Origin of the sequence: Streptomyces viridiviolaceus, from assembly GCF_014650995.1 — a bacterium.
Classification (GTDB): Bacteria; Actinomycetota; Actinomycetes; order Streptomycetales; family Streptomycetaceae; genus Streptomyces; species Streptomyces viridiviolaceus.
This window is the reverse complement of sequence record NZ_BMWA01000020.1, coordinates 57,044-114,714: the sequence shown is the minus strand read 5'-3', so window position 1 is coordinate 114,714 and position 57,671 is coordinate 57,044. Positions and strand designations below refer to the sequence as shown.

45 protein-coding genes and 3 pseudogenes (2 of these 48 running past the window's edge) are annotated in these 57,671 nt (G+C 70.8%); 30 read left to right on the top strand and 18 right to left on the bottom strand.

What is annotated here, in order from left to right:
* Positions 1–263, top strand: the final stretch of a protein-coding gene (locus IE260_RS27555; protein ID WP_189876507.1) for a potassium channel family protein. 463 nt of this gene lie to the left of the window's left edge; the window shows 263 of its 726 coding nt (coding positions 464–726); its start codon lies beyond the left edge, outside the window; it ends in the stop codon at positions 261–263.
* Positions 264–569: 306 nt separating this feature from the next.
* Here IE260_RS27555 and IE260_RS27550 read toward each other — a convergent pair whose 3' ends face one another.
* Entirely contained in the window at positions 570–2,012 is a 1,443-nt protein-coding gene (locus IE260_RS27550; protein WP_189876505.1) for a M20/M25/M40 family metallo-hydrolase, read from the bottom strand.
* A gap of 652 nt (positions 2,013–2,664) precedes the next feature.
* On the opposite strand from IE260_RS27550, the gene IE260_RS27545 reads away from it, so the two are divergent.
* Positions 2,665–3,861, top strand: coding sequence for a cytochrome P450 family protein (locus IE260_RS27545; protein ID WP_189876503.1), 1,197 nt, complete (start codon positions 2,665–2,667; stop codon positions 3,859–3,861).
* A 415-nt stretch (positions 3,862–4,276) separates the two neighbouring features.
* Positions 4,277–4,456 (top strand): hypothetical protein, encoded by a 180-nt coding sequence (locus IE260_RS27540; RefSeq protein ID WP_189876501.1) that lies wholly within the window; start codon positions 4,277–4,279, stop codon positions 4,454–4,456.
* A 57-nt stretch (positions 4,457–4,513) separates the two neighbouring features.
* On the opposite strand, the gene IE260_RS27535 is transcribed toward IE260_RS27540, so the two are convergent.
* Both IE260_RS27535 and IE260_RS27530 read right to left on the bottom strand, forming a co-directional pair.
* Positions 4,514–5,551, bottom strand: a complete 1,038-nt coding sequence (locus IE260_RS27535; RefSeq protein ID WP_189876499.1) for a M14 family zinc carboxypeptidase — start codon at positions 5,549–5,551, stop codon at positions 4,514–4,516.
* A gap of 197 nt (positions 5,552–5,748) precedes the next feature.
* Positions 5,749–7,644 (bottom strand): CocE/NonD family hydrolase, encoded by a 1,896-nt coding sequence (locus IE260_RS27530; RefSeq protein WP_189876497.1) that lies wholly within the window; start codon positions 7,642–7,644, stop codon positions 5,749–5,751.
* Between the two features lie 365 nt (positions 7,645–8,009).
* On the opposite strand from IE260_RS27530, the gene IE260_RS27525 reads away from it, so the two are divergent.
* The 3 genes from IE260_RS27525 (at position 8,010) to IE260_RS27515 (ending at position 11,923) form a co-directional block, all read left to right on the top strand.
* Positions 8,010–9,188 carry a M14 family zinc carboxypeptidase gene (locus tag IE260_RS27525; RefSeq protein WP_189876495.1) on the top strand — a complete coding sequence of 393 codons (1,179 nt, stop codon included), beginning with the start codon at positions 8,010–8,012 and terminating at the stop codon, positions 9,186–9,188.
* An 885-nt stretch (positions 9,189–10,073) separates the two neighbouring features.
* Positions 10,074–10,619: a DoxX family protein gene (locus IE260_RS27520; protein ID WP_189876493.1), complete on the top strand. Its 546-nt coding sequence runs from the start codon at positions 10,074–10,076 to the stop codon at positions 10,617–10,619.
* Between the two features lie 1,070 nt (positions 10,620–11,689).
* Positions 11,690–11,923, top strand: coding sequence for a metallothionein (locus tag IE260_RS27515; RefSeq protein ID WP_189876492.1), 234 nt, complete (start codon positions 11,690–11,692; stop codon positions 11,921–11,923).
* 161 nt (positions 11,924–12,084) lie between these two features.
* Here the strand turns inward: IE260_RS27515 and IE260_RS27510 are convergent.
* Positions 12,085–12,500: pseudogene (locus IE260_RS27510) on the bottom strand (alpha/beta fold hydrolase).
* Between the two features lie 260 nt (positions 12,501–12,760).
* Here IE260_RS27510 and IE260_RS41980 point away from each other — a divergent pair.
* A pseudogene (locus IE260_RS41980) lies at positions 12,761–13,540 on the top strand (NosD domain-containing protein); the annotation flags it as partial.
* Between the two features lie 213 nt (positions 13,541–13,753).
* Here the strand turns inward: IE260_RS41980 and IE260_RS27500 are convergent.
* A complete protein-coding gene (locus IE260_RS27500; protein WP_189876489.1) occupies positions 13,754–14,260 on the bottom strand; it encodes a cupin domain-containing protein in 507 nt (168 codons plus the stop codon).
* Positions 14,261–14,399: 139 nt separating this feature from the next.
* Between IE260_RS27500 and IE260_RS27495 the strand changes: the two genes are divergently transcribed.
* The 10 genes from IE260_RS27495 to ssuE all read left to right on the top strand — a co-directional run bounded on the left by IE260_RS27495 (position 14,400) and on the right by ssuE (position 24,299).
* On the top strand, positions 14,400–14,834 hold the full coding sequence (locus tag IE260_RS27495; RefSeq protein ID WP_189876487.1) for an RrF2 family transcriptional regulator: 435 nt from the start codon (positions 14,400–14,402) through the stop codon (positions 14,832–14,834).
* Positions 14,831–15,736, top strand: coding sequence for a DsbA family oxidoreductase (locus tag IE260_RS27490; protein WP_189876485.1), 906 nt, complete (start codon positions 14,831–14,833; stop codon positions 15,734–15,736). The genes IE260_RS27495 and IE260_RS27490 overlap by 4 nt, the downstream gene beginning before the upstream one ends.
* 473 nt (positions 15,737–16,209) lie before the next feature.
* Positions 16,210–17,790 (top strand): ABC transporter substrate-binding protein, encoded by a 1,581-nt coding sequence (locus IE260_RS27485; protein WP_189876483.1) that lies wholly within the window; start codon positions 16,210–16,212, stop codon positions 17,788–17,790.
* A 49-nt stretch (positions 17,791–17,839) separates the two neighbouring features.
* Positions 17,840–18,868 (top strand): ABC transporter permease, encoded by a 1,029-nt coding sequence (locus IE260_RS27480; RefSeq protein WP_189876481.1) that lies wholly within the window; start codon positions 17,840–17,842, stop codon positions 18,866–18,868.
* A gap of 2 nt (positions 18,869–18,870) precedes the next feature.
* Positions 18,871–19,761: an ABC transporter permease gene (locus IE260_RS27475; RefSeq protein ID WP_189876479.1), complete on the top strand. Its 891-nt coding sequence runs from the start codon at positions 18,871–18,873 to the stop codon at positions 19,759–19,761.
* A complete protein-coding gene (locus tag IE260_RS27470) occupies positions 19,758–20,636 on the top strand; it encodes an ABC transporter ATP-binding protein (RefSeq protein WP_189876477.1) in 879 nt (292 codons plus the stop codon). The genes IE260_RS27475 and IE260_RS27470 overlap by 4 nt, the downstream gene beginning before the upstream one ends.
* Positions 20,633–21,502, top strand: a complete 870-nt coding sequence (locus IE260_RS27465) for an ABC transporter ATP-binding protein (protein ID WP_189876475.1) — start codon at positions 20,633–20,635, stop codon at positions 21,500–21,502. The genes IE260_RS27470 and IE260_RS27465 overlap by 4 nt, the downstream gene beginning before the upstream one ends.
* Before the next feature lie 34 nt (positions 21,503–21,536).
* Complete coding sequence (locus IE260_RS27460) at positions 21,537–22,871, top strand: LLM class flavin-dependent oxidoreductase (RefSeq protein WP_189876473.1); 1,335 nt, start codon at positions 21,537–21,539, stop codon at positions 22,869–22,871.
* A gap of 50 nt (positions 22,872–22,921) precedes the next feature.
* Positions 22,922–23,689 carry an alpha/beta hydrolase gene (locus tag IE260_RS27455; RefSeq protein ID WP_189876471.1) on the top strand — a complete coding sequence of 256 codons (768 nt, stop codon included), beginning with the start codon at positions 22,922–22,924 and terminating at the stop codon, positions 23,687–23,689.
* 52 nt (positions 23,690–23,741) lie between these two features.
* The gene (gene ssuE, locus IE260_RS27450; protein ID WP_189876469.1) at positions 23,742–24,299 is read left to right on the top strand and encodes an NADPH-dependent FMN reductase; all 558 of its coding nucleotides are present in this window, start codon (positions 23,742–23,744) and stop codon (positions 24,297–24,299) included.
* A gap of 635 nt (positions 24,300–24,934) precedes the next feature.
* Here ssuE and IE260_RS27445 read toward each other — a convergent pair.
* On the bottom strand, positions 24,935–25,375 hold the full coding sequence (locus tag IE260_RS27445; protein ID WP_189876467.1) for a MerR family transcriptional regulator: 441 nt from the start codon (positions 25,373–25,375) through the stop codon (positions 24,935–24,937).
* Between the two features lie 55 nt (positions 25,376–25,430).
* Between IE260_RS27445 and IE260_RS27440 the strand changes: the two genes are divergently transcribed.
* Entirely contained in the window at positions 25,431–26,402 is a 972-nt protein-coding gene (locus IE260_RS27440; protein WP_189876466.1) for an SDR family NAD(P)-dependent oxidoreductase, read from the top strand.
* Positions 26,403–26,495: 93 nt separating this feature from the next.
* Here IE260_RS27440 and IE260_RS27435 read toward each other — a convergent pair whose 3' ends face one another.
* Positions 26,496–27,431, bottom strand: a complete 936-nt coding sequence (locus IE260_RS27435; RefSeq protein ID WP_189876463.1) for an oxidoreductase — start codon at positions 27,429–27,431, stop codon at positions 26,496–26,498.
* An 89-nt stretch (positions 27,432–27,520) separates the two neighbouring features.
* Here IE260_RS27435 and IE260_RS27430 point away from each other — a divergent pair, with 89 nt between their 5' ends.
* On the top strand, positions 27,521–28,123 hold the full coding sequence (locus IE260_RS27430) for a TetR/AcrR family transcriptional regulator (protein WP_189876461.1): 603 nt from the start codon (positions 27,521–27,523) through the stop codon (positions 28,121–28,123).
* Positions 28,124–28,264: 141 nt separating this feature from the next.
* Here IE260_RS27430 and IE260_RS27425 read toward each other — a convergent pair whose 3' ends face one another.
* The 3 genes from IE260_RS27425 to IE260_RS27415 all read right to left on the bottom strand — a co-directional run bounded on the left by IE260_RS27425 (position 28,265) and on the right by IE260_RS27415 (position 30,822).
* Entirely contained in the window at positions 28,265–28,648 is a 384-nt protein-coding gene (locus IE260_RS27425; protein ID WP_189876459.1) for a DUF6281 family protein, read from the bottom strand.
* Positions 28,649–28,795: 147 nt separating this feature from the next.
* Positions 28,796–29,407 (bottom strand): carbonic anhydrase, encoded by a 612-nt coding sequence (locus IE260_RS27420; RefSeq protein ID WP_189876457.1) that lies wholly within the window; start codon positions 29,405–29,407, stop codon positions 28,796–28,798.
* A 779-nt stretch (positions 29,408–30,186) separates the two neighbouring features.
* Positions 30,187–30,822, bottom strand: a complete 636-nt coding sequence (locus tag IE260_RS27415) for a TetR/AcrR family transcriptional regulator (RefSeq protein ID WP_189876455.1) — start codon at positions 30,820–30,822, stop codon at positions 30,187–30,189.
* 118 nt (positions 30,823–30,940) lie between these two features.
* Between IE260_RS27415 and IE260_RS27410 the strand changes: the two genes are divergently transcribed.
* Positions 30,941–33,337 (top strand): MMPL family transporter, encoded by a 2,397-nt coding sequence (locus IE260_RS27410; protein WP_189876453.1) that lies wholly within the window; start codon positions 30,941–30,943, stop codon positions 33,335–33,337.
* 191 nt (positions 33,338–33,528) lie between these two features.
* Here IE260_RS27410 and IE260_RS27405 read toward each other — a convergent pair whose 3' ends face one another.
* Genes IE260_RS27405 through IE260_RS27395 form a run of 3 tightly spaced genes read right to left on the bottom strand, consistent with a single transcriptional unit; the run spans position 33,529 to position 36,065 of the window.
* Entirely contained in the window at positions 33,529–34,767 is a 1,239-nt protein-coding gene (locus IE260_RS27405) for a beta-ketoacyl-[acyl-carrier-protein] synthase family protein (RefSeq protein WP_189876451.1), read from the bottom strand.
* A complete protein-coding gene (locus IE260_RS27400; RefSeq protein WP_189876449.1) occupies positions 34,764–35,030 on the bottom strand; it encodes an acyl carrier protein in 267 nt (88 codons plus the stop codon). Before IE260_RS27400 ends, IE260_RS27405 begins: the two co-directional genes overlap by 4 nt.
* A 30-nt stretch (positions 35,031–35,060) precedes the next feature.
* Positions 35,061–36,065, bottom strand: coding sequence for a beta-ketoacyl-ACP synthase III (locus IE260_RS27395; protein ID WP_189876447.1), 1,005 nt, complete (start codon positions 36,063–36,065; stop codon positions 35,061–35,063).
* A gap of 656 nt (positions 36,066–36,721) precedes the next feature.
* On the opposite strand from IE260_RS27395, the gene IE260_RS27390 reads away from it, so the two are divergent.
* The 10 genes from IE260_RS27390 to IE260_RS27345 are packed head-to-tail and all read left to right on the top strand — an operon-like array spanning position 36,722 to position 50,367.
* Entirely contained in the window at positions 36,722–37,651 is a 930-nt protein-coding gene (locus IE260_RS27390; protein WP_189876446.1) for an N-acetyltransferase, read from the top strand.
* Positions 37,648–38,646: an NAD-dependent epimerase/dehydratase family protein gene (locus tag IE260_RS27385; protein ID WP_189876444.1), complete on the top strand. Its 999-nt coding sequence runs from the start codon at positions 37,648–37,650 to the stop codon at positions 38,644–38,646. Before IE260_RS27390 ends, IE260_RS27385 begins: the two co-directional genes overlap by 4 nt.
* Positions 38,647–38,652: 6 nt before the next feature.
* Complete coding sequence (locus IE260_RS27380) at positions 38,653–40,437, top strand: fatty acyl-AMP ligase (protein ID WP_189876441.1); 1,785 nt, start codon at positions 38,653–38,655, stop codon at positions 40,435–40,437.
* A 2-nt stretch (positions 40,438–40,439) separates the two neighbouring features.
* A complete protein-coding gene (locus IE260_RS27375; RefSeq protein ID WP_189876439.1) occupies positions 40,440–40,700 on the top strand; it encodes an acyl carrier protein in 261 nt (86 codons plus the stop codon).
* Complete coding sequence (locus IE260_RS27370; protein WP_189876437.1) at positions 40,697–43,885, top strand: type I polyketide synthase; 3,189 nt, start codon at positions 40,697–40,699, stop codon at positions 43,883–43,885. Before IE260_RS27375 ends, IE260_RS27370 begins: the two co-directional genes overlap by 4 nt.
* Positions 43,886–43,892: 7 nt before the next feature.
* Positions 43,893–46,604: an aminotransferase class III-fold pyridoxal phosphate-dependent enzyme gene (locus tag IE260_RS27365; RefSeq protein WP_189876435.1), complete on the top strand. Its 2,712-nt coding sequence runs from the start codon at positions 43,893–43,895 to the stop codon at positions 46,602–46,604.
* Positions 46,601–47,137: an Rv1443c family protein gene (locus IE260_RS27360; protein ID WP_189876432.1), complete on the top strand. Its 537-nt coding sequence runs from the start codon at positions 46,601–46,603 to the stop codon at positions 47,135–47,137. Before IE260_RS27365 ends, IE260_RS27360 begins: the two co-directional genes overlap by 4 nt.
* Positions 47,130–48,263, top strand: coding sequence for a fatty acid desaturase family protein (locus IE260_RS27355; RefSeq protein WP_189876430.1), 1,134 nt, complete (start codon positions 47,130–47,132; stop codon positions 48,261–48,263). Before IE260_RS27360 ends, IE260_RS27355 begins: the two co-directional genes overlap by 8 nt.
* Positions 48,260–49,639, top strand: coding sequence for a cytochrome P450 (locus IE260_RS27350; RefSeq protein WP_189876420.1), 1,380 nt, complete (start codon positions 48,260–48,262; stop codon positions 49,637–49,639). The genes IE260_RS27355 and IE260_RS27350 overlap by 4 nt, the downstream gene beginning before the upstream one ends.
* Positions 49,624–50,367: a 4'-phosphopantetheinyl transferase family protein gene (locus IE260_RS27345; protein WP_229881321.1), complete on the top strand. Its 744-nt coding sequence runs from the start codon at positions 49,624–49,626 to the stop codon at positions 50,365–50,367. Before IE260_RS27350 ends, IE260_RS27345 begins: the two co-directional genes overlap by 16 nt.
* Before the next feature lie 404 nt (positions 50,368–50,771).
* On the opposite strand, the gene IE260_RS27340 is transcribed toward IE260_RS27345, so the two are convergent.
* From IE260_RS27340 to IE260_RS27315, 5 genes and pseudogenes are all read right to left on the bottom strand, one after another.
* On the bottom strand, positions 50,772–51,353 hold the full coding sequence (locus IE260_RS27340; protein WP_189876418.1) for a TMEM165/GDT1 family protein: 582 nt from the start codon (positions 51,351–51,353) through the stop codon (positions 50,772–50,774).
* A 638-nt stretch (positions 51,354–51,991) separates the two neighbouring features.
* Positions 51,992–53,191, bottom strand: a pseudogene (locus IE260_RS43155) (MFS transporter).
* A gap of 92 nt (positions 53,192–53,283) precedes the next feature.
* Entirely contained in the window at positions 53,284–55,077 is a 1,794-nt protein-coding gene (locus IE260_RS27325; protein ID WP_189876416.1) for an ABC transporter ATP-binding protein, read from the bottom strand.
* Complete coding sequence (locus IE260_RS27320) at positions 55,074–56,813, bottom strand: ABC transporter ATP-binding protein/permease (protein ID WP_189876414.1); 1,740 nt, start codon at positions 56,811–56,813, stop codon at positions 55,074–55,076. Before IE260_RS27320 ends, IE260_RS27325 begins: the two co-directional genes overlap by 4 nt.
* Positions 56,810–57,671, bottom strand: partial view of a nitroreductase family protein gene (locus IE260_RS27315; RefSeq protein ID WP_229881318.1) — the 3' portion only. It continues 272 nt past the right edge of the window; 862 of the gene's 1,134 nt are visible here — the last part of the coding sequence; the start codon falls outside the window, past its right edge; its stop codon occupies positions 56,810–56,812. The genes IE260_RS27320 and IE260_RS27315 overlap by 4 nt, the downstream gene beginning before the upstream one ends.

The following is a 57,671-nucleotide window of genomic DNA, read 5'->3' as shown; positions in this document are numbered from 1 at the left end:
TGGTCACCGGCCGGATGCTGGACTTCATCACCTTCGACAGCGACTACGCCCTGATCAAGACGCTCGCCCCGAAGGCCGTCGGCGGTGTCCCGCTCGGCGAGAGCCGCGTACGCAGTACCTACGGCGTGACGGTCGTCGGCATCAAACGCCCCGGCGCCGACTTCACCCACGCCACGGCCGAAACGGTCGTCCACCCGGGCGACGTCATCATCGTCACCGGCAGGACCCGTGCCGTGGAGACGTTCGCGGAGCTGGACCGGTGAGGGCCACTTCGTGCCTGCATCCGGCGGCCGTGGAACCGCACGGGCCGCGGTCGGTCGTACGGTGCGGGAGTCGGCGTGACGCCGGCTCCCGCCCCGTACGCGTGCGCTACGCCCAGCCGCGCGACGCGCTCGCGCCGGCAGCGTGACCGCGAGCGGCGCCAGGCCGCAGGCGGCAGCCGCGAAGAGCCACACCGGCGGGGGGCGGTCCCCGACCCACAGCCTGACGTCACTCGTGGCCGCGTCGCCACTGGGGACGGAGCTGGAAGTCCGGGACCCGTCGGCGCCGTTCGTACTCGACTCCGCCCCCTACCGTTGCGGCACCGGGAACGCCACCGGGCTCTTCGCGCCGTTCCGGCTCACCGCTCGCACGCCGAAGAAGACGTTGTCCTTCGACAGGTCCACCTCGTGACGCGTCACGTCGCCGACCTCGATGACATGGGTCCACTCGGGCACGGTCGTCTCGCGCCACACCACCTCGTACCCCGCGAGATACGGCTCCGTGCCGCGGTCCCACACCAGCTCCGTGGAGTTGGTGAGGTTGCTGGTGACGATCTTGGCGTTCTTCGGCGTGCCCGGGGCCTGGGCGAGGGTCCACAGGGCCGCGCCGTTCACCCGGGCCACCCGCGCGATGTAGTCGAAGTCGCAGAACTCCGGCAGGTCGCCGAACTGCTTGCCGTCCTCGACGCGCACGTCCTGGTGCTGGTGGGCGAAGTCCTCGGCGGGTTCGGTGAACCGGGCCGCTGGATAGCCGCGTTCGAGGAACGGGATGTGATCGCCGCCGCGGAGGTAGCGGTCGCGGCGGTAGATCACGCGGACGTTCATGCCGGTGGCATCGTTGTCGGCGGTGTCGCGGACGAAGCGGGCGAGCTGGCGCGACGGCGAGTCGTTCTCGCCGCCCACCGAACGCCGGGTGGCCGCCTGTTCGGGCGTCTCCGAGCTGGGCACGCCCTCGGCGAAGAGCCGGATGGTGTACGGGTCGAGGGCGCCGTCGTCCGCCTTGGGACTGCCGACGATGTCGTCGGTGAACATGCCCTGGACGTCCGTGCCCGCGGCCTTGTACTGCGCGGCCATGTGCGTCGCCCCGTACAGGCCCTGCTCCTCGCCCGCGACGGCCGCGAAGACGATCGTGGCGGCGGGGCGGCGCGTGGCCATGACGCGCGCCAGTTCCATGGACACCGCGACGCCGGAGGCGTCGTCGTCCGCGCCCGGGGAGTCGCTGGTCGCGTCCATGACGTCGGTGACGCGGGAGTCGTAGTGCCCGGAGACGACGTACACCCGCTCGGGGGTGACCGAGCCGCGCAGGGTGGCGACGACGTTCGTGATCCGGGTCGCGACCGGGATCCGGGACGCCGGTTCCTGGATGTACGACTGGAGTTCGACGGTCATCCGGCCGCCCGAGGCTTCCGCGTACTTCTGCATCTCCGCGAAGATCCAGTCCCGGGCGGCGCCGATGCCGCGCACGGGGTCGTCCTGGACGGACAGGGTGTGCCGGGTGCCGAAGGAGGCGAGCTTGCGCACGGTCGCCTCGATGCGGCCGGGGTCGATCTCCTTGAGGAGGGCGCGGAGTTCGCGGGAGGGAGACTGCGCGGTGGCGGGGCGGCCTCCGTGTCCCCGGCCCGGCCCCTGGCCGGGGACGGCCGCGGTCGCCTGACCGGTGGATGCCGCGCCGGCCGCGACCGCTCCGGCTCCGGCGGTGAGTACCGCTCTTCGGGTGGTGCCGCTGGTGGCGTGTGACGTCTGATGCGACATGGTTAAATCATCATGGACTCGTCAAACTTTTGACAAGTGGACGGTAGCAGCCACAGGACCGCCTCCGACGGCCGTCTCCTGCCTCGGCGTGAGCTGCACCAGGTCGCGGAATCGCGCGCTGCGTTGCGGGCAGCGAACCTGGCACTTCAGGTACACGGACAGAACTGCCCGCCGGCGCCCCACGCTGTGGCATCGCGCGTGGGAAGAGGTGCCTGGCGGGCCAGGGCGGACGGACAGGCGTGGCGCCGGGCGGGTCTCGGGCGGTGTCCTGGGTACACCGGGCCGAGGTGGCGGAGGGCGGTCTGTTCGGCGTGCGGTACGAGCGGGCCGTGGACTCGGTGCCGTCCGCGTGGAGACGGCGTTGCGGGAGTCGGCGGGCCGGTTGGTGCGCGGCAGTTCCCCTCCCGGACATGCGGCGGCTGAGCGCGCCGGGGCGGGTGCGGCGCGGGTCACTGCCGAGGGGGCGGTGGGCGAGATGGCCGAGACCGACCGGTCCGTGGCCTTCCTTTGCCGGAAACCGGGTTTGCCCGGAGACGGCACGTATTACAGTCGGCGGGCAGTCGCCGCCGCCGGCGGCGGGCGGGGCCCCTTCCGGGAGCCGTGAGCCCCCACCGTCGGTCACCGTCGTGAGCCGTCAGTGAGGTGGTAGCCCATGAGCATCGTCGACCTAGCCGCGCTCGGTGAGTCCTTCACGCGCGACCCGTACCCTGTGTACGCCCGGCTACGGGCCCAGGGTCCAGTGCACCGCATCCGGATGCCGGAGGGGAACGCGGAGGCCTGGCTCGTCGTCGGCTACGAGGCCGGGCGCGCCGCGCTCACGGATCCGACGCTCTCGAAGGACTGGGGCAAGGCGTCCCCCTCATTTCCGCTCGGTGCCGTCTCCTCCGGTCCTCATATGCTCAGGGCCGACCCGCCGGACCACACGCGGCTGCGCAAGCTGGTCGCCCGGGAGTTCACCACCCGTCGGGTGGAGGAACTCGCCCCGAGCATCCAGAAGACCACCGACACGCTCCTGGACCGGATGCTCAGCGCGCCCGACGGGCGTGCCGACCTCGTCGAGGCCCTGTCCTTTCCGCTGCCCATCTCCGTCATCTGCGAACTCCTCGGCGTTCCGGACCTCGACCGCGCCTCCTTCCGGACCTGGTCGAACGACGCTCTCGGCGCCACCGACCCCGAAGCCCGCATGACTGCCGCGGCGTCCATGGCGCGGTACCTGGAGGAACTGCTGGCGAGCAAGCGGCAGCAGCCCGGCGACGACCTCATGAGCGCGCTGATCCACGGTTCGGACGGCGGTGGCGACCGGCTGTCCGCCGACGAACTCCGCGGTATGGCCTGGCTGCTGCTGGTAGCGGGCCACGAGACCACCGTGAATCTCATCTCCAACGGCGTCCTCGCCCTGCTCACCCATCCCGAGCAACTGGCCGCACTCCGCGCCGACCTCACCCTCATCGACTCCGCCGTCGAGGAGATGCTCCGTTACGACGGTCCCGTGGAGACGCCGACGTACCGGTTCACCACCGAGCCGCTGACCATCGGCGACACGGTCGTCCCCGGGGGCGGCGAGCTCGTCCTCGTGGCCCTCGCCGACGCCGACCGCGATCCGGCCCGCTTCCCCAGCCCCGACCGCTTCGACATCACCCGCGACACCCGCGGCCACGTGGCGTTCGGCCACGGGATCCACTACTGCCTGGGGGCTCCGCTGGCCCGCCTGGAGGCACGCATTGCCATCAGGACGCTTCTGGAACGCTGCGAGAACCTGGCTCTGGACATCCACCCGGCGGCGATCACCTGGCGTCCGGGGCTGATGATCCGCGGCCCGCAGAGTCTGCCCGTGCGGTTCGCCCCGTAGCCGGCGGGCGGTGGCCGGTGCTGTCTCCGGCCCTGATGCCTCCCGGTCGGAGCACCCCGCACGGCTCCGGGGGCGTCGGCGCGATGAGCGTGGTGCTCGGTACCCCCTCGGGGACTCACCATCGCCCCGGGACGGTCTGGAGAGTGGGTGACCGTGCGGACCGGCACCTTGGTCACCGTGACAGACGGACGCACATGCTGACATGACAGGTCCGCGACGCGGCCGGTGACGGAACGACGGCGGCGGAAACCGGCCATGGGGGAACCCGCCGCGAGCCGGTGGGAGTGCGTCCGGCGGTGGCGCGGCGTGGGCGAGGAAGCAGCATGCGCATCGGGATCGGTCTGCCCGACACGGTGCCGGGTACGGACGGGACGCTCCTGCTCGACTTGGCGCGGCGAGCCGAGGAACGCGGATCGTGTTCGTCTCCACGATCGGCAGGGTCGGCCCGGCGTGGGACGGTGAGGCCGTCGCCGACGGTGACCGCCCCGGAGAGCGCAGCACCGTCGGCCCGCCCGGACCGCGCGTGCCCATCCTGATCGGCGGGCACAGCGACCGTGCGGTGCGCCGCACCGTCCAATACGGCTCGTGGTGCTGACCGGGCCGCTGCGCCCGGCCTGCGTCGACGCCTGACGGGGAAGCCGTACGAGCGGAATCAGCAGGTGTCGCACTGCTGGGGCAGGGTGTCCCAGAAGGAGGTGTCGGCCTTGCTGATCGATCCGTCGGCGACGGCTGCGATCGTGGCCTCCATGGTGACGACGGACTGGTGGATCAGGTACCCGTTGGACTTCTGACCGAGCACATAGGGCGCGTACTCGTGGTCGCTCATGCCCCGCATCTCGAAGAGGAGGGTGGCGATCCCGTACTCGGCTGCCATGCCGTTGCGGCCGATCGTGTTGGCCGAACCGCCGTTGTACAGGCCGATGTGGCCCCATCCGGTGCGGTCGACGTTCCGGTAGACGACGGCGCCCAACCTCTTGGACCTCTCCACGAGTTCGGGCGAGACGTCCGGGGTCGTCGGGTACAGGATGGAGCCGGACACCAGGTCGCCGTTCACGCGGGACCGGGTGCCCTGGTGGTGCAGGTCGATCGCGTAGTCGATGTCGTACACGCTCAGCACGTTCTCGTGCAGCGCCCGCGTCTCGGGCTGGGCCTTGGCGACGTGGTCGCGGTTGAGGTCGACCTCGTTGGCGTTGTAGCGGGTCAGGTGACGTTCCCCGGCGGCGAGGTAGTCGTCGAGGGGGAAGTTGACGTCGCCCATGGCGCCGTCGGCGTTGAACATGGGGATGAACAGGACGTTGACGTCCTCCAGCAGCGACTTCTCGGACGGCGAGCCGAGCGACTTGATGGTGTGCAGCATCGCCTCTGTGGTCAGTTGCTCGTTGCCGTGCTGCTGGGCCAGGTACAGGATCGTCGGGTTCCCTGGATCGCTCACGTACTTGACGAGGTGGATGTCGCGGCCCTTGACGGTCTGGCCGATGACCTCGAGCTCCATCGCCTCCTGCCGGGCGTCCTGGGTCTTCAGGAAGTCCACGACTTCGTCGTAGGTCGACAGGATCGACGTCCTGATCGTCTCGTTGCCCTGATAGTCGGGGCCTTCGCCGACGGCCGCGGCGTTACCGGTGAACATGCCGGCCAGCAGAAGCGCCCCGGCGAGGGCGGCGGTACAGGCGGATCTGGCGATGCTGCGCATGTCGAATCCTCGTCTCGTCATGTCCGCCCGCGGCGGCCGGTCTTCGTCCAGAGGACGGGATCACTGCTCCCAGCTCGCGACATGGGTCATGAGTCTGGCTGGTGCTGCGTGGCCTGTGCGGGCAGGTGGGTGGGCCGGTGCCGGCCGCGGCCGGGGGTGCGTCCGGAGCCCCGCGGCCGGCATCGGTCCTACGGGGGTCAGATGTGGGAGCCGGGGGTCACCGTGAACGTCGCGGGGCCGGCCGGCAGGTTCACCGTGTACTGGCGCAGGTAGGTGTCCAGGAACGGCGAACGGGCACCGGCGGTGGGGACGTCGTCGGCCGGGTCGTCCAGGGCCAGCCTGAGCTGCGCGCCCTTGACCTCGATCGTCTCGCCGGACGGCGTGTCGCGCCACGAGCCGGTCTGGACGGAACCGATCTCCACGGCCAGGACGTGCCCGGCCGCCAGGGTCCAGTCGGTCGACTTGAGGTCGACGGTCAGCCGGCCCGAGTCCACCAGGGAGACCTGCTCGTCGAACATGACGGCTGTGCCGTCCGGAGCGACGTCGTACAGCTTGAGCATGACATTGCCCTCACCCTGGGCGGTCAGGGAAACCTGCGGAGTCCCGGTGATGCGCACGGCACGCTCGACCGGCTGCGACCAGCGGAAGAAGCTCGACGTGACCTCACCGGAAGCCTGTTGCTTCGCGATGCCCTTGGCCAGGCCCTTCGGGGCGGGCTGCTCGGTCGCGGGCGCGTTCTCCATGTCCCACGCGCCGGACGGCTGCTTGGGAGCCTGCGGCGCCGGCTCGCCGGAGGCGGTCAGGGCCCTGCGGGCGGAGGCCCCTCCGTCGTCCACGTAGCTGCCCCCGCCGAGCGGGAGGGTGACGGAACGCTCCATGACCGGCCAGGTGTCCTGGGCACGCCAGGCGCCGGTGTTGTCCTCCATGGAGTAGGCCGGGTAGTCGACCGCCGGTCGGACGCCCTTGAGGTACTGGTCGAAGAAGGAGAGGGTCTCGTCGTACCAGCCCTCGCGGCCCATGGCCAGGCGCCCGTCGCCGACGCGGTCGCCGCCGCGCACGTGGTCCCACTGGCCGAGCCAGCCGCGCTCGGGGCCGGTGTGGTTGTCGAGGTACTCCTCCATCTCCTCGGGCTTGGTGTTGTTCTCGATGAAGCCCTGGGTGACGAACAGCGGGGTGTCGGATCCCTCGGCCATCTTCGCCAGGTCGCGGGAGGTCCAGTGCTCGTCCCACTGGTCGGATATTCGGTACCCGGCCGAGTTCTCGGTGAGGCACTCCGGGTGGGTGTCCTCGTAGGCGGCGTTGGCCAGGTAGTGCGCGTCGTCGTCCGGCATCTGGTCGAACGTGGCGATGCCGTTGTAGGCGTTCGCGGTGCCGGTGACGTTCGGGCGGGGCACGCCGTTGCTGTAGATGTACTGGTACATGTCCCAGACGGGCTCCTGGGCGACAACGGCCTTGAGCGCGTCCTGGTCCAGGTTGTTGCCGATGAGGCCCGTGACGGCGTCGTACGACTTGCCGTACATGCCCACCGCGCCGGTCGACCAGGGCCGGCTCGCGGCCCAGTCGACCGCGGCCTTGACGTCGGCCTGCTCGCCGGGGCCGGCCCAGTCGAGGCAGCCGGTGGAGCCGCCGAAACCGCGCAGGTCCACCATGACGAAGGCGTAGCCCTGGTCGAACAGGTCGGTGCCCTCGATGAAGTCCTGGAAGCGGGACGAGGGGCCGGTGTGCGTCCAGCCCTCGGGACCGGTCTGCCCCGCGTGCCCGAAGTAGGGGCCGACCGACAGGATGACGGGTACCCGCTCGCCCTCGGCAAGTCCCTCGGGCAGCAGGACGTCGGCGTGGAGTTCGGTGCCGGAGCCGTCCGAGGACGGGAAGTAGTGCTGCGTCCAGACCGATCCCTCCGGGACGCGGTCGTTCTCCTCGTGCGTGACGGGGGCGGTCGCGGTGGCGACCGCCCCCGTCCGGGCCTGCGCTGTGGCGGCGGGTTCTGACCCTGCGTCGGGCGCCGCGGCGGCGGGGCCGGCGAGCGTGCCCGTCAACGCGAGGGTGGTGACGAGGACTGAGGCGGCCCGGGCGGCCGAGCGGCGTGCTCTCACATGCTCCTCCGGAGTGGTCGGTGCGGGGTGGTGCCGGTGGTGCCGGTCGAGCAGCGGCCGTCCGCCTGCCGTCTTCAGGGGTGACGACGGGCGGCCGCGCACGCGGAGTGCTGGAGCAGTGGGGGGCAGCAGCCTGACCGCGGGCGCGGGCTGAAGCCGCTGGCGGGCGAGCCTATGACTAATCACCAAAGTGCGTCAACGCTACTGTCCGACAGGCGTGTTACTCATGAGGCAGAACTGCCTTCGAGACAGTTGACGCTTGGGGCGGCGCTGTTCACAGGTGCTCCTGGGGCGTCTAGGGTGACGCAGGCACTGCACCACACCACCCCCCGGGAAGTTCTGAGCAACACCTGAGGAGTAGTGAATTGTCTGCACGCAGATGGACCGCCGCGTTGGCGAGTACGGTTCTGGCCGCGGGACTCGGTACCGCGGCCGTCACCGCGACCGCCACCAGCGCGGCCGCGATCCCACCCGTCTCCCACTGCGGCACCGAAGCCTCGGGCTCCGGCAGCAACGGATTCGTCAACCACGAGCAACTGGCCTCTGCGCTGCAGCAGTTGGAGACCAGCACCGGCGGTACCGTCGACGTCGACGTCGCCGGGTACTCCAACCAGGGCCGCGAGATCCACGTCGCGCGCGTCGGCGAGGGCGACAAGGTCGTGTTCGTCCAGACGCAGATCCACGGCAATGAGATGCACGGCACCGAGGCCGCCCTCGAACTGCTGAAACAGTGGGGCTCCGACAGCCCGGCCGCGCGGGAGCTGCGCGAGAACGTCACCGTGGTCGTCATCCCCCGCCTGAACGTCGACGGCGGCGAACTCGACCAGCGGCAGAACGCGATGACCTGGGACGAGGCCGTCGCCGACTTCCCGCAGCTCCAGGGCGTGGCCCCGGCGTGGAACTACAACGCGCGCGTCGGCGGCTTCGACGTCAACCGCGACTTCAACCCCGACCTGGACTACGTCCCCGACCCGCAGGACTTCCCCGGCAACAGCGCGGACACCGGTTGGTACATCACCCCAGAGGCGCAGACCTCCCGGAACGTCTACAAGGCGCTCGAGGAGGAGTTCGGCACCGTCGACTACTTCGTGGACCTCCACAACCAGTGGTCCTGCTACGCCACCGAGGACCTGGAGAACATGTCTCCCCTGTCGATATCGGCGAAGTTCATCGACAACCCCGCCGAGTTCGGCAACTGGCCGAAATTCGACATGAACGCATCGAAACGGGCGAACGTGGCCGTCTACCAGGCCCTGCAGGGGCAGGGCGAGTCCGGCTTCGGTGACCTGACCCTGTACCCGCAGGACACCAACCTGCCGGGCACCGCGCTGGGTTCCTACCAGCTGCGCGGCTCCGCCGTCGTCCTGTTCGAGACCTCCTCCCAGACCCAGTACGACGGCATGAAGCGCAACGGCATGCTCACCCGGCAGATCGAGACCGGCCTCGGCGGCCTCGTGGACGCCGTCGCGGACGGCTCGGTCGACTCCCTCGAGGAGAACGTGTACGACACCATCCCGCAGCGGGTCTACCTGCCCGCCGACTGAGCCAGGTCGGGGGCCGGCGCGGTCACCTGTGAAGGGATCCGTTCCCGGCCCCCGCCCGTCAGACCGGGCATGCGCTTGTCGCGCACCCGGCTTACCGACATCGTTCACCGGCCGGCAGCGCCGCAGCGGCTGCCCTTGCCGACGGGCGCGACGCTCGGGCCGTGCGCGAGGCGCTGCTCCCGACGATGCGCCGGGCGGTCCCTGCCCGAGGTGCTGCGAAGACCGCGCCTGCGCCTTCCTCGCCTCCCATGCCTGCAGGGCTGGAGCAACCGACTCGGGCTGCCTCCCCGCGCCCGCTGCCCGAGGTCATCCGTCGGGCCACGTTCCTTGCCGCCCTGCCGGATCCACGCGAATCCGTCGCTTCGCCCCCGGTACGGGCCCGACTGATGTCCGACGGCGACGCAAGAGCGATCAGGCCTCGGCATCGATGCCGTTTTCCAGGTGGCCCATCTCGCTTCGTTCACATGCCTACGGCCGGACGTTGGAGCCCGCCGTTCGCTTGAGCCACGTACTGCGAATGATCATCCGCCGACGGTGGAGGCAGTCTCGCGTCAGGGGTTGACGGGAAACGCTGAGCGACACAGCCGATGGCAACGTCGTTATGCGGTTCGACGCGGGGGCGCACAGAGCCGGTCCAGGTCGCGAAGGCCGCGGCTCGCCGCCTGCGTGTCTGCGCCGCCGCCATGGCCCAGGCCGCCGTCGTCCGCGACACCATACTGGCCGGACAAATCAGCTCGCCTTCTACGAGGTCTACGCGCAGGTGGTCGACGCAGTCCGGTCGCCGTTACGGGTCTCTCCCGACCTAACTGTTGAAGTTTCATGCAAATGCTACAGTGGCCATAGCTTGAACTTTCAAGTGTTCTTTTCGTTGCCCAGGAGGCCGCTATGACCGTCACCACCCGTCCCGCTGATACCACTGCCACCGACGGGCCTGACGCTTCCTCTCCGCACGCCTACGACGTGGGTCTGCTGCTCCTGCGTGTGGTGCTGGGCCTGACTCTCGCCGCCCACGGCGCGCAGAAGCTGTTGGGCTGGTTCGGCGGAGGCGGGATCGAGGGCACCGGTCAGTTCTTCGCCATGAGCGGCTATCCGTCGGGCGAGGCGATGGCGGTGATCGCGGGCCTCACCGAGACCCTGGGAGGGCTCGGCCTGATCTTCGGACTGCTCACGCCGCTCGCGGGCGCCGCCGTACTCGGCACGATGATCAATGCCCTGGCGGTGAAGTGGGGCGGCGGCTTCTTCGCGCCCGAGGGCGTCGAGTACGAGGTTCTGCTGGCCGCAGCCGCGGCCGGACTGGCCCTGACCGGTCCCGGCAGGCTCGCTGTCGACCGCTACCTTCCCGGCCTGCGGGCACACAGGTTGGTGTACGGCGTAGCCGCCGTGGTGCTCGCCGTGCTGCTCGCCGGCCTGGTTCTCCTCATCCGTAACTGACGGCCCGTAGGTGCGCTGCACTTCCAGGCCGGCGAACGAGCCTGGCCCTCGTCCGGCACGCCTCCGGCGCCCTGTCCGACGGCGCCGGAGGCGAACACCTGGTCCGACAGGTCCGCCGGCGCTACGACGGTGCCGGACACCGGCGTGGTGATCCCCAGCGTCGTGGTGCGGACTGGCATCGCCGCACTGGAGTCGTCGGGTACGGCTTCGTCCTCGCACACCTCGCTCCGGGCATGTGCCGGTGCGGCGGACGCGGTCGCCACACCGTAGACGTCGTCACGGACGGAATGCCGGTCGGTGTCCACCAGCGCGGCTACCTCCACCAGCCGATCAGGCCAGCCTCCCGCAGCGACACCTTGAAGTCGTGACCTCTCCATGCGGCCCATGACCCGGTCGTCGACACGCACCTGGGGCCACCGGTCACAGACGGCGGACAGACGATCACGCGCGGCTCGGGCATGGCACCAGCCTCACCCGCGGCGGGAGGCCCCGCATCCCGGCCGGCTAGCAGGTACTTCCGCACGGGTGACGCGGCGCGCGGGGCATGCCACGCTCGTCACCCCGGACGCTCAAGTCCTGAACATCCCCTCTGAGCACCGCCCCGTACCTGGCCGACGCCTACGGCGTGCGGGTGGACGGCGCCGATCAAGCAGCCGCCGACACGACCTTCGCGCACGGCGCGCCCCAAGCCGCTGGACTCGCCTACGGGACGGCTTGCACGGACGGTGATGCGGAGCAACTGCCGAACGGCCCGTTCGGTGCCGTGGGTGCGATTGCAGCTTCCCCGACAAGCCGCCTGGCCGCCGAGTCCGTCCACGTCCTGCGCCCCGGCGGCCGCCTCGGTCCCTCGTGTTCGACTCGCACGGAGCTGAGCCCGCTGTCAGCCTGGTGGTACTGCCGCGCCATCCGGCCGAGGGACGGCTAGGGCTGCCCCTGGGTGCTGCAGGACAGGTGCGGTGGGCACCCCCACCTCCGGCACTGCGCTTGCGCCGGGCGAGGGCAGGGCTCAGGCTCGTGATGTTCCGGGGATACTGCGGTCCCACCCCGCACCACAAGATGGAGGGACACACATGGCCGTGTGCGAAGTTTGCGGCAATGACTACGAGTTGGCCTTCGAGGTACGAGCTTCCGGCGAGGTCCACATCTTCGACAGCCTGGAGTGCGCGGCCCAGCGCATGGCTCCGATCTGCGACAACTGCAGCTGCCGGATACTCGGCCACGGTCTGCAGGCGGACGGCGCGTTCTACTGCTGCGCCCACTGCGCGCGGCAGAAGGGCCGGGCGGAACTCGTCGACCACGCCTGAACCCGCTACCGGCATTTCGGCCGCGATCACATCGGTCTTGAGATCGCGGCCTCGGGCACCGGGACGTCGTCAGCGGGCAGGCCGGGTCACCGGCACGCCGCCGTGCTCCAAGCGCCACACAGGCAGAAGAGGGCCATGGGAATCGCCGCCGCTCTGTGCTGCTACAAACGAGCTGGAGGGCGGTGCAAGGGGATGATGTGTCCACAGTCGTCGAGCCGGCGTGCGGTGAGATCATCCGTGAACGGCTGAAGTTGCCTCTCCAGGGCCGCTCCGACGGGGTGTGCTCCCACGGTCATCGTCGGTACCGTCAGCCTTCCAGCGGCGACGGCCTGCTCGATCTGCACGGCACTTCCGGGCAGCGCCCGGTAGTAGGAGAACGCACAGCGCAGCGCCTCACGTCCGGTGTACGCCCGAACGAAGGTGTCCCGGATTACTGGCCGGACAGTCCGCTCATGGTCTCCTCCCACAACTCCCAGGTGTGCGGGAAGCCGTGCAGCAGCAGGACAGCCGGTCCCGTGCCGTCCAGAGCTACGTTCAGCTCCAGACCGTTGACCGCGACTCGACGCAGCCCAGGCATGCGTATCTCCAGTTCGAAGGCGGTAACCAATAGCCGCGCTCCTCACCCGCGCCCACATCGACATCAGCTTCCTGACGATCAAGGGCTCGGGACACGGTTTCCTGTCCGAGGCGATCCGCGACGACACCCCCGACACCAGCTCGTGGATCGAGGTGCAGCCCGGCTCCAGCCACGTCCGGGTGAAGAACACCGACGGCAACAACGAGGCGTTCCTGGTGCAGCGCTCCGGGGCGCCCGGCGCCGTCGGCCGACTCAACGGCATGGTCTTCCAGGACTTCTGCATCGACGGCGTGGCGTCCTCGAAGCCGTACACGCCGGGCAACTCCAAGATCGGCATCTCCGTGCAGTCCGACAACGACGCCTTCCGCTTCGAGGGGATGGGCTTCGTCTACCTCGAGCACGCAATGATCGTGCGAGGGGCGGACGCCTGCAGCTTCACCAACAGCTTCGTCGCCGAATGCGGCAGTTGCATCTCGCTCACGGGTGCCTCGCAGGTCGCCAAGATCACCCACAACTACCTCATCAGCTCCTGGGGCGGTTACTCGGTCTTCGCGGAGAACGCCGAGGGCATCCTCGTCTCCGGCAACACCGTCCTGTGGGCCTGCAACATCACCCTCACCAACTCGAACCGCTGCGCCATCTCCGCCAACAAGCTGCTGAGCAACTTCCCCAGCACGATCGCGTTGCCGAACGGCAGCTCCGGCAACCTGATCTCCGGCAATCACTTCCGCCGCGTGTACGGTGACGGCACCAGCACGCGCTTCGACGACCTGTACGGCCTGGTCCACGTCGACGGCGACGACAACGCCGTGACCGGCAACCAGTTCTCCTTCTCCGTACCGGCCGCCGACATCACCCCCTCGGGAGCCGACCCGGCGATCATCCTGGTGGCCGGCGGCGCCCGTAACTACCTGGCCACCAACAGCATCACCGCCAACGTCGGTGTCGAGGTCGTCCTCGACGCCTCCTCGACCGACGCGAAGATCCTCTTCAGCGCCCAGAGCTCGCAGCTGCAGGCGTACACCGACGACTACGCGCTGGTAGCCACCCCACGAGCGGGCCCGCCTGAGCACGGACACGGGTCTGCTGCACAGTTATTCCGTGCCCGAGCTCAGGCGGCTCTCGAGCCCCGACGGCCAAAGAGCGGCCGGCGCCTGCTCGCTGACACGCGTGCCCACCGGGTGATGACGAGTCCGTGCGGACGCCCGCGTTCGGTCTCGACTTCGACGCCGGGCGCCGGGCGTGACCTGTCGTCAGTTCTCGTCGGCAGGCAGCGCGTACAGTTGCGGCAGGTTGACGACGATCGCCTCCTGCGTGCTCCGCGCGATGACCACCACGGCCTCCTCGCCGGGGTCCGGGTTCTCCTCGCGGTGCGGGACGAACGGCGGGACGAAGATGTAGTCGCCGGGCCCGGTGCGCAGCCGCACCTCTTCGGGCTCCTCGCCCGAGTCGTCGAGGAACACGAACTCCGGGTGTCCGCTGACCACGTAGATGGCGGTCTCCGACTCCCCGTGGTGGTGGTCCGAGGAGGAGGTGGAGGGGGCGACATGGGTCTGCCCCATCCACAGCTTCTCGGAGCCGACGGTCTTCCCGCTGACGGCGGCGAAGCGGCGCATGCCGCCTGTCTGCGCGGTGTCGCCGTCCAGGGCGTCGGCGCGGATGTGGTGCAGTCGGGTGCGCAGGGGCGCCGCCGGCTGACCGGGGAAGTCGTGCAGGTGCGGGTGGAATCCTTCACCGGCGGTCGTCAACGGGTCGCTCATGGCCGGGACGCTAGAGCCGCACCGAAAAGGATGTCAAGAGGTGTCCATTGCGCTTCACCTGCGGCAATGTTCCCGCAATGTTGACCGGATGCTGTCGCAGCGCTGCGTTCGGCGCCCCCTGGTCGTGCATGATGTCGCCATGCATATCTCCGCGAAGGCGGACTACGCCGTGCGCGCTCTGCTGGAGCTCGCCTGTGAACCCGCCCGCCCTCTCACCTGCGAAGCGATCGCCTCCTCGCAGGAGATCCCCTTCCGGTTCCTGAAGTCCGTGGTCGGCGAGTTGCGCAGGGCCGGTCTGGTGCGCAGCCAGCGGGGCTGCGAGGGCGGCTACTGGCTGGGCAGACCCGCCGACGAGATCAGCCTCCTCGACGTCACGCGCGCCGTCGACGGCGAGGTCATCACGTTGCGCGGGGAGGCCTTGGCCGAACTCGACTACCCGGGGCCGGCGATCGGACTGCCCGCGGTGTGGCGCCACATCGAGGCGGACGCGACCTCGATCCTCGCCGGGGTGACCATCAGCTCGCTGCTGCCCGCGGAGGCGCGCGAGCGGACGGTCGCGCGGGGAGTCGCGTGACTTCCGGCGCCGGCGTACCGCTGGTCGAGATCGTCGAGTACACCGACCCGTTGTGTCCCTGGGCGTGGGGTTCGGAGCCCGTCTTCCGGCGGCTGCGGGCGGCGCTCGCCGGCCGGGTCCGCTGGCGGCGGGCGTACTGCATCCTCTTCGACCACGACGACGACCCGGCGCCGGACCCGGAGGCGGAGACCGCCTGGTACGCGCGGTACGTCGAGGACATCAGCGGGCACACCGGCGCCCCGCGCGCGGCGCGGCTGAGCCGGGTCGCGGCGAGTTCCTGGCCGGCCTCGCTCGTCGCCAAGGCGGCGGAGGCGCAGGGCGAGGAGGTCGCCGGGCGGGTGCTGCGCCGGCTGCGGGAGACGGTCTTCGTCCTCGGCGAACCCGCGGACACGCCCGCGCTGGCCCTGGCCGCGGTCCGGGGCGTCCCCGGTCTCGATCCGGTCCGGCTGGCCGCCGACGCGGACTCGTCCGAGGTGCTGGAACGGGTGCGGGCCGACCGGGCCGAGGCGCGCCGCCCCGTGCCCGAGGTGCGGTCCGTGACGCACGGCGGGCCGCATCCCGGTGCCGCCAAGGAGACACCCGACGGCGAACTCCGGTACGCGCTGCCGACGTTGCTGGTGTGCGGACCGTCCGGCCGACGCGCGGTGCCCGGCTGGCGGCCCTGGCCGGCGTACGCCGCGGCCGTCCAGGACGTCTGCCCGGGGCTGGTCCCGGCGCCGCAGGCCCTCTCCCCCGGTGAGGCGCTGGAGCGTCACGGGAGCCTGACGGAACCCGAACGAACGGGGTGTGCGCCGGGCCCCTGGCCGCCGCCCGGCGCCGTGCGGGTGGACACCGGGAACGGGCCACTGTGGCTCCACCCGGACGAGGCCGCGACCCACCCCGCCGCCGCCCGTCTCCGGTGACCGGCCTCTGACCTGCCGTCATGTCCGTCCCGCGCAATGAGACATCAATAGGTGTCCATTGACAGGCGAGGACTCCGCCCCCGAGGATGGCTGCATGATCACGACGCACCCCGGTGTGGTGTGCCGCTACGTGGACCTGCGGCGCACCTGTAGCGCCCTCTGTCGCTGACCGGCCGCAGACCCCGGCCCACCGGCACCTGGCCGGCACCGCCCGCGCTCCGCGAGGGCGGGCCGTGTACGCCGTCCAGGCCCTTGCTCGCGCTCAGCCGCCCTTCCCTCCGCATCACCGCATTCCGGTAGCCCCGCACATCCGGCCGGGCCCTCTCCTGGGCCCGTCATGCCCGACATCGAGCGACATCTCGTGACATGGGCGTGACTGCCCGGCCATGCCCGGGCCGTCGGCGCGGTGTGCGCTTTCCCTCGCCGCCCATCCGGTCCGCCTCGACGCGGCCGGAGTCACCAGAGAGACAGAGATGTCCGGACGCCTTCTGCCCCGACGACGCCCCGCACCGGGCCCGCGCTCCTTCACCCGGCGCGCCGGTCGCCTGCGCACCGCCGCCCTCGGCACCGTCCTCGCCGTGGTCCTCGTGCCCGTCCTCGCCGCCTGCGGCGGTGACGCCTCCTCCGCGAACGGCAACTCCACACTGAAGTGGGCCTCCACCTACTTCCCCACCCACTGGGACCCGGTGGTCGGTGGCAGCGGCGCCCAGTTCCGCGAACTGGCCCTCGTCTACGCGTCGTTGACCCGCATCGACGAGAACGGCGAGGCCGTGCCCGACCTGGCCGAGAGCTGGGAGTACAACGACAAGGGCGACGAGATCACCTTCCACCTGCGCGAGGGCCTGACGTTCAGCGACGGCGAACCCGTGAACGCCAAGGCCGTCAAGGCCGCCGTCGAACGGGCCCAGGACCAGGAGGACTCGGCGCTCCACGGCGACCTCACCTCGATCGAGTCGGTGGAGGCCAAGGGCCTGGACGCCGTCGTCCACCTGACCCAGACCGACTACCAGATCCCGCAGCTGCTGGGCGAGCGCGTCCTGCAGATCGCCAGCCCGAAGGCGGCCGGGGATCCGGAGAAACTGGACCAGAACCCGGTCGGCGCGGGCCCGTTCATCGTCACCCAGCTCGTGCCGGGCACCAAGGCGGTGCTGAAGAAGAACCCGGACTACTGGGACGCCGACAACATTCACATCGACAACGTGGAGCTGACCTCGGCGCCCGACACCTCCACCATCGTGTCCGGCCTGCAGACCGGCGTGTACAACTTCGCCGACGTCGATCCCAGTCAGGCGGAGAGCGCGAAGAAGGCCGGACTCGACGTGTTCACGCAGCCCGGATTCAACGCCTCCAACATCAGCCTGAACGTCAACAAGGCCCCGTTCGACAACGAGAAGGTCGTCGACGCGGTCCGGTACGCGATCAACCGTCAGGAGTTCGTCGACAAGCTGACTTTCGGGTACGGCGAGGTCACCGACCAGCCCTTCCCCAGGGACTATGTCGCCTACGACCCGGAGTCGGAGGACAAGTACCCCTACGCCCCTGACAAGTCGAAGAAGCTGCTGGCCGAGGCCGGTTACGGGGACGGTGACATCAAGCTCGACCTGGTCATCTCCGCGGAGGACCCGCAGGCGGAGATCGTCCAGTCGCAGCTGGCGAAGGTCGGCATCACCGTCAACATCAAGATCGACAAGAACTGGTCCACGCCGTTCTTCGCCAAGGACCTGACGTTCTCCCTCTACAGCACCACGGGACGGGACTCGGCAGTGCAGACCCTCACCGCGCACTTCGGCCCCGACGGACCGCTGAACCTCTCCTCCCCGTACGAGCCGGACGGCTTCGAGGACGCGGTCGCCAAGGTCCGGCAGACCCCGCTGGACGACCCCGACTACGCCGAGACGCTGCAGGCGGCGACCCGGGCCGGCCTGGAGAGCGACGCCCTGATCTTCACGTACTCCTCGCCCAACCTGTTCGCCAAGAGCAAGAGCATCTCCGACCTGCCGAAGAACCCGGCCCACATCAACTGGACCGGCGTGACCATCTCCGGCAACGGCTGACCCGCCCACCCCCACCGCACATCCGTCCCACACGAGAGGAGGAACCCCCGTGACGACCACCGAGGCACAGGTGCCACCCGCCCACCGGCGAGGCGTCGCCGCGGCCCGCGCGCGGCACACCGTGCTCCGGGTCCTGGCCACCCTCGCCCGGTCGGCCGCGATCTTCGTGCCGGTGTTCCTGGTCGCGACGTTCGTGACGTTCGCACTGCGCGCGCTCAGCGGACTGAGCCCGGCCCGGATCCAGCTGGGTGAGCAGGCGACACCCGAGGCCATCGCCCGGGTGGAGGCCCAGTGGGGCCTCGACCGGCCCTTCCTGGTGCAGTACTGGGACTGGTTCACCGACGTCCTGCACGGCGAGCTGGGCACCAGCTGGACCAACGGGGCCGACATCTCCACCCTGATCGCCACCGGCCTGGGCGTCAGCCTGTCGGTCGCGGTCTTCGCCCTGGTCATCGGCGTCACGGCGGGTTTCGTCCTCGGCACCCTCGCAGCACTACGCCGCACCACCTGGATCGACCGCGCGGTCACCGGGTTCGTCACCGTGATCTCGGTGATGCCGGCGTTCGTCGTCGGCATCGTGCTGGTGACGGTGTTCGCGGTCGGGCTCGGGCTGTTCCCCTCCGGCGGGTACGTGCCCGCCGCGCAGGGCGTCGGCCCGTGGCTCGCGCACATCACCCTGCCGGCGCTCGCGCTGAGCCTGGACGTGGTGGCGGACGTGGCACGGCAGTTGCGCACCAGCCTCATCGCGGCCCACCGCGAGAACTACGTGACCGGCGCGGTGGTCCGGGGCCTGGGCCCACGGCGGATCTTCTTCGGTCACGTGCTGCGCAACGGGCTCGGCCCGACGCTCGCCACGCTGGGCCTGAAGTTCCCCGCGCTGGTCGGCGCCTCGGTCGTCACCGAGTGGATCTTCGGGTTGCAGGGCTTCGGCCGGTTCGCCAACGACTCGGCACAGACCGGTGACGTCCCCGCCGTGCAGGGCGTCCTCGTGGTGTCGATCGCGCTGGTCGTCTCCTTCAACCTGATCGTCAACCTCGTGCTGGCCCGCGTCACACCGGCCGCACAGCGAGGAGTCTGACCATGGTGCGCCGCATCCTCGGCCTCACCACCGGCCGCATCGCCGTGGCCATCCTCACCGTGATCGCCCTGCTGGCGGTGCTCGGCCCGCTGTTCGCCCCGCAGGACCCGCTGGCCACCAGCGACCACCCCCTCGCCGGCACCTCGGGGTCACACTGGCTGGGCACCGACTACCTGGGCCGGGACGTGCTGAGCCGGCTGCTCGACGGCTCCCGGGTCAGCGTCCTCGGCTCCCTGGAGGTCGCCGTCACCGCGCTGGTGGTCGGAGCCGTCCCCGGCATCCTCTCCGTCTATCTGGGCCGAGCCTTCGAATGGGTCACCCTGCGGCTCGTCGACACGCTCGTCGCCCTGCCGTTCCTGCTGTTCGCCGTCGCCGTCATCGCCCTGCTGGGCAACGGCCTCACGCAGGCCATGCTGGTCACCGGGGTGCTGGTCTCGCCGCTGTTCTACCGGGTGTCCCGGGCGGCGACCCTCTCCGTGGCCCGCTCGCAGTACGTGGAGGCCGCGATCATCTCCGGTGCCTCCATCGGCTGGATCGTCCGCCGGCACGTGTGGGCGAAGGTGCTCCCTCCGATCGCGGTCGCGTTCGCGCAGACCGTCGGCGTCGGCTTCGTCATCGTCTCCAGCCTGACGTTCCTCGGGATCGGCGTGCAGCCGCCCGAGCCCACCTGGGGCGGCCTGCTCGCCTCCGACCTGGGTTACCTCGGCCAGAAACCATGGGCGCCGGTGGCACCCGCACTGCTGATCATGGCCACCGTCTGGGCCGGCAACCTCCTCGCCGACGCCATCCGCGACGTCTCCGGCGAGGCGGGCCGCGCGCTGATCGACGCCCGCCGGGCCCGCCCGGACCGCCTCGACAAGACCGACCCCGCTCCTGCCGGAGGCACCCGATGACCCGACCGTCCGCCGACCTCCTGCCCGGACGCACCGCACCCGCCGGCCCTTCCGCCTCCGCTTCCCCCGTGCTGTCCGTCCGAGACGTGCGTATCACCGACCGGGCCTCCGGCCGGGAGATCGTGCACGGCGTCAGCTTCGACCTGCCCCCCGGCCGCACGGTCGGCATCGTCGGCGAGTCCGGCAGCGGCAAGACCCTCACCTGCCGCGCCACGCTCGGCATCCTGCCGCCGCACTTCGAGGTGAGCGACGGCACGATCGAGATCGACGGCACCGACATCTCCACCCTGACCCCGGCCCGGTGGACGGAGCTGCGCGGCGCCACCATCAGCGCCGTCTTCCAGGACCCGGCCTCCTACCTCAACCCCTCGGTGCGGGTCGGCGCGCAGATCGCCGAGGTGCTGCGCGTCAAGCGGGGACTGAAGCGGCGCGAGGCCCGCGAACGCGCCGTCGAACTGCTGCGCGCGGTGCACCTGCGCGACCCCGAACTCGTCTACGCCCAGTACACCTACGAACTGTCCGGCGGCATGCTCCAGCGGGTGCTGATCGCGGCGGCGATCGCCGCCGGCCCGCGGATCCTCATCGCCGACGAGGCCACCACCGCGCTCGACGTCACCGTGCAGGCCGAGATCCTCGACCTCCTCGCCGACCTGCGGGAGCGGACGGGTCTGGCCCTCGTCGTGGTCTCCCACGACCTGGCCGTCGTGGCGCAGCTCTGCGACGAGGTGCTCGTCATGCGCGGCGGCGAGGTCCTGGAACAGGGCCCGACCCGGACCGTCCTCGGCGCCCCCCGGCACGACTACACCAAGCTGCTGATCGCCGAGCACGAACAGTACGGCCTGGAAAAGTTCCTCGACCTCAAGGAGACCCCGTGACCAGGCCGCCGCACACCCCGCCGGCCGCCGGCGCCGAGGAGAATCCGCCTCCCGTGCTGGAGGTCACCGGCCTCGACGTGCACTACGGACCGCGCCGCCGACGCCGGCAGGCCCTGCACGGAGTCTCCCTGAGCGTGGCGCCCGCCGAGACCGTCGGGATCATAGGCGAGACCGGGTCGGGCAAGTCCACGCTGGCCCGGGCCGTGCTCGGGCTGGTGCCCGCCTCCGCGGGGTCGATCCTGATCGACGGGGAGAACGTCACCGCCCACCGCGACCGCCAGTGGCGGGCGCTGCGCCGCCGCGGCGTGGTCCAGTACGTCTTCCAGGACCCCCTGCGCAGTCTCGACCCGGACCTCACCATCGAAGACTCCCTCGTCGAACCGCTGCTCGTGCGGGGCGTGGCCCGCCAGGAGGCCGTCGGCCGGGCCCGTACGCTCCTGGACCGGGTGCGGTTGTCCGACGGCCTCCTCACCCGGCTGCCCGGGGAACTCTCCGGCGGGCAGCGCCAGCGGGTCGCGGTGGCCCGGGCGCTGATCACCGAACCTCGTCTGGTCGTCCTCGACGAGCCGGTCAGCGCCCTGGACTCCGCCAACCGCGTGCAGATCCTGGAGATCCTCAAGGAACTCGGCGCGAGCGGCGTGGCTCTCGTCTTCATCTCCCACGACCTCGGCTCCGTCGCCGGGGTCGCCGACCGGGTCGCCGTGCTCTACCGGGGCGAGCTGGTCGAGTCCGGCACCGCCCGCGACGTCGTGGGCAGCCCCCGGCACGCCTACACCCGGCTGCTCGTCGGCTCCGCGCCCACCCTGCGCGGCGCCCGCACCGACCGCGCCCGGCGGGCCGAGCTACGCGAACTGCTCGATGCCTGATCCGTCCTCCCCCTCCTCACAGACAGGAACCGCCATGTCCCGCACGATCCATCTCGCGCTGCACCCCTACGGTGTGGGCGGCCCCGGCCAGCACGGCCTGTGGAAGGACCCGCGCGTCGCGAAGAACGCCAGCATCGACATCGACTACTACATCAAGCAGGCGCAGGCCGCCGAACACGCCCTGTTCGACGCGCTGTTCATCGTCGACAGCCAGTTCATCAACGCCACTTACCCCGCGCACTACCTCAACCGCCTCGAACCACTCACCCTGTTGTCGGCGGTCGCCACCCACACCCGGCACATCGGGCTGGTGGGAACGGCCAGTTCGACGTACAACTCGCCGTTCAACCTGGCCCGCCGCTTCGCCTCGCTCGACCTGATCAGCAAGGGCCGGGCCGGCTGGAACGTCGTCACCAGCTTCGACACGGGCACGGCCCGCAACTACGGGCTCGACGAGCACCTCGACTACGCCACGCGCTACGGCCGCGCCCTGGAGTTCGTGCAGGTCGCCCGCGGACTGTGGGATTCCTATGAGGACGACGCGTTCCCGGCGGACGTGGAACGGGGCGTCTTCCTGGACCCGGCCAAGCTGCACGCGCTGAACCACGAGGGCGAACACTTCAAGGTCGCCGGGCCGCTGAACATCTCCCGCTCCCCGCAGGGCCAGCCTGTGATCTTCCAGGCCGGTGTCTCGGAAGAGGGCCGTGACCTGGCCGCGCGGGTCGCCGAGGGCATCTACGCCCCGGGCGGGTCGCTGGAGCAGGCGCAGGAGTACTACGCGGACATCAAGCGGCGCACCGCGGCCCACGGCCGCGACCCCGAACACATCAAGATCTTCATCCACGGCGGCCCGGTCGTCGCCGCGACGGACGAGGCGGCCCGTCGTCGCGAGCGCGAGATCCACGAGGAGGACAACGACTTCGACCGCAACCTCGCCCTGCTCGGCCGGTCGTTCGGCGCCTACGACTTCAGCGTCCACGACCTCGACGCGCCCTTCCCGGACGTGGCGCACCTCGCGGAGAAGGGCGGCCGCACCGGCGCAGCGAAGATCATCGAGAGGGCTCGGGAACAGGGACTGACGCTGCGCCAGGTCGCGGAGTCGGTGAACGAGTTCCGCCGTTCACCGTTCGTCGGGGCCCCGGAGACCGTCGCCGACACCATCGAGCGGTGGTTCGACGCCGGCACCTTCGACGGCATCAACCTCGCCTTCCGTACCCACGAGGAGCTTGACCTCTTCGTCGACGGCGTCGTGCCGATCCTGCAGAGGCGTGGCCTGTTCCGCACCGAGTACACCGCCGACACCCTGCGCGGCCACCTCGGCCTGCCGGTCCCGGCCAACCGGTACGCCGACGCCGGAGCCGAAGGCTGAGAGTCCCGGCCCGCCCCTCGCACCCGCACGCCCCTCCCAGGAGTTGTGACATGACCGAGTACACCGACCACCACGCACCTCAGGGACTGCGCACCCGCGCCACGGTCGTGGTGGTTCCCGGCCGCGGCGAGAGCCACGCCACCTACGACCGGTTCGGCAGGCGGCTGGCCGCCGACGCCTATCGGGTGCGCGTGGTCGACGCCCCGGATCTCGACCCCGGCGACACCGACGGCTCCCTCGCCCGCTTCGGCGAGCGGCTGGCGGCGGCGGTCGAGGGCACGGCGGCGGAGGACGGTGTCGTGCACCCCGTCGTCCTGGTGGGTGCCGACTCGGGCGCCGTCGCCGTCGCCGCGCTCCTCGGCAGCGCGGGCCCGGACACGGCCGGGCAGCCGGACGCCGTCGTCCTGGCCGGCCTGCCAGGACGCGCCGCCCCCGCGGCCGACGGCTGGGAGGGCGAACTCGACGTCCGCACCTCCTGCCCCACCCACCGGGCCGTGCTCACCGACGACCCTGATGTGCGCCGCGGCTCGCTCGACGTCCCAGTGCCCGACGCCCTGCTCAGGGCCGCGCACGACGCCGAGATCACCGTGCCGGCCCTGCTGCTCGCCGGGGACGCCGACCCACTTGCCGATCTCGACGCCCTGGAGCGCACCGCCAAGTCCCTGCCCCGCGCCCGCCTCTCGGTGGTCCTGGGTGGCCACCACGACGTCCTCAACGACCTCACACACCGGTCCGTGGCCGCCGAGGTCGTGACGTTCCTGGAGGCCCTGCGCGACGGTCTGCGGCCCGCCGTCACGGTGCGGGCCGGCTCCTGGTGAGCGAGGGGCCCGGCCCCCGACCCGCCCGACTCCCGAACCCGGAAGGTCCCTGATGGCTTCCATCCTCTCCGTAGCGGCCAGCCCCTCCGCCTCCTCCCGCACCGCGCGGCTGGTGCGTCACCTGGACGACCGGCTCCGCGGTCAGGGGCACGAAGTGGTCCCGCTGGACGTGCGCACCCTGCCCGCCGAGGCGCTGCTCGGCGCCGACTTCAGCCACCCGGCGATCGTCGAGGCGACCGCGCTGTTCGAGCAGGCCGACGGGGTGGTGATCGGCACACCCGTCTACAAGGCCGCCTACTCCGGTCTGCTGAAGTCGCTGCTCGATCTGCTCCCGCAGTACGCGCTGGCCGGGAAGACGGTGCTGCCGCTGGCGACCGGCGGCAGCACCGCCCATGTGCTGGCCATCGACTACGCGCTGCGTCCCGTGCTGAGTTCCATGGGGGCCACGCACATCGTGCCCGGCTGGTTCACGCTCGACCGGAACGTCGTCGTCGCTCAGGACGGCACCGTGACCGTGGAGTCCGAGACGGCCCGCGCGCTGGCGGAGGTCACGGACCGTTTCTCCCTGGCGCTCGGCGGCCGGACGGGCCTTTCGGTGCCGGCCGCGTGAGCCCGGCGGTGGCCGTCCGTCGACCTCCGGACGGCCACCCCGCGTCCTCAGCGGCTACTCGGTCATGGGTCCGGGTTGGCGTCCGGCTCGCTCGGCCTGGGCTTCGGTGAGCCTGCACGGCATGCGGTGGGCCCGGGCTGCGTCCGAGCCCTCAAGGGGCCACTGAAGGAACCGCGCCCAGGCCCGGCCCGGTCACCGAGGGAGTGAGGGGAACCGCCCCCCGCGTCCCTGGACCACGGACACGATCCGATGGCGCTGAATGCGGAAGAAATGCGGTGGCCCGGAACGCCCAACAACGTTCGGGCCGTTCGGCTGAGCACGAGCTGCGGCATCAGGTCTCACTCCCGCTGAGTCTTCAGGAACGGTTGGTCACTCCTGTGCAAGGCGGTCGAGAGACCGGCCGCCAGGTCGAGGCCGGTGCGCAGGTCCGGGTTTTTCGTCAATCGAAGCCGATACGCACGGAGTGCTCGACGCCGAACCCGTAGGTGAACCTCACGCCTGTCGGCAGGGAGCCGAAACCCCGGTGCGCGGACGGAAGGCCGGGCGGCAGTGAGTCGTACGGCTTCGGGCGGGCGGACCCAGTGAGGGGGGCGGCAGTTGGCGAACTGCCGCCCCGTTCGCCCTGCTTCAGCTCGTCACCGCTCCCCGTTCCCTCGGACCGTCGGGTCCCAGAGTCCGCCGGCCTCGCCACGGGCGAGGTGCTCGGTGTACACGCTGACCTTCCAGGCGATGACCGAGCGACACTCCTCCAGCGCCTGGATCTGTGCCTCGACGCGCTGTTGATGGGCGTCGAGGAGCTGCAGCCGTTCAGCCTCGTTGCCCGGACCGTGCCGCACCAGCTCGGCGAACTGTTTGAGGTCGGCGAGCGGCATGCCGGATGCGCGCAGCTTGACGCAGATCAGCAGCCAGTCGACATCGACGGCGGTGTATCGCCGTCGGCCGCCCGCGGTGCGCTGGACCGGTCCGACCAGCAGGCCCTCGCGCTCGTAGAAGCGCAGTGCGTGCACGCTGAGTCCTGTCCGCTCGGCCACCTCGCCGATGCTCAGCGGCTCCGCACTCGTTTCGACAGTCGCCATGCCGCCCAGCCTAGGACTTGATCTAGACCTCGCTCTAGTTCCTAGCGTTGCCGGCATGACCATCACTGATCAGCAGCCGATCGGCTCGCCCTTCTCCGCCACCAGCACCGCCGAGGACGTCCTGGCCGGCCTCGACCTCTCCGGCGCAACCGCCATCGTGACCGGGGGCTATTCCGGACTCGGTCTGGAGACCACCCGGGGCCTGGCGGCCGCCGGGGCCCGGGTCATCGTTCCGGCACGCCGGCCCGGAATCGCCCGCGCCGCTCTCGCCGATGTGGATGGTTGCGACGTCGTCCCCATGGACCTGGCGGACCTCGGCAGCGTGCGCGCCGCCGCCGCACAGATCAACGGCTCCCTCGACCGGCTCGATCTCCTCATGGCCGTCGCCGGCGTCATGGCCACCCCTGAACGACGCGTGGGGCCCGGCTGGGAAGGCCAGCTCGCCGTGAACCACTTCGGACACTTCGCCCTCGCCTGCGAGCTCCACCCGCTCCTGGCCGCCGCCGGCGGTGCGCGCGTCGTCGTGAACAGCTCCGCCGGGCACACCCTGACCGACATCCGCTGGAACGACCCGCACTTTCGCACCGGCTACGACAAGTGGCTGGCCTACGGCCAGGCCAAGACCGCCAACGCCTTGTTCGCCGTGCAGTTCGACGCCCTAGGGCGGGGCGACGGTGTCCGGACGTTCGCTCTCCACCCGGGCAAGATCATCACCGGTCTCCAGCGAGAGATGACTCTCCACGAGCAGATCGAACGGGGATGGATGGACGAGCAGGGCACCGTGATCGGCGCCGACTTCAAGACACCTTCCCAGGGCGCCGCCACCGGCCTGTGGGCCGCCACTTCCCCACTCCTCGACGGCCGTGGCGGGCTCTACCTCGAGGACTGCGACGTCGCACACGTCTCCTCCCCCACGGCGCCCATGGACGACGGCGGCGTCCGCGCCTACGCGATCGACCCCGGCGCAGCCGCACGGCTGTGGGAACTGTCCGTCGCGGCGACCGGCGCCGCTCCGATCACACGATGAACCCGCACTCTGCATGTGCCGGGCTACCCACCACTGCCGCAGTCGGCGTGGTTCGGGAAGCCTTCGCCCTCGTCGCTGCCGGCCCGGCCCGGCTCATCCGGCGACCTGGCGACCGGCGACCGGCTGCTCCACCGGCTGGCTCACGCCCGTCAGCTCCTCCGACACCGTCCACAACCGACGGGCCACCGCCGCGTCGCTCGCCGCCGCCGACCGTCCGACCAGCGTCGGCCCGCCCCGCATCTCGCCCAGCCCGTCCGGGCCCACGTAGCTCGCCCCGGGCAGGTCCTGCGTCGCGGCGTACAGCGTCGGCAGGGCGCCCGCCCTGTCGTCCTGGGCGAAGAACCTGTTGCCGACCTTCATGAACGCCCGCATCACCGGACTCGCGGCATGGCTCTGCAGGTTGGTCGCCGCGTAGCCGGGGTGGGCGGCAAGGGCGCGGACCGGGGAGCCGGATTCTGTCAGGCGGCGCTGGAGTTCCAGCGTGAAGAGGAGGTTCGCCAGCTTCGACTGGGCGTACGCGCGCCGCGGGTCGTAGTCGGACGTCCAGTTCAGGTCCTCGAAGCGGATCCGTCCGTCGGCCCAGCGGTGGGCCCCGGAGGATACCGTCACCACCCGGTCGGTGATGTGCGGCAGGAGCAGGTTCGTCAGCGTGAAGTGGCCCAGATGGTTCGTGCCGAACTGCATCTCGAAGCCGTCCGCCGTCCGCTGCTTCGGCAGCATCATCACGCCCGCGTTGTTGATCAGCAGGTCCAGCGGCCGGGCCTCCCAGGCGTCCGCGAACTCCCGTACGGAGGACAGGTCCGCCAGGTCCAGGCGCCGTACCTCCGTGCTGCCGCTCACCGTCGCCGCCGCTCCTCGACCGCGCTCCAGGTCCCGCACGGCGAAGACCACGTGCGCTCCCGCCCGCGCCAGCGCCTGCGCCGCCGTGAGGCCGATCCCGCTGTTGGCGCCGGTGATGACCGTCGTGCGGCCGGTGAGGTCGGGCAGGCGGCTCGCGTCCCAAGTGTTGCTCTTCGTCTTCTCAGCCATGGATCGAATGTAGACGTCGCCAACAATGCTGTCAATGACAACAATGATGGCGATGGCAACTATGCTGGCGATGCCTACATGGAGTTACGATGTCCTCCATGCCCGAGAGCCGCCCATACCACCACGGAGACCTGCGCGCCGCCCTGCTCGCAGCCGCGGAACGCACGCTGCGTGAGAAGGGAGTCGGTTCCCTGTCGCTGCGTGAGCTCGCCCGCGAGGTCGGTGTCAGCCACGCCGCGCCCGGCCGGCACTTCAAGGACAAGCAGGCCCTGCTCAACGCCCTGGCGCTGGCTGGGTACGATCGGCTGGGCGAGGCCCTGGACGCCGCCGACGACCCCGCACTTCCCCTCGAACCCCGGCTCACCGCCCTCGCCCGGGCCTACCTCGGCTTCGCCATCGACAACGCGGAGCTGCTGGAGCTGATGTACGCCCGCAAGCACGACCCCGACGCCTCGGAACAGATGGCGGCCGCCGTCGAACGGACGGTGGGCAATCTCGCCCAGGTCGTCGCGGACGCCCAGAAGCGCGGCGAGATCATCGCGGGCGCCCCCGAGGACCTGAACCTCGTCACAGGCGCCACCCTCCACGGCATGGCCGCCTTCATCGCCGGCGGCATGCTGACCCCGGAGGCGGCCCTGGCAGGCGTGGAGAGCCTGGTCCACCACCTGCTCCACGGCCTGAAGCCCCGCTGACGGTGGCGGCCTCCCCGGCTCGGGCCTCGGCTACAGGGGGACGGCCAGGTGTCACTGCCCCGGCCGAGGGCCGCGGCGCCACGATCGCGGCCGTCCGCCTGCCGAGCGCGGCACCATCGCCACCCGAGGTCCCTCGAGGCCTTACAGCTCCCCGAACAGCTCGCGCACGACCTCCGGCCCGTGCTTGTCGGGATCGAAGGTGACGAGGACGGCGTCATCAGGAGAGGTGCCCACGGCGAGGGCGGTGCCGGTGTCCCGCCCCACAACCCGGTAGGCGGTCAGTTGCTCGGCCGGTTCCCCGCCGCCACCGTTGTTCGGCGTGTCATCGCAAGGCGGCTTCCGCGCGACGCCGACCGCCTCGCCGACCTCGAAGTCACCGCCGTCGATCCCCCGGTAGGCCCGCCCGTCGTAAGCCACGACATAGGCGCAGGAGGCGGCGGCCTCTCCCCCACCACCCCCGGCCGCACACCCCGTAACCATCACCAGAGCCACACCCGCCAGCGCCGGCGTCCGAGCAGTCCGCATGCACAGTCTCCTGTCTCTTCTCATACGACTGCGACGCCGTAAGCACCGAATACGTTCACCACCCCGGCAACCCTCCCGGCTCGCCGCGGCAGCCAACCGCCGCACGACACCCCAGATACCCGTCTCGACCGGGCTGCCGAACCCTTCTCACGCGATGGATTCCAGGTAGTCCTGGGTAGGCAACGACTCGACCTGTCCGACTTCGTTGTAGAACCAGGCGTGAAGACGCAGTTCCCCGTTCTTACGGCCCGCCGCCACGGTTGGGTACTGCAGGAGATTCGCCACCTGGACCGCAAGGTGGGCACGTGCCGCTGTGTCGATCTGCGGTCGGCTCAGAACCCTGCGGGCACCTACGCCGGCTGCGTTCTGGCAGGCCGTCTGTGAATTTGCAGTGGAGAGCCAGCGCTTGACCGCCAATGGCAGTGAGGTGTTACGGCGGTCGAGGAGAAAGGACACGGCGGTGCATCCGGAGTGGCCGCACACGATGATGTCTCTCAGGTCGCGGTCGTGCAAGGCGTACTGAATAGCGGCCATGTCACTGGAGATGATGTTGGCTCCGCTTTTGGGAATTATGTTACCCAGATTGCGGAGTTCGAAGAGCCTGTCCGGGCCGATGCGAGTCAGGCCTGCAGGTGAGAGCGTCGCTTCGGTGCAGGTGATGAACAACGCCTTTTTCACGGGTTTGCTCTGGACGCGAGTGTGCTGCTTCCTCGAGCCGGTACGCGTGAACTGGCCCGGATATTCCGTGGAATTCCTCATGCTGAAGAGGCCCCCTCGTTGAATCTTGCTCGACGGATGGCAAGTCAGGCAGTCGCCTGTGTACTGACTTGTGTCGGCGCGCGAGATACGAGAGCGGCTATACCAGCCAGGCCTGAAGGCGGGCGCGGAGTTGGCCCGGTGGTTCCGAGTACGGCGGGTCGGCCGTCACCTTCCATCGAGGGTGCGGCGCGTGAAGTCCACTGTCCGACGCTGCCCTTGCAAAGTCGGGGTGCTCTTTGAGTTGCTCCGGACCGATGGGCAGGTGGTCGATCGGGGAAGAGGAGTCGGAGATGCTCTTGCGGAATACCCGCAGGTCTTCCAGGTGGTGGGGAATGGCGACGACAGCGCCCGGCAGATTCCGGATCGTCTCCGGCTCCCCGTGGGCCGCCTCAGCTGACACGTCCAGTATCGAGTGAGTGATCCTCGTTGCCGTGTCAGCCGCGGCCCGATGCGGAACCGATGTGTGCGTGACCAGTGTTTTCCAAGCCGTCATGAAGGCAAGGATCACGATCGCCAGGCGTAATACTGCTGTGCGTGTGGACCACATTCAGACCCCCTGTGCTGCCGACGCAGAGGATGCGTGAGCAAGGGACCAGGACGGCCGGAACTCGGAGCCGGGATCGGGGTACTGGCGGGTAACTGAAGTACGGGCGCTTATGATCCACTGCAGGAAAACGCAACTGTGCACCTTACCCCCCGTACACCCCGTTACGGCGCTACCGCCGAAGGGCATAGTAACAGCTCGACCGACCAGTCGGTCAATGTTTCTCCGTAGGGATTCAGACCTGACTGCGCAAGCCGGCCACTAGGATGCCCACGGCTTCGCCGAGGCCGTCCCGGTGTCCGGACGGTGTGGTGATGAGGGCTTCATGCAGGGCCCAGCCGTCGACCATCGCAGCGAGGGCGAGCGCGCCGGCTCTGATCTGCTGCGTCGAGGCGGCACCTCCCGATGCGGCCCTCAGCAGGTCGCTCAGCAGGGCGACGTAGGTCTCGTGGTAGTCGGTGAAGTGCTTTTTGATCGCGGGGATGCGCTGCCCGAGGGAGAGGAGCTCGAGCGCCAGCGGCGCCCTGGACGGGTTCTCCCGGAGACTGCGCGAGAAGTCGTCCGCCATGGCGCTGAGCCTCGCACCGGCGTCGCCTCCCGCGGCGGGCTCGCCCGCCAGGGACTGCTCTTCGTCGTGGAGGAGTTGGCGGACCAGTTCGACGGCGATCTCCTCTTTGCTCTTGAAGTACCAGTAGATGGCGCCCTTGCTCAGGCCAGAGGCCTGGACGATGTCGTCCATCCGGGAACCGTGGTAGCCGAGGCGGGCGAAGACGGACGTGGCGGCGTCCAGGATCTGTGCGCGCCGGGCGCTGAGGCGTGCGGCGTTGCGCTCGTCGGATCCCGTGGTCTGTGGTCCCCGTGCAGTCCCCATGGTGTTCCCCTCGGCCTGTGTCTCGTACTTCGGCAGCGTACTCGCCGGTCAACTCTAGACCGGTTGGTCGGTCGATGGTTATGCTGACTCGACCGACCAGTCAGTCTAGGGAGATGTCATGGAATCGGAAGGAGCCCTGGGCGCCGACCGGCCAGTGCTGTACCGCTGGGGCACCTGGTGCGCGCGCCACGGGTGGAGAGTTGTCGCGGCCTGGGTGATCGTCCTCGTGGGGGCCGGGTTATTGCTGCCGAAGTTCACCGACAGCCTCACCGGTTCCTCGCTCAAGGTGGAAGGCTCGGACTCGGCCCGGGTGGAAGCCCTGCTGACCGACGAGTTCGACACGCCTGTCACGGAAGACGCCTTGGTCGTCTTCGACTCGGCGACACTGCGGTCGGACTCCGATGCCTATCGGCAGGCGGTCACCAGCATCCTCGGCACCCTGCAGAAGCAGGACGGCGTGGTGGAGGTGGAGAACCCGTACACGGCACAGGACTCCTCCTTGTACTCGTCGGACCGTCGGACGGTGGTCGCCCCTGTGGGGCTGGGCGGTGGTGAGCGGGACCGGCAGGATGCGGTGCCACTGCTTCAGGAAACGCTGCACGACGTGACCGCGGACAGCCCGGTGCAGGCCTACCTCACCGGGTCCAGCGCGCTCAATGCGGCCGTGGTCGAGCAGCAGGACAAGGACATCGCCCAGGCGGAGTCCATCGGCCTGCCCATCGCCCTGGTGGTCCTGCTCCTTGCCTTCGGCACCCTGGTCGCGGCGGGACTGCCGCTGGTGCTGGGCATGGTGGCGGTGCTCACCACGTTCGGTGTGCTGGGGGCCCTCAGCGGCCTCATCGGTTTCGACGTCTTCGTGCAGGCGGTCGTGACCATGCTCGGCCTGGCACTGGGAATCGACTACTGCCTCTTCGCGGTGACGCGGCAGCGTGAGGAACTGGCGGCCCGAGGCGGCGACGTCGAGGCGTCGGTCGGAGCCACCATGTCCACTGCGGGCAAGGCGGTGCTCTTCTCCGGGTGCACGGTCCTCATCTCCGTCGCAGGCCTCATGGTCGTCCGAGCACCGGTGTTCCGGACCATGGCCCTCGGCGTCATGATCGCCGTGGCCGTCATGCTCCTGGTCGGCCTCAGTCTGCTCCCCGCCGTACTCGGTCTGCTGGGCACCCGGATCAACCGGCTGGCGGTTCCGGGGCTCAAGCGGTCCCTGGCACGGGTGGACACCAGCCGCTCGCTGTGGACGCGCTGGACCGGCGTGGTCATGAGGCGCCCTGTTCTCATCGGCGGCCTGACCAGCGTGGCGCTGCTGCTGGCCATCGTCCCGGTCTCCCAGCTGAAGCTCGGCTTCGACGTAGGGGCCTCGGCCGTCTCGGACGCTCCGGCCGGCAAGGGCTACGAACTCGTCGACGAGAAGTTCGTCCCCGGTGCTGCCACTCCTCTGCAGATCGTCGTCCATACGCCCGAAGGCCGGCTGGGCGACCGTGAACTCGATGCCCTGCAGCAGTTCTCGGACAGGCTGCGGGACCACCGCCAGGTGTCCGACGTCGTCTCCTTGAGCGACGCCCTGCGCGGCCAGGGCGGACAGGCCGATGCCGCCACGCTCGAGGCGGCCTTGGGTGCCGACCGGGACGGCGCTCTCGAACGGCTGGTCAGTCCCGACGCGCGGACGACGGCCATGCTGGTGATGTCCCGATCGGCCGCCGACAGCGAGGAGTCCGTCGCCCTCGTTCACTGGATCAGGGACACCGCCGCACCGGAGACGGTCGGCGAGGTGCCGGGGCTCTCCGCCTACGTGGGCGGGCTGAGCGGCCAGACCGTGGACATCGCCGAGGAGGTCGAACGTGCGACGCCGCTCGTCCTGCTGCTGGTCCTCGGCCTGTCCTTCATCCTGCTGCTGCTGGCCTTCCGCAGCGTGGTGCTTCCGCTCAGCGCCATCGTCATGAACCTCCTGTCGGTGGGAGCGGCGTTCGGTCTGCTGACCCTGGTGTTCCAGGAGGGCATGGGCGCGTCGCTGTTCGACGTCTCCAGCACCGGTTTCATCCAGGCCTACCTGCCTTTGCTCACCTTCGTGATCCTGTTCGGGTTGTCCATGGACTACGAGGTGTTCCTCATTTCCCGGATGAAGGAGGAGTGGGGGCGCACGCAGGACAACAGCAGGGCGGTCACCGAGGGCGTGGCCCACACGGCCAAGGTCATCACCGCCGCTGCGGCCATCATGGTCGTGATCTTCGCAGCGTTCATGCTGACGAAGGTCGTCGAGGTCAAGCAGATGGGCTTCGCCCTCGCCGTCGCGGTGCTCCTCGACGCCACCCTCATCCGCGTCGTACTCGTGCCGGCGCTGATGCGTCTGCTCGGCCGTCACAACTGGTGGATGCCTGCCTGGCTCGACCGCTCGCTTCCCAGGTTCGAGCTGACGGAAGGGACCCCGGGTGACACGCCCGCCGCCTCCTCCCAGGGGGCTGCGGACGGACGCGAGTCCCCCGTCTCGCGCAGCCAGGAATCCGCGGTCCGCCGTTAGCCCGGTCGCCCGGCTGCGGACCGGCCGGGCGACCGTTCCGGGCGTGTGCCCGTCTGCCAGTGGACGTCTGGCCGACGGGCACACGCATGTTTCCGCAGGGCTCGGCCGGTACGGTGCCATCCGCCCACGCGAGAGGGCCGGCGGACGTGATGTCCGCCGGCCCTCTTGCCCGGTGGTCCCGTGGGGCTCGGTCAGGCGCTGGTGAAGGCGACGACCGCGTTCTGTCCGCCGAAGCCGAAGGAGTGACTCACCGCCGCGGCCATCAGCAGCGGCCGGGGCTTGTCGGTCACGACGTCCACCTGCACCTGGGGGTCGAGTTCCTCGACGTTGGCGGTGGGCGGTACGACCTGGTGGTGCAAGGACAGCACCGTGGCCACGGCCTCGTGGGCACCGGCCGCACCGAGGCAGTGGCCCGTAACTCCCTTGATCGAGGTCACGGCAGGACGGTCGCCGAGCACTCGATGGATGACCTGTGACTCCACGGCGTCGTTCAGTGGTGTCGACGTCCCGTGGGCGTTGACATGGTCCACGTCTTCCGGCGCCAGCCCTGCGTCTGCGAGTGCGGAGCGCAGGGCCGCTTCCGCGCCGGTGCCGTCGGGGTCCGGACGTGTGGCGTGCCCGGCGTCTGCCGACGCGCCGTACCCGCTGAGGAATGCGTACGGGCGGGCGCCGCGTGCCCGGGCGTGCTCCGGTCGTTCGAGTACCAGCACGGAAGCGCCTTCGGCGAGGACGAAGCCGTCACGGGCCACGTCGAAGGGACGAGAGGCGGTGGCTGGATCGTCGGTCCTGGTGGACAGCGCCCCCATCTTGGCGAAGGCGGCTGCGACCAGCGGCGTGATACTGGCCTCGGTGCCGCCCGCGATGACCACGTCGCACAGGTTGGCCTGCAACAGGTCGCGGGCGGCACCCAGTGCTGTCGTGCTGGAGGCGCAGGCGGTCGCGGTGGCGAAGTTGGGGCCTTTCGCTCCGTGGGCGGCCGCGACATGGCCCGCCGTCATGTTCACCGCTGCCATGGGGATCAGCAGGGGTGAGACTGCGCCGGGGCCGTGTTCGCGGAGGCGGCCGTATTCTCGTTCCCAGGTCGTCATGCCGCCCAGAGCGGTTGCCAGGACCACTCCCACTCGTGCGCCGTCCCACTGATCGGGGTCGAGGCCGGCCAGGTTCAGTGCCTCGGTCGTCGCTGCCATCGCCATCTGCGTGCTGCGGTCGAGCCGCCAGGCGACGCGCCGCCCGAGGACCGCGTCGCCATGGAACTGGTCGGCCTTGCAGGCGAAGTCGACGGGCATGCCCGCAAGTTCGGGCACGCGTCGGGCCGTGGGCCGGCCGGCGAGGAGGGTTTGCCAGGTCTCGGCCGCGCCCAGACCGGCAGCGGTCACCATTCCGAATCCGGTGACCGCTGCGCGGAAGGGACGGCCGGCGGCTGCCGTCATCCGACCGGGTCCTGAGCGGTGAGCTTGCCGGCCATCAGTTCGGCCACCTCGTCGACGGTGTTCTCGGCGGTGAACTCCTCCTCGCCCACCGGCACTCCGAAGTCCTCCTGGAGGGCGATGGAGAACTCCACCAGTGCGAGGGAGTCGAGTTCCATCGAGCTGAAGGTCGTCTCCGGGGCGACCGACTCCTCCTCCAGTCCGAAGCGGGCGCTGAGAAGAGCGATCATCTGCTCACGCACGGACTGGACCGGTATCGCTGTCATGTTGCTTCTCCTGTTTCGGTTGAGAGGTGCTCAGATGGACACGGGGGTGACATCGGGCCAGGTGAGAGCTGCGGCACCCCACGTCGCCCCACCGCCGAATGCGGTGAGGAGTACTCGGCTGCCCGCGCGCAGCTGACCGGACCGAGCTGCCTCGGCCATCGCGAGGGGTATGGAAGCGGCGGCTGTGTTGCCGAGCCGCTCGATGCTGAGAGCGCACTGTTCGGGCGCCAGGCCCATCTGTGCGGCGACGGCGTCGATGATCCGTGCGTTGGCCTGGTGCGCGACGAGGCAGTCCACGTCGCCGGTACTCCAGCCGGCCTCGGTGCGGACCTTCTCGGCGCTCTGCGACATACGCTCGACGGCATGCCGGAAGACGGTCTTGCCCTGCATCGTGAAGTACCGGCCGTCCTGCGCCAAGCCGTCGGGCAGGGGTCGGCGCGAGCCGCCGGCGTCCACGAGGATCGCGTCTTTCAGCGAACCGTCGCTGCCCAGCGTCACCGGGCCGATCGCCCCGTCCTCGTCGGCGGTGCCGGCCCGTACGACGACCGCGCCCGCGCCGTCGCCGAAGATGGCGCGCGTGCTGCGGTCGTCGGGGTCGGTGATGGTGGAGTAGGTGTCAGCGCCGATGACCAGGACGCGGGCGGCTGAGCCTGAGCGCACGAAGCTGGACGCGCAGGCCAGTGCGTAGACGAACCCGCTGCAGACCGCGGCCAGGTCCCAGGCAGGAACGCCTGTCAGCCCCAGACGTTGCGCCACGTGGGGCGCCGTGGCGGGGCAGGGGTGATCAGGAGTGGTGGTGGCCAGGATGACAAGGTCCACCGCGGCTGAGCCGGCGGACTTGAGCGCGCCTTGCGCCGCGGCATGGGCGAGGTCCCCGGTGGCCGTGCCCGGGTCCACGGTGCGCCGCTCGCGTATTCCGGTGCGGGTGCGGATCCACTCGTCCGAGGTGTCGAGACGGGCTGCCAGGTCGTCGTTCGTGACCACACGATCAGGTAATGAAGTGCCAATTCCGCAGAGTACGGGGGCCGGCTGCATTGTCAGCCTCTTTCTGGCGTTGTCGGAGGATAGCGTTCCGCGCGATCCAATCGCCTTCGTTGTACTGCCGGACGGACACGAAAACCCGGGGCAATAAAGTCGAAGGGTGCGCGAAAAGCGGCCAGCAAAACGGGACCGTACCACCGCAGCGACTCATCTGCAATGCCCGAATTCCGCGCCCACCTAGTTGAACACGACTGTCATTACAGTCACTCCTAACGATAACGATTCTCATATGCAGCCCTCTGACCTGCAACTTTCTCAACAGCACAGCCATGGGCTCTGTTGCTTCTTGCACCAGCTACGGATGTTCGGTTTGACTCTTCGTGGATTTCAAAGCCGCCGACCCGCCCACTATCGGCCACTCGTAAAGGCCTCCTGGGCGGGTCGAACTGACCGCTGTGCGTTCGCTTCGGGAGTGCCGTACTCTTCGAAGACTCCTTTAAGGATGCATGTTGATTTCCGTACTCCCGGTGCGCGGACCGCGCATGATGGATGCCTTTCTGAAGTTCCCGATACGGCTTCACCGTCGCGATCCGAACTGGGTCGCACCTCTCACTTCGGATCTGCGGAGATTCGTCAGTCCGGACCGGAATCCGTACCTCCGGGAAGCCGAGGCGGAGCACTTCATCGCGCGCGACCGTAGCGGGCGCACCGTGGGCCGGGTCTCCGCGAGCATCGACCCCGCCCATGTCGAGCGTTTCGGCCCGCACGGGTACTTCGGCTGGTTCGAGAGCGTCGATGACCAGGAGGTCGCCGGCGCCTTGCTGGACGCGGCCGCCCGGTGGGTTGAGGAGCGTGGCATGACGCGCCTGACGGGCCCTCACTCCTATTGTTCCACCCAGGAGTTCGGGCTGCTGGTCGACGGCCACGGCACCCGCCCAGCGGCCTTCCAGCCCCACAATCCGCGGTACTACGCGGACCTGCTCACGGCCGCGGGGCTTCAGGTCGACTTCCGGATGGACACCTACAGCTGGCACGCCGACCGCGACCACGAGCAGCTGAGCCGGCTGGTGCGGCGCGGAGAGTCCATGGTCGCCAGGCACGGCCTGCGGGTGCGTTCTCTCCAGCCGGCTCGCTGGGAACAGGAGATCGACCTGATCCACGAGCTGATGAGCGCGTCCTTCCGCGAGAACCATGACATGGTGCCCATGAGCCGGGAGGTTCTCGGCTTCCAGACCGACGAGATCAAGCAGTTCCTCGATCCGCGTCTGACCCGTTTCGTCGAACTGGACGGCCGTGCCGTCGGCTTCAGCATGCTCATGGCCGACGCCAACGAGGTCCTGGCTGCCACGAACGGCCGGGCCGGGCCCGCCTTCCTGCTGCGCTACCCCTTCCTGAAGCGTCGCATCAGCGGTGCGACCGTGCTGATGATCGGCGTCCGGCCGGAGGTCGACGGCCTGGGCATAGGCCGGGTCCTGGCCGGCGAGATCGGACGCGTCGGCCTGGGCGGCATCCCACCGTATCGGGCGGTTCACACGACCTGGGTCCACGAGCACAACTGGCAGAGCCGCGCCTACATGGCCCTGTCCGGGGCCCGCCCCGCCCGCTCCTACGCCATCTACGGAAAGGCACTGGCCGCGTGACACGCATCCTGATCACCGGGGCCTCCGGCAGCCTCGGCTCCGCGTTCGCCCGGCAACGGATCGAGGCCGGTGACGACATCGTGGCCCTGCTCAGACAGGGCGAGGGCCCGGGCGGCCTGGCCCGCCACATGGGGCACTTCGAGCCGCGTTACGCCGACATCCGCGATGCCGAGGCGCTGGGCCGGGCCATGCAGGGCATCGACGAGGTGCACCACTTCGCCGGTGTCGCCGTCACCCTCAACCGGCTCCACCGCCTCATGGAAGAGGTCAACGTCCGCGGTACGGGCAACGTGGTGCGCGCCGCGGGCGAGGCCGGGGTGCGCCGCGTCGTGTACGCCTCGTCCATCTCGGCCATCGGATACCCGCGGCCCGGAGAACTCGCCGACGAGGACTTCGACGTCGCCCGGTCCGTGACGCGCAACAGCTACATGCTCACCAAACGTTCCGGGGAACGGGCTGCGCTGAGCGCCGCCGACGCAACCGGCACCGAGGTCGTCATGGTGAACCTCGGGGCCGTCATCGCTCCCTACAGCCACCCCACGTACGGCTGGGCCATGCTCGTCGACAACGTGCGGCGCGGACGGATGCGCGCCTACCCGGCCGGCGGTCTGGCCATGTGCGCCATCGAGGACATGGTGCAGGGCATGCGGGCAGCGATGGCCAAGGGGCAGCACGGCCGCAGGTACATCGTCGCGTCCGCCAACCTCTCCTACCGCGAGCTGATCAGTCAGATCTGCCACGTGGTCGGTGCCCGGGAACCCCGATTCCAGGTACCCACACCGCTCGTTCACGCGGCCGGCCTGGCGGGGGCGGCGGTCGGCGCGCTGTTCCGGGACCCGATGAAGTCACCCTTCATCGTTCCGGAGAACACGGCGCTGATGGTCCGGCAGCTCTACTACGACACCACGCGTGCGCAGCAGGAACTCGGGCTGCGCCCCACAGGCTTGCACGATTCCATCGCCGCCGTAGCCCGGTGGCTCGACGAGGGGGACTGACCGCCCATGCCCACCGGATCACCGTCGCTGCCGTCTGCGGCGGACACGCTCGGCCACGTCCTGGCCCGGCATGCCGACACGAGTCCCGACCGCTGCGCCATCGCGTACTTCGACACGGCCGGCTCGCAGGGGAGCCACACCCACGCCGAGCTCTACGAGCGGGCAGGGCGCCTCGGTTCCCTGCTGGCCCCGCTGGCGGGTGACAGGCATGCGCGTCCCTTCGTACTGATCGCCCTTCCCAACGGGCTGGACTACGTCGCTTCCTTCTTCGGGTGCGTGCTGTCCGGCGCCGTGGCCGTCACCTTCCACCCGCCGTCCCTGTCCACCACCCGCGCGGGCCGGAACTACGACCTGCGCACGCGGCGCATCCTCGGAGACTGCCGCCCCGCAGCGGTCATCTCCGACACATCCCTGCATGCCCGGTTCGAGCAGCTCAGTGCCGAGGTGGGGCTGCGCCCTCTGCTTCTGGATCCACGCACCGCCGCGGCGGCGGACCTCGCACCGTTGTCGGCGCCGCTGGCCCGGCCGGACGACCTCGCGCTGCTGCAGTACACCTCGGGGTCGACCTCCGAGCCCAAAGGCGTGATGGTCAGCCACGCCAACCTCGTGCACAACGCCGCCGGGCTGGCGCGGAACCTCGGCTCCGGGCCGGGACAGACCGCGGTCGGCTGGCTGCCGCTCTTCCACGACATGGGCCTGATCGGCATGATCTGCCACCCTGTCTATGCCGGGATGACCGTGCACATGACCACTCCCGCCGGATTCCTGCGCAGCCCCGTCTCCTGGCTGAGGGAAATCTCCCGCACGCAGGCAACCATCACCATCGCTCCTGACTTCGGCTACGCGACAGCCGTGCGCAAGATCCCCGAGGGCAAACGAGAAGGACTCGACCTGTCCAGCCTGCGGCACGCGCTCAGCGGAGCCGAACCCGTCAGGCCCAGGACCGTCGAAGAGTTCGCCAAAGCCTACGCACCCTACGGCTTCCGCCGCAGCGCGCTGATGCCCGTGTACGGGCTGGCCGAAGGCACCCTGTGCGTGACGGCGCTCGACCACCAGGCCGACCCCTCGTTCACCGACAGTTCCGCAGCCCAGCTGCGGGCCGGCAGGGTCTGCCCGGCGCAGGAAGGACCCGCCGTCACGCTCGTCGGCTGCGGACGCGCCTTCACCGACGACACCGACGTCGCTGTCGTCGACCCGGAGCGGCGCCTGCGGATGCCGGACGGCGAGGTAGGCGAGATCTGGGTCAGCGGGCCCAGCGTGGCGGGCGGCTACTGGCAGCGCGAACAGGCCACGGCGCAGACGTTCGGGGCGCGGATCGAAGGCGAGCCGGAGCGCTCGTACCTGCGCACCGGAGACCTGGGGGTCTGGTACGCGGACCAGCTCCACATCGTGGGCCGCCGCAAGGACGTCATCGTCCACCACGGCGTCAACCACCACCCGCAGGACGTCGAGGCCACCGCGGAGGATGCCCACCCGGCCGTCGGCAGAGCGGCGGCCCTCGGCATCGCCGATGCCACCGACCCCGGACTCGTCCAGGTCGTGCTCCTGGCCGAAACCGGCGACTACAACTCCCGGGACATCGACCACGACGCGGTGGCCACGGCGGTCCGGGGCGCCGTCACCGAGGTGCACGGCCTTCCGGTGACCGCTGTGGCAGTCCTCCGGCCGGGCTCGGTGCCGCGCACGACCAGCGGCAAGGTACAGCGCCGCGAGGCCGCCCGGCGCTGGGAGGCAGGCGAATTCAAACCGCTCGCTGTCTGGCACAGCGACAAGGCCGTGAAGGGAGCATGAACGTGGGGAACGCACAGGTGACAGGGCTCGAGCAGCAGATCCAGGCGGTGCTCGTGCGCGCCATCGCCGACGACCTGGAGGTCGACCCTCAGGACATCGACCAGGACGCCCGGTTCACCGACCTGGGTCTGGACTCCGCGGGGTTGATCGCCGTGTCGGCGCAGGTCTCGGAGGAGCTCGGGCGCGAGGTGGGCACGGAGGAGTTCTTCGAGCACGTGTCGGTGACGGAGCTCGCCCGGCATCTCGCGGGGCGGACGCCATGACCGGGCCGCACACCGACGACGTGCCAGGCAGCCACGAGGAGACGGTGCGCCGGCTGCGGGACGAGGTGGCCTCCTTGCGCGGCATGCTGCAGGCGGGCAACGAGCCCGTCGCCGTGGTGGGCGCCGCCTGCCGCCTCCCGGGGGGCGTCAGCAGTCCCGAGGAACTGTGGCGGCTGCTCCGAGAGGGCCGGGACACCGTGCGCCCGCTGACCGGCGAACGGTGGAACGGCATCGACTTCAGCGGCTGGGACGACGAAGCCTTCGCCCGCATTCCCCGGCACGCCGCGCTCATCGACGGCGTGGACCGCTTCGACGCGGGCTTCTTCGGCATCTCCGACGCCGAGGCCGCGCACATGGATCCGCAGCAGCGCCTGACGCTGGAGCACGTGTGGGAGGCGGGCGAACGCGCCGGCTGGACGCCCGCGAGCATGAAGGCCACGCCCACCGGCGTCTTCCTGGGCGTCGGCCACCAGGACTACCTGACGTCGTCTCTGGCCGCCGGCGACGAAGTGGGAAGCCGCCTGGTGACCGGAACGGCGCGCAGCCTGATCGCCAACCGGGTCTCGTACGAGTTCGGGTTCCGTGGCCCCAGCCTCACCGTGGACACCGCCTGCTCCTCCTCGCTCGTCGCCCTGCACCTCGCCTGCCAGAGCCTGCGCGCGGGTGAATGCCGGCAGGCGTTCGCCGGAGGTGTCAGCCTGATCCTGTCGCCGCTGTCCATGACCCTCACCGGGCGAGCGCTGCCCATGGCTCCGGACGGGCGCTGCAAGGCGTTCGCCGCCGACGCCGACGGCATGGTCCGCGGCGAGGGCATCGGCATCCTGGCGCTCAAGCGGCTGTCCGACGCCCTGGTGGACGGCGACCCGATCGAGGCGGTCGTCCTGGCCTCCGGCACCAACCAGGACGGTTCCACCAACGGACTGACCGCCCCCTCGCCCGCCGCGCAGACCGCACTGCTGGACGCCACCCTCAAGGCCTCCGGGCTGGCCCCCTCGGACGTCACGTTCGTGGAGATGCACGGCACCGGCACGCCGTTGGGCGACCCGATGGAGTACACGGCCGTGCGTGAGGTCTACGGGGCGACAGCCGGGGACCCCACCTGCTGGCTCGGCTCGGTCAAGGCCAATCTGGGGCATCTGGAGTTCGCCGCAGGAGTGGCTTCGGTTCTCAAGACGATGGGCGCACTGCGGCACGGCACCGTGCCGCCTCAGATCAACATCGGGCAGGTCAACCCGCGCATCGGACTGGACGGCCGGCGGTTCGCCATCGCCCGCGAGGAAGAACCGTGGGCGCCTGCCGAGCGGCGCTACGCTGCCGTCAGCTCCTTCGGTTTCGGAGGCAGCAACGCCCACATGATCCTCGCGCATCCCGACGCACTGCCGTCGGTACGGGCGGGGCGCACACCGCAGCGGCCCGTGCCTGAGCGCGCCGTGTTGCTGCCGCTCTCCGCGCGTTCGGCTCCGGCACTGGCCGCGTACGCCCGCGCCGTGGCCGACGCGGTCCGCGAGGCAACTCCGGCCCGTTTGGCGACCGTTGTGGGTGCGGTGTCGCGGCGCAGGGCCCACCACCCGGTGCGCACGGCCGTGGCCGCAGCCCGGCTCGAAGACCTGCCCGAGGCCTTGAGCAGGGCTCAGGCCGGCCTGGACCCGGATGCCCGTCCGGCGACCCGGCAGCGACTGGCATTCGTGTTCTCCGGGCAGTCGGGGCAGTGGCCCCGTATGGGCGTCCGGCTGGCGGAGCGGGACGCGACGGTGCGTGAGGAGCTCGGGCGGTGGGACGAGGAGCTGGCTCGGTTCGAAGGCCCCCGGATCCTGGAGACGCTCGGCGGCCCGCGCTGCGGTGAGGCGCTGCGCGACACACGGTTCGCGCAGGTGGCCATCGTCGCCCTGCAAACGGCGCTCACCGAGCGGCTGCGCGCCTGGGGTGTGTCGCCGGTGGCGGTGGCGGGGCACAGCGTCGGCGAGGTCGCGGCAGCCGTCGCCGCCGGGGCGATCACCCGGGCCGACGCGGTGGCCGTCCTGCGTGCCCGGTCCGAAGCACTGCACCGGCATGCGGCCGGCGGAGCCATGGTCGCCGTGCGTGCCCCCGCGCAGGAGGTGCAGGCCGTCCTGGATGCCGCGACGGCCGGGAACAGCAGGTTCGCCGAAGTGGGCATCGCCGCCTACAACGCACCGGACGTCGTGGTCGTCGCCGGGCCGGCGGACCTCATGCACGACATCCGGCCGGAACTGGCGCCCTGGCGTCCGACGGCACTGGACACGGACTACGCCTTCCACAGCCCGGGCCTGGACGGGCCGGTCACGGCATCGGTGCGTGCAGCGCTCGAGACTCTGCGGCCCGCCGGTGCGGCACACACTCCGCTCTACTCGACCACCACCGGCGGCCGGCTGGACAGTGCGGATCTGACTGCCGAGCACTGGGCCGCCAACGCCGCGCAGCCTGTTCTCTTCGAGCCTGTGGTGCGGCAGATGCTGGCCGACGGAGTCACCGGCTTCGTCGAGATCGGCCCGCACCCCGCACTCACCCCACACCTGCGCCGGGCACTGCGCGACAGCGCACAGCACGGGGTCGCCGTGCCGACGCTGCGACGCGACCAGGACGAGACCACGGCTCTGTGGACCACGGTGGGTGACCTGTGGGCGTCCGGCTGCCCCGTGGACTGGAAGGCACTGCACCCCGGGCCCGCCCAGCACGACCCCTCGCTGCCTTCCTACCCGTGGCAGCGCACCAGCCACTGGATACCCGGCGTACCGTCGCCGTCCCAGCCGGAACAAGCTCCCCAGACTGCGGCCGCAGAGGCCCCGTCGATGCCCACGACCTCCTCTGCGGCCGCCTCCGAGTCGGAGTCCGGTGTCCTCGACCTCCTGGTGCGGCACGTGGCGTCGGCGCTGGGCGTCGGCATCTCCGCGATCCGCCCGGACCAGCCGACACGAGACCTGGACGTCGAGTCCGTCGTGTTCGTCGAGCTCAAAAGCCGGCTGGAGAACCAGCTCGGGCGCGCGATCCCGCTCACGGCGCTCACCGAAGGCAAGAGCCTGCGGCAGATCGCCCAACGCATCGCCGGCCCGGAACACCGCGTGACCACGGCCGACGACGCACGCCGCGCCCTGCAGAACATCGACGAGCTGTCGGAAGAGGAAGTCACCCGACTGCTGAACGATCTCGAAACCCGCGAAGAATGGTGATCATGACATGACCGGCCAGCTTCACACCCCCGCCCCGCCGGACACCGAGGACAAACGGGCGGAGCTGCGGCGCCGACTCCTGGGCATGGCGGCCCGCGACACGGCAAGCGAACGATACCGGCAGCACGTCAACCCCTACATCGCCCGCACCCTCGACGGCCTCGGCCTCGACATCACCTACGTGCGCGGCTCCGGCACCCGCCTGTACGACGCCCAGGGCAACAGCTACCTCGACTTCGCCGGTGCCTACGGCGCCCTGCCGTTCGGGCACAACCCCGCCCGCATCTGGGACGCCGTCGACACCGTCCGCGAGTCGGGCGAGCCCAGCCTGACCCAGCCCTCCGTGCAGGGAGCCGCCGCGGCCCTGGCCGAACGGCTGGTGGCCGCCGCCCCGCCGGGGCTCACCCAGGTGTGGCTGTGCAACAGCGGTGCTGAGGCGGTGGAGGCATCCATCAAGCTGGCCCGCGCCGCCACCGGACGGCCCCTGATCGTCGCCACCAGGAACTCCTTCCACGGCAAGACCCTCGGAGCCCTGTCGGCCACCGGACGTCCCCGCTACCAGGAGCCGTTCGGCGTTCCGATGCCCGGGTTCGCCCACGTGCCGTTCAACGACGTCGACGCCCTGGCCACGCTCTTCTCGGAACAGGGCGAGAACATCGCCGCCTTCCTGGTCGAGACGGTCCAGGGCGAGGGCGGCATCCATCCCGCCTCCGCGGCGTTCCTGACGGCCGCCAGGGAACTGTGCACACGGCACGGCGCCCGGCTGGTGATCGACGAGGTGCAGACCGGCCTCGGGCGCACCGGGCGGCTGTTCGCCTGCGAGCACACCGGTGTGGTCCCCGACATCATGCCGCTGGCGAAAGCTCTGGGCGGCGGTGTCGTTCCCGCAGGCGCCGTGCTGTTCGGCGAGTCCTCGCTCAGTGAGGACTTCGGGCTGCGGCACACCTCCACCTTCGGCGGGAACGCCTTCTGCGCCCGCGTCAGCCTGCGCGCCCTCGAACTGCTCACCGAGGACGACCAGGCCCTGGTGCGTGCGGTGGCCGAACGAGGCGAGCAGCTTCGCACCGGGCTGGAGGCCGTGCAGGCGGACCATCCGGACCTGGTCACCGCGGTGCGCGGCCAAGGGCTGCTGCTGGGCGTCGAACTGACGACCGACCCGGCGGTCTTTCCCGAGCAGGGCCTCTTCCGTTCCCTGGCCGACCAGGAAGGGCTGGCCGGCTTCCTGTGCGGCTACCTGCTGCGCAACGAAGGAATACGGCTCGCGCCCACCTACTTCTCCAACAGCGTCCTGCGCATCGAGCCCCCGCTCACGGTGTCCGAGCAGGAGTGCACCGAGCTGCTCGAGGCCCTGCGCCGCGGCCTGGAGGTCATCGCAGCCGGCGACAGCCGCCGCTTCTTCCGGCATCTTCTTCCCGGGCAGGTCGCACCGGCGGACAGGGACGATGCCGGCCGGCCGGCCAGTCCGGCACCCGTGCCGACGGCGGCCCACGGCGACTCCCGGGCGTGGCCCGTCGTCCCGCGCCCCGGCGAGCCGCGGTGGGCGTTCATCGCTCACCCCACCGACCTGGCCAGCTACGCCAGTTACGACAAACGGCTGGGCCTGCCGGGCGAACAGGTCCGCGTCCTGTTCGACCGGATGAACCAGTGCCGCAACGTCGACACGCCCGCCGCCATGTTCGTCGGCGCCTGCCGCGTGCACACGGACAACGGCGAGACCTCCTACGGTGAGGTCTTCGCCCTCCCCTACGGGGCGAAGAGGCTGCTGGACATGCCGGCCGAGCAGGCGACCGAACTCGTCCAGCAGGCCGTCGACGAGGCCGTGAAGCGCGGCGCCCAGCTCGTCGGCCTGGGCGCGTACACGTCCGTGGTCACCGGCAACGCCACCGCCATCGACGACCACGGCGTTCCTGTGACCACGGGCAACGCCTTCACCGTGGCGGCCGGTGTCGAGGGCCTGCTCGAGGCGGCACGGCGTCAGGGAACCCCGGCCGGCTCGGCGAACACGGTCGTCCTCGGCGCTGCCGGCGCGATCGGCAGGGCCTCCAGCCTGCTGCTGGCCGAGCAGGTCGGCCGGCTCGTCCTGGTCGGGAACCCGGCGCACCCCGAACGCAGCCGGCGGCGACTGGCCGACGTCGCCGCGGCAGTGGTGGAACACCTGGCATCCCTCCCGCCCAGCCCCGAGCACGGCGGCCTGGCCCAGGCCGTCCTGCTGCGCAGCAAGCGCGGCACGGCCGTCGCCGACATCGTGAGCGAACTCGCCGGCACCGGCGAACTCTCCTGCAGCCTGGACGCCGAGTCCGTCCTGCCCGGCGCTCAGCTGGTGCTGGCCGCCACCTCGACACCGGACCAGATCGTCCGCCCCGAACTGCTGCGCCCCCACGCCGCCGTGTGCGACGTCTCCCAGCCTCCCAACGTGGGAGACGAGGTACGCAAGGAGCGCCCCGACGTCCTGGTGGTGGCCGGCGGTCTGATCCGCATGCCCGGCGACCAGGACACCGGCATCGCCTTCGGCCTGCCCGACGGCGTCACCTACGCCTGCACCGCCGAGACGATGATCGCGGCGCACCGCCTGGCGGACCCCGTGGTCAGTCACGGCGAGAGGCTGTCGACCGACCTGGTCCGGGCGCTGCGCGAGGACGCGGTGCGGCTCGGGTACCGGCTCCACCTTCCCGCAGGGCCGGAGGCGGACACCAGTGAGCGGGAAGGGGGGCAGCGATGAGCGCCCCCTCCCCCGTGCCCGCCTCCTGGGACCAGGTCGTGCGCACTTCCCGTCTGCCGGGAGTCGACCCTCAGGAACTGTGGACGAACGTCACCAGCATGAGCGGGGTCAATCTGGAACTGCTGCCGTACATGCGGATGACGCTGCCGCGGGAGCTGCGGCGCGACCCCTCCATCCGGCAGGTTCCGCTGGGCTCCTCGCTCGGCAAGTCGTGGATCTTCCTCGGCGGGCTGCTGCCCATCGACTTCGACGACATCGTCATCGCCGAACGGGAGGAAGGACGCAGGTTCCTGGAGCGCTCGACCACTTCCTGCACCAAGGTCTGGCAGCACGAACGCATCATCGACGAGATACCCGGCGGCGCCCGGCTCACCGACCGGCTCTCCTATCTCCTGCGTCCCCACATGCGGCCCGTGCGGGCCCCGTTCCGCCGGGCCATGGGCGGTCTGTTCACCCACCGGCACCGCAAAGTCCAGCAGCACTACGCCGAGCACGCGCGCCGCGCGGGCAGGGAAGGGGACTCGCGTGTCTGAGCGTGTGGCCGACATCCCCTGGGCCCCGGAGATCCAGCAGGCGATGCGGAAGTTCTCCGTGCAGCAGGCCCACCGGGTCCTGCACGGGCTGTTCAAGCCGCGCATGGCCATCTACTGGACCGATTTCCTGTGCTCCTACGCGGTGGCGGTGGCATCCTTCTGGGCGGTCGGCCCGCTGGGCGGCTTCACCCCGGGCGGCGTCCTCGCCTTCGTGGTGTCCGTGTTCGCGGTCTTCCGCTGCTTCGCGTTCATCCACGAGATCGCCCACTTCCGCGCCAAGAAGTCCTTCAACCGGTTCCGCGCCGGGTGGAACATACTCTTCGGCATCCCGATGCTCGTCCCGGTGTTCATGTACGACTGTCACGGCGAGCACCACAACCGCCGGCTGTACGGGACCGGTCAGGACGCCGAGTATCTCCCGCTGGCCAGGATGTCCCCCTGGGCGAGTGTCCAGCTGCTCGTGCTGCCACTGGTCCTGCCGCTGTTCGGGCCGTACCGGTTCGCCGTGGTCACACCGGTGTCGTGGTTCGTGCCGGGCGTACGCCGCTACCTGTACCGGAACCTGTCGTCGCTGAAGATCGACCTGGACTACGAAGGCCGCATGCCGCGGGACGACGAGAAGCTCAACTGGCGGCTGCAGGAGGCCGCTTGCCTCGCGTGGGTCGCCGCGGCGATCACCCTGGCGGCGACCGGGGTGATGTCGGCCGGCCGAATCTGGCAGTGGTGCGCCCTGTTCGCGACCGTCGCCGTGATCAACTCGGCGCGACTGCTGGCCGCTCACCGCTACCTGGGCGACGAGGAGGAGATGTCCGTCGTCGAGCAGATGATGGACACCGTCAACCATCCCCGGCGCCGTCTGCTCACCGAACTGTGGGCGCCGGTCGGCCTGCGGTTGCACGCCCTGCACCACCTGATGCCGGGACTGCCGTACCACAACTACCAGGCGGCTCACGACCGGCTCGTGGCAGAGCTGCCCGCGGACTCCGCCTACCGGCTCACCGAGAGCCCCGGCCTGATCGCGTCACTGCGCCGGCTCGCCCGCGAGTCGCGCTCGCACCAGAAGGCGGGCACCCTGCTCCCCGCCCGCAGCCCGTCCGCCGACGTCAAGGAAGGGGTCGCCCGGTGAGCACCACCAGCCCCAGTCTGCCGCTGGAACGCGCCGCGGCTCCGGCACCGCCGCAGGCCCGCGGCTCACTTCTCCTCGGACACGCCCGGCAACTCCAGCAGGACACCATCACCGCGCTGGCCGGCCTGTCCGCCAAGGCTCCGGAGGGCATCGTCGGTTTCCGGATCGGCCGGAGTCCGGCGATCGTGGTCTCGACACCCGACACGGTGCGGGAAGTCCTCATCGAACGTGCCGAGGACTACGCCCGTGGCCGCCGCCAGACCCGGGCGCTGACTCCGCTCATGGGCCAGGGACTCCTGGTCAGCGAAGGACCGATGCACGCCCGGCAGCGCCGCATCATCCTGCCGCACCTCTCCCCCCGGCAGGTACCCAAGTACGCCGACACCATCGTGGCCGAGGCCGAACGCTACATCGCGGAATGGAAGACCCCGCAGGAGGTCGACCTCGTCGCGGAGATGAACTCCATGACGATGGACATCGTCACCCAGCTGCTGTTCAGTTCCTCCTCCCGCGACAACCAGGCACTCGCCCGGGCCATCACCGAGGCGTTCGAGTGGGAGATGCACGCCCTCACCAGCGTGCTGGGCCTGCCCCTGTGGGTCCCCACCGCACGTAACCGCCGCGCGCGGGAGAACATCGCCACCATCCGGGCCTGGATCTCCCGGTTCATCGAGGAACGCCGCGCGGCCGGCCACGACACCCAGTCCGCCGATCTGCTGGGTGACCTGATGAGCACCCGCTACGAAGACGGCAGCGGCATGTCCGACAGTCTCCTGCTGGACGAAGCCCTCACCGCCTGGGGCGCCTCGCAGGAGACGTCAGCCGACGCTCAGGCGTGGACGCTGTACCTGCTTGGCACCCATCCCGAGGTACGCGAGCGCGTGCACCAGGAGATCGAGGACAGGGTCGGCCGGCGCACCGTACGCCACGAAGACCTGGCCGGCCTTCCTTACTGCATGCAGGTGTTCAAGGAGGCCATGCGGCTGTTCCCGCCGGCGTCCATGATCCCCCGGCAAGCGGTCAGGGACACCACGCTGCGCGGATACACGGTGAAGAAGGGCACCATGGTCTTCATCAACGCCTACAGCCTGCACCGTAGGCCCGAGGTGTTCGACGACCCCGAAACGTTCGACCCCGACCGCTTCGAACGGTCCCGGGAGCGGGCCCTGCCCAAGGGCGCCTACCTGCCCTTCGGCACCGGCGGCAACGTCTGTCCCGGAAGCCACCTGGCTCTGATGGAGGGGCATCTGCTGACGGCGGTCCTCGCGCAGCGCCTCAGCGTGGAACTCCTGCCCGGCCAGCGCATACGTCCCCACCTGATGGTGAACCTGCGCCCCAGCCCGGGCGTGGAGGCGCGGGTATGCCTGAAGAGCTGACCTCTCCGGCACCAGCCCGGGAGAACCTGCTCGCAGGGCTGCTTCCTGCGGTCGTGGCCTACGCGGACACCCACGGCGACCACGACCCGGCCCTGCTCTTTCCCGAGGAGCAGGCAGCCATAGCCCGGGCCGCCCCGGGGCGGAGGGCCGAATTCGCCACCGGCCGGGTCTGTGCACGGCAGGCGCTGGCCGACCTCGGTATTCCGCCCTCCGCTCTCCTCCCCGGCGCACGCAACGCTCCGCAATGGCCCCGAGGTGTTCTGGGCAGCATCACCCACTGCCGCGGCTACCGTGCAGCCGCCGCCGCACGGTCCGGCGACGTCGAAGTGCTGGGCATCGACGCCGAGCCGCACCTGCCGCTGCCCCGAGCCGTACGCAGCACCATCGCCTCGCAGGTCGAACAGCTCCACCTGGCGAGCCTGGCGGCGCTGGACGGCCACACGCACTGGGACCGGCTGCTGTTCTGCGTGAAGGAGGCCACCTACAAGGCGTGGTTCCCCCGCACCGGCCGATGGCTCGGCTTCCGCGATGCCCACGTGGTCATCCAGCCGGCAGGCAGCTTCTCGGTACGGCTTCTGCCCGGGCCCCGGATCAAGGACGTCCGCCTGCAGTGTTTCACCGGCCGGTGGGCCGTCCGGGAGGGCATCGTCATCGCCGCGGTCGCTGCCACCGCATCCCCGATCACTCACGACCCGACGATCGGCCAGGGCCTCGGCGCTGCCCTCTGAGCCGGCTCGGCGTCCGCGGAATCCCCCACCGCGGGCGCCGAGCCTCCCGCCCTCCGACCACCCCGACCGACGTCACCGTTTCGCCCCCAGATCGACGGCACGTCCTACAGGTGATCACGGACTTCACCTACAGGGCGGAATCCAGGAGCCGCTCAAGGCGGATCTCCATGCCTCGCCGGTGCGACCGCCGCGACACGGTCCGTCCGCTTGAGGCCGCGCCGGCCCAGGCGCGGAATTGCTGCCGATAGTCGCGGGTCACGCCCCTCCTTCGGCCGTCGGTCGACGACCGCCGTGAGCAGTTGCGTGCTGCTCGCGCAGCCGGCCGTCCTTGCCCTTGACGCGTGCTGCGGAGGTGCCCCGGATGTGCGAGGTTTCCGGGGCAGCTGCCGCGTCCCTGCGCAGGGTCAGCCGGTGAAGGCCTCGATCAGAGTCCAGACGGCGAGGGCCGCCATGCACAGCGCTCCAAAGCGCTGCACGGTCTTGAGCGGGACACGCTGAGCGATGAACCTGCCCACCAGCAGTGCCAGAGCCGAGACGGACATCAGGGCGGCGGCGGAGCCGACAGCGGTCGGCAGCCAGCCGTTGGTGGCAGCGAGGTTGGCGGTGGTGATCTGGGTGAGATCACCCCACTCGCTGATGAAGACGGCCATGAAGGCGGTGGTGTAGACGGGCCAGAACCCGGTGACCGTGCGGGCGGCCCCGTCCTCGTCGTCATCGTCTCCGCCGCGCAGCAGGACGACGGCTCCGAACGCGAACAGGGCTGCGGAGACGAGTTTGACGGCCATGTCGGGCAGCAGGCCGAGGAGGCTTCCGGCACCCACCGCGATCGCGACGTGCACGATGAACGCAGTGGACGTGCCGAACCACACGTACAGCGGGCGCATGCGGGTGCCCATGGCCAGCGAGGCGAACATGGTCTTGTCGGGAAGTTCGGCGAGGAAGATCAGCCCGAAGGCGGTGATGATCGCCAGGGGGTCGAATGTCATTCCGGGACGGTGCTTTCTGCTGGGGCCGGGCCGCGGACTCGTACGGCACCCAGGCGGGCGACGGGAGGAACCCTTTCGGCCCGGCACGACGGAACCGCCCGCACGGTGTGCAGGCGGGCTCATGCCTTGGCCGAAGGTCTCGTCCGCCCCCGCACCATGTACGGCGGCCCGGTGGCCGGGACATCCTCGGACGTCCAGTGTGTCGACCAGCGGTTCTCGGGACTACTCCCCTTCGCGGCCCCCATGCTACACGGGCCGCCGCTTCCAGGAACTCCGTGGCCGGTATCACCGCTTCCCCATGGGGCGCCTGCTCCAGGCACACCACGTCAGGACGGCGCGCCCCTCCCGGGGTGGCGCGCCGCCTTGGCGTGGGCTCACCGGCACAGTGGCCCAGTCCCTTCCTCCGGGCTCAGTCGCCCGGAGGTCGCCCGGTGCCTTCCAGCGCCGGGGCCTGCGACCGCCGCCCGCACGCCATCGACGCGGTTCTTCAAGTCACGGGGGCATCAGGTGTTCACTCGCGTTCGCATGTCCGGCCTTCCCCTCACCTGTGGCTCCTCGATGGCCGAGACGCTCTTGAGCTTGAACGCTCGGGTTCACCGCACCGCGCCACCGGCGACGCCTGCGAGCGCGGGCAGGGATCAACCCTGGCAGCCGTCCTTGGCCGGCCGGGTGCCGTCTGTCGCGTCGGGGGTGAGTGAGGTCGCAGTGGAGCGCGCACCGACCGCGGGAGCGAGGAGGATCGCCACGGTGGTGAAGGCGAGGACGACGATCACGGCGGCGCGCAGGCCGTAGTGATCGCCGAGGAAACCGAGACTGGGCGGGCCGACGAGGAACGCGACGTAGCCGATCATCGCCACGAGGCTGACACGCGCGGTCGAGTCGGGTCCGGAATCGTCGGCTGCCGAAAGGGTGAGCGGGAAACCGAGTGAGGCTCCCAAGCCCCACGGGAGAACGGCCGCGTCGGCCAGGACGGCGGAGTCGGCGAAGACGACAAGGGCGATGCCGAGGCGCGCTGCCCCGGGCAACGCGCGAGAGTGGCCGAGGCGGTCGATGAGGAATCCGCCGACGAAACGGCCGACGGTCATGGCCGCGGCGAAGCCCGTGTAGACGGCTGACCCCACGGCGGGATCCATGTCGTGGCCGTCGACCATGAGCAGGGGCAGCCAGTCGTTTGCGGAGCCCTCCGCCAGCGCCATCGCCAGGATGACGCCTCCGATCAGCAGCAGCCTCCGCTCTTCCCAGAACTTCGCCTGCGCCGACGAGCCGGCGTCAGGCCGCACGTCGTGGTTCCGGCGTATCCCCACTGCCTTGGGGACCGTCCGTCCGGTGATCTGCTCGACGTCGGCGCCGTCGATGTTGATCGCAACCCGGGGCCGTCCCGAAACCCGCAGGCCGAACAGACCCGAGACGACGGGAAGGCCCGGCCGGGGCGAGTCCAGGTTGACCATGGCTCCGACGCGCGCCGCCGGCCAGAGGAACGCAGCATCCTTGGGACCGGTGGCCATGATGCGGTCGCCGGTGAACTCACAACCCAGTGCGTGCCTCAGCTCCTCCGTGGAGGCGACGTCGACGCCGACGGTGGCCGGGTCCTCCGCCGCCAGTCACCGCAGCAGGGCGCTGGACCGGTCCGCCTTGTGCGCGAAGTACACCCGCCCAGTGAGACGGTGGCGGCGGTATACGGCACGGAAGCGGGCGGCGTTCTCGGCCACGGCCTCGGGGATCAGCACGTTGAACGGCGACCCCAGCGTGTCGACGATCGAGTGCAGGAAGAGCCAATCCGTCAGCAAGCGGGCGAGCGGCGGTTCCGCCCCGGGCCTCACATACAAGGGTGCGTCCACGTGAGACCCCTCCCGGTGCCGGCCGACCGCCGAAACGACGATCGTTCGGGAGTAGTCGTTTCCAGGCACCCGCGTACTCCCGCCCCTAAGCGTCACTGGTCCGGTTCCTGGCGCGAAGTGCCGTGCTCAGGAAGGGCGGTGCTGCTGAGGATGCGGTTGAGCGCGCTGCCGGGACGGCTGGTGAGTTCCTCCCAGGTTCCCTCCTCCATGACGAGGCCGTCCTCCAGGACGGCGATGCGGTCGGCGCGGCGGATGGTGGCCGGGCGGTGGGCGATGAAGATCGTCGTGCGGCTCTCCTCCTGCAGCGCCGTGGCGAGTTCGGCATCGCCGGTGTTGTCCAGGTGGGCGGTGGACTCGTCGAGCACGAGGACGCGCGGTCCGGCCAGCAGCGCGCGGGCCAGGGCGATGCGGGCCCGCTGACCGCCGGAGAGCGTGGCGCCCCGCTCGCCGACGAGGGTGTCCAGGGGGGCGATCCGGTCGACGCCGCACAGCCGTGCCGCCTCGGCCAGCGCCCGGTCGTCGGCGTCGGGCGCGGCGAGCCGCAGGTTCTCGGCGAGGGTGCCGTGGAAGAGGGGGGTGTCCTGTCCCACCAGCACCACCGCACGCCGCAGTTCCGCGTCGCTCACCTCCCGCACGTCCACGGGATCGCCGTCGGCGGGCAGCAACTGGACCTCGCCGGCGGACGGGTCCCAGAAGCGGGCCAGTAGGTGGGCACAGGTGGACTTGCCGGCACCGGAGGCGCCGACGAGGGCGAGTGTCCGGCCGGGGTGGACAGTGAGGTCGACGCCGTCCAAGACGGAGCCGCCGCCGTAGTCGAATCTCACTCGATGCAGCCGGACGCCCAGTGGTCCGGGAGGCAGGGGGCGTGGTGCGGTGGGCGGCGGTGCCAGGGCCGGGGCCTTGACGGCCGCGTCGACCCGGGAGGCGGCGGCGCGCAGTGCCACGGCCTGGCTCAGAGCGCGGGCCGACTCCGCCACCGGGCCGAGAACGGACAGGGCCAGTGCCATCGCGGCGGGAGCCCAGGCGCCGTGCAACCGTCCGGAGGTCACGGACTGTGCCGCCGCGGCGACCACGCCGAGGACCGCGACCACGATGAGGAGGTCGCGGACGGCGGCGGCGACGGCCTCCCAGGTGGCCTCGGCGCGCTGGACGTCGCCCACCTGCCGCCCCCGCTCCGCCAGCTTGCGGCGGCGTCCGGCCAGAGCGCCGAAGGCGAGCAGTTCGCGCAGCCCGTCGACGGTCTCCACCGTGTCGGCCGACAGCGCGGCCACGGCCGTGCGGGTGCGGCCGCCGCGTGCCGTGCGCGCGCGGGCGTCGGCGAAGGGCGCCGCGGCGAGCAGGGCCGCGACCGGCAGGACAGCCACCAGCAGCCACGGCTCCACCAGGGCCAGAAGTACCGAGCCGCCGGTGAAGACCGTTCCTGCCGCGAGCAGTTGGGCGGTGGTGTGGGCGTAGAAGAACTCCAGCGCCTCTACGTCGGCCATGGCGGTGGCGGCGAGGTCGCCGCTGCGGCGGCCGGCAACCCGGGCGGGCGCGCTGCGGGCCAGTCCGTCGAAAACGCGGACCCGCAGTGCGGCCAGGACCCGGTAGGCGAGGTCGTGGGAGAGGTCCATCTCCCGCCAGGTCATCAGGGCGCGGGTCACGACGAGGGCGACGAGCGCGGTGACGGTGCCGGCCGTGGGGGCGCGCCCGTCGATGACGGCGGTGCCCACGGTGTGCGCGGCCAGGGTCAGCAGCGCGACGAGGGAGCCCTGTTCGAGGAGCGCGGCGGCACAGGTGCGGGCCGTCATGGCGCGGTGTGCCGCGAGGGCGGGCAGCAGGGCGCGCAGCGCGCCCCGCGCGGGGACGTCCGCCCCGGTGGCGGCGGGCCCGGTGACAATGCTCATGCGGCGAGTTCCTCTCGGTGGGCGCGGCCGGCCTCGACGAGCCGGGTGTAGACGCCGCCGGCCTCGACCAGGCCGGTGTGGTCGCCGACGGCGTCCACCCGTCCCGCGTCGAGGACGACGATCTGGTCGGCGTGCCGGACGGCGGCGAGCCGGTGGGCGACCACCAGTACGGTCCGCCCGCCGACCGCCTTCAGCAGCTCCCGGACGATGTCCGCCTCGCGTCGCTCGTCGACCGCGCTGGTGGCCTCGTCGAGAACGAGGACCGGGGCGTCGGACAGCAGGGCCCGGGCGAGGGCGAGCCGCTGTCGCTGGCCGCCGGAAAGCGTGGCGCCCCGTTCGCCGAGGACGGTGGCGTAGCCGTCCGGGAGGGCGGCGATCTCGTCGTGGATCCCGGCGGCGCGCGCCGCCCGGGTGAGCTCGTCGTCCGTGGCGCCGGGCCGGGCCAGACGCAGGTTGTCGGCGATGGTGGCGTGGAACAGGTACGTCTCCTGCGAGACCACGGCGATGCCCTGCCGCAGCGAGTCGAGCGCGCACTCGGTCGTGGGGCGCTCGTCGAGGGTGATCCGCCCTTCCTGCGGGTCGTGGTGGCGCAGGAGCAGGGCCAGCAGGGTCGACTTGCCCGCGCCGGACGGCCCGACGATCGCGGTGGTCCGCCCCGCTCGCGCGGTGAAGGAGACACCGTCCAGGGCGGGTGCGGGGGCACCGTCGTAGGTGAAGCGGACGTTGTGAAAACGGAGTTCGGGCGGAGCGTGCCAGTGCGCGGGCGCCGTTGCGGTGTCGGGGACCGCCGGCTCGGCCGTGCGCAGGGCCGCCAGCCCGTCGGCGGCCGACACCCCCAGGTATCCGGCGTGCCATTCCCGGGCGAGGTCGCGGACCGGGCGGAAGCACTCGGAGGCCAGCAGCAGCACCAGATAGGTGCCGGCCGCGGTGGTGGATCCGGTGAGGGCCGACCAGCACGCCAGGAGCGCGGCGGCGGCGGTGCCGCCCTGGATGGCGAGGTCGGTGATGCCGGTGTCGACCAGGGACACACGCAGTTTGGCGACGGTCGCGCGGTGCAGGGCCGCGGACCGCTCCTCCAGGCGTGCGCGGGTGCGGCCGACCGCGCCGGCGGCGCGCAGGGCGGGCATGCCCTGGAGGGCCTCCAGGTAGTCGGCGCCCAGTCCTTCGTAGGTGTCCCAGTGCTCCTTTCCGCGGGCGGCGAGGAGCCGGTCCCAGGCGCGCGGGCCCAGCAGGGCCAGCAGCAGGGCGGGGACGAGTCCGAGGAGGGCCCGGGGTTCGACCACGGCGAGGACGGCGAGGACCAGGGGTGGGACTGCGAGGGTGACCAGGAGCTGGGGCAGGTAGCGGGAGACGTAGGCGTCGACGCCCTCAACCCCCTCGACCAGGGTGGTGCGGACGGCTCCCGCCCGCGCGGTGGTCAGGTACGCGGGCCCCAGCCGGCCCAGGTGGGCGAGGAGTTCGTCGCGCAGTGCCACCCTGACCCGGGCCCCGGCGTGGGTGGCGGTGCGCCGCTGCCACAGGGCGAGCCCGGCGCGAGCGGCGACGACGGCGAGCACCGCGGCCAGCAGCCACGGGAGTTGTCCGGTGTCACCGCGGGCCAGGCCGGCGAGTGCGAGGGCCAGCAGCGCGGCCTGCGCCAGGTGCGTGAGGGTGACGGCTCCCTGCAAGAGGGTGGCCGCGAGCAGGGGGCGCCGTGCGCTCCTTGCGGCGCGGCGCAGCTCGGGGTGGACGATCATGTGGAGTTCTCCTCGTCGGCGTGGCGGGTGCCGAGGGCCAGGGCGTGGACGACCCAGTCACGGCCCGGCGCGGCGCCGAGGGCGGCGCCGAGATCCGCCTGCTGCCAGGAGCCGACGGGCCGGGCCGCCAGCCCGTGGCGCAGGGCTGTGACATGGGCGAGGTGGACGGCGAAGCCGGCTCGCAGGTGGGCGCGGCGGATGTGCGCGGTGCCGGCGTCCGCGGGGCAGCCGTGGGCGAGCAGTACGGCGCCGGCGTCCGCGAGCCACGCCTGGCCCGCCGCCCAGGCCGCGAGCGTCGGACGGGCATCGCCGGACGCGTAGCGCCGCAGGGTCGTGCCCTCGGGAGCCAGTTCCATGAGGCCGGGCCGAGGCGGTCCGACCGCGGCGCACCAGCGCAACAGGCCACTGCCCCCGGCTCGTTCGGCGGTGGCCAGGACTTCCCGCAGTGCATCGCGGGGTGGGAGGCCCGGCAACGGTGGTGGGGTACTGCGGCGCGCCAGCAGGTCGGCCGGGGCGGGCGGGTCCTCAGTCTCTGCCGGGCGCCTCGGGCTCCGCCCGTCGGGCGGTGGGATGCGTACGACGGCCAGGGGGTTCTCGGTGCGTCCGTCCATCCTTACGTCGGATTCGCCCGCGCCCAGGACGCGGGCCGCCAGGAGCAGCGCCGCGGCGGCGTGCCCGGTGTCCAGCAACAGGAGGGGCCAGGCCCGGTGGCCGTAGTGGGACACCGTGCGCTGTGCGGTGACGGTGAGTGCGGCGGTCACCCCTGGTGGCGTGCCGTCGCCGGGCGGGCCGACGTGGTGGACGCGGTGGCGCAGCGGGTCGTAGCCGTAGCGGCCGGGCGGCAGGGAGCAACCGGTG

What these genes read in the sequence shown, in the direction of transcription:
- IE260_RS27550 (WP_189876505.1), bottom strand. Translation starts at nt 2,012, where the DNA reads ATGTCGCATCAGACGTCACACGCCACCAGCGGCACCACCCGAAGAGCG.
- IE260_RS27545 (WP_189876503.1), top strand. Translation starts at nt 2,665, where the DNA reads ATGAGCATCGTCGACCTAGCCGCGCTCGGTGAGTCCTTCACGCGCGAC.
- IE260_RS27535 (WP_189876499.1), bottom strand. Translation starts at nt 5,551, where the DNA reads ATGCGCAGCATCGCCAGATCCGCCTGTACCGCCGCCCTCGCCGGGGCG.
- IE260_RS27520 (WP_189876493.1), top strand. Translation starts at nt 10,074, where the DNA reads ATGACCGTCACCACCCGTCCCGCTGATACCACTGCCACCGACGGGCCT.
- IE260_RS27515 (WP_189876492.1), top strand. Translation starts at nt 11,690, where the DNA reads ATGGCCGTGTGCGAAGTTTGCGGCAATGACTACGAGTTGGCCTTCGAG.
- IE260_RS27500 (WP_189876489.1), bottom strand. Translation starts at nt 14,260, where the DNA reads ATGAGCGACCCGTTGACGACCGCCGGTGAAGGATTCCACCCGCACCTG.
- IE260_RS27495 (WP_189876487.1), top strand. Translation starts at nt 14,400, where the DNA reads ATGCATATCTCCGCGAAGGCGGACTACGCCGTGCGCGCTCTGCTGGAG.
- IE260_RS27485 (WP_189876483.1), top strand. Translation starts at nt 16,210, where the DNA reads ATGTCCGGACGCCTTCTGCCCCGACGACGCCCCGCACCGGGCCCGCGC.
- IE260_RS27475 (WP_189876479.1), top strand. Translation starts at nt 18,871, where the DNA reads ATGGTGCGCCGCATCCTCGGCCTCACCACCGGCCGCATCGCCGTGGCC.
- IE260_RS27470 (WP_189876477.1), top strand. Translation starts at nt 19,758, where the DNA reads ATGACCCGACCGTCCGCCGACCTCCTGCCCGGACGCACCGCACCCGCC.
- IE260_RS27460 (WP_189876473.1), top strand. Translation starts at nt 21,537, where the DNA reads ATGTCCCGCACGATCCATCTCGCGCTGCACCCCTACGGTGTGGGCGGC.
- IE260_RS27455 (WP_189876471.1), top strand. Translation starts at nt 22,922, where the DNA reads ATGACCGAGTACACCGACCACCACGCACCTCAGGGACTGCGCACCCGC.
- ssuE (WP_189876469.1), top strand. Translation starts at nt 23,742, where the DNA reads ATGGCTTCCATCCTCTCCGTAGCGGCCAGCCCCTCCGCCTCCTCCCGC.
- IE260_RS27445 (WP_189876467.1), bottom strand. Translation starts at nt 25,375, where the DNA reads ATGGCGACTGTCGAAACGAGTGCGGAGCCGCTGAGCATCGGCGAGGTG.
- IE260_RS27440 (WP_189876466.1), top strand. Translation starts at nt 25,431, where the DNA reads ATGACCATCACTGATCAGCAGCCGATCGGCTCGCCCTTCTCCGCCACC.
- IE260_RS27435 (WP_189876463.1), bottom strand. Translation starts at nt 27,431, where the DNA reads ATGGCTGAGAAGACGAAGAGCAACACTTGGGACGCGAGCCGCCTGCCC.
- IE260_RS27430 (WP_189876461.1), top strand. Translation starts at nt 27,521, where the DNA reads ATGTCCTCCATGCCCGAGAGCCGCCCATACCACCACGGAGACCTGCGC.
- IE260_RS27425 (WP_189876459.1), bottom strand. Translation starts at nt 28,648, where the DNA reads ATGCGGACTGCTCGGACGCCGGCGCTGGCGGGTGTGGCTCTGGTGATG.
- IE260_RS27420 (WP_189876457.1), bottom strand. Translation starts at nt 29,407, where the DNA reads ATGAGGAATTCCACGGAATATCCGGGCCAGTTCACGCGTACCGGCTCG.
- IE260_RS27415 (WP_189876455.1), bottom strand. Translation starts at nt 30,822, where the DNA reads ATGGGGACTGCACGGGGACCACAGACCACGGGATCCGACGAGCGCAAC.
- IE260_RS27410 (WP_189876453.1), top strand. Translation starts at nt 30,941, where the DNA reads ATGGAATCGGAAGGAGCCCTGGGCGCCGACCGGCCAGTGCTGTACCGC.
- IE260_RS27405 (WP_189876451.1), bottom strand. Translation starts at nt 34,767, where the DNA reads ATGACGGCAGCCGCCGGCCGTCCCTTCCGCGCAGCGGTCACCGGATTC.
- IE260_RS27400 (WP_189876449.1), bottom strand. Translation starts at nt 35,030, where the DNA reads ATGACAGCGATACCGGTCCAGTCCGTGCGTGAGCAGATGATCGCTCTT.
- IE260_RS27395 (WP_189876447.1), bottom strand. Translation starts at nt 36,065, where the DNA reads ATGCAGCCGGCCCCCGTACTCTGCGGAATTGGCACTTCATTACCTGAT.
- IE260_RS27380 (WP_189876441.1), top strand. Translation starts at nt 38,653, where the DNA reads ATGCCCACCGGATCACCGTCGCTGCCGTCTGCGGCGGACACGCTCGGC.
- IE260_RS27370 (WP_189876437.1), top strand. Translation starts at nt 40,697, where the DNA reads ATGACCGGGCCGCACACCGACGACGTGCCAGGCAGCCACGAGGAGACG.
- IE260_RS27365 (WP_189876435.1), top strand. Translation starts at nt 43,893, where the DNA reads ATGACCGGCCAGCTTCACACCCCCGCCCCGCCGGACACCGAGGACAAA.
- IE260_RS27360 (WP_189876432.1), top strand. Translation starts at nt 46,601, where the DNA reads ATGAGCGCCCCCTCCCCCGTGCCCGCCTCCTGGGACCAGGTCGTGCGC.
- IE260_RS27345 (WP_229881321.1), top strand. Translation starts at nt 49,624, where the DNA reads ATGCCTGAAGAGCTGACCTCTCCGGCACCAGCCCGGGAGAACCTGCTC.
- IE260_RS27340 (WP_189876418.1), bottom strand. Translation starts at nt 51,353, where the DNA reads ATGACATTCGACCCCCTGGCGATCATCACCGCCTTCGGGCTGATCTTC.
- IE260_RS27325 (WP_189876416.1), bottom strand. Translation starts at nt 55,077, where the DNA reads ATGAGCATTGTCACCGGGCCCGCCGCCACCGGGGCGGACGTCCCCGCG.
- IE260_RS27320 (WP_189876414.1), bottom strand. Translation starts at nt 56,813, where the DNA reads ATGATCGTCCACCCCGAGCTGCGCCGCGCCGCAAGGAGCGCACGGCGC.